The following is a 43,457-nucleotide window of genomic DNA, read 5'->3' on the forward strand; positions in this document are numbered from 1 at the left end:
TCAGCTTCTGAGATTCTTAACTTTTTACAAATCTTTTTACCTAAAAGTTCTTCACCATCATCTAAACCTAAGTTTATATTATTTATTCTTATGGCCATCTTATAATCACCGTTTTCCTTTCAATTTATACAAAATAAGTTACATAATTATATCATAAATCGTTCATGCCTTGCATATACCCTCTATTCAAATAACAATAAGCTGTCAAATTTCTTTAATTGCTGTTTAGAAAAGTGTTGCTTTAATATTTTTATTAGAACTTATATCTCTGCAATAATTCAATCACAAAATAAACAGGGAGCTATAACATTAAATTGACTTTCTAATATTCACTATCTGAATTTTTAAAATTAGATACTATATATTAGCATTGTCATTAATGCAATATCTCCCTTCTGATTATTGTTCAGTTTTCTTTTTAATAACAACTTCCACATTGTCAGAAACGCTTATAACTGCTGTAGTCGGTGTTTTAAATGATACGTCTGCTTTATAAGAATATGTTCCTTCTTGTGTAATTGTAGATAAATCCAAAACTGCTTGTAATGAATTTTCGTTTATCTTATCAAGCTCTGTCTGAGTTCCAGAAACAGTAACATTAATCTTTTCTGTTGAGGATTCCATGTTAAATTCCTCTTTTAAATTATTGTATTGAACTGGTACACTTAGAGTTTTAGTTACATTTTCTTCATTTTTCAATACTATATTTACCTTTACAGAATTCTGTCCATTAACAGTAGTAATTCCTTCTGGTAAAACCAATTTTACATTTAATTCAGTTGATTGACTTAAACTTGATATATCTATCATTTCTGTATCAATAGACTGTATGTTTTTTAAAACATCATTATTTCCTGTTATGTTAACATATTCAGAATCCAATTTTTGTCCTTCTAGTATAAGTCCAGGCTTAAGATTTCCTGATGTTTTTAAATTTATAGGAACATTCTTACTATTTGAAATCTGAACTGACAGTTTAGCTGTAGTAATGTCTGATTTTATTCCTGTAATTTCATTCCCTAATGAATCTATAAATTTTATATTATAATTATTTTCAAAATCCTTTGATATTTCATTTTCTTCTCCGTCAATTACAGCTGAATCAACTTTTTCAACTTTACTTTTTGCACCTTTAATTGTAACTGTATTAGGGATTATCTTTTTACTCGATTCATATACATTGCTCTTATAATTGAGTTTTACTCTTGATTGTATATTGACTTCCTTACTGATTATTTCTTCTAAATTTACTTTTATCCCTAAAAATCCATTGTTTTTAATATTTATATTTTCCGGATAGCTTATAACTTGAACTGGTATTGTATTCTCTCCTGACTTCAATGCATATGTTGACATATCCGCTACCACTTTAAAATCTTCTGGTTTTACTCTTATAACTTCTGTTGATGGTCCTTCAAGTTTTAAATCAACTGTATAATTCTGATCTCCTGAAATCGCAAGATTAGAAGATTCAAGATTTTCTAAATTAACAAGTTCCACAGGAATACTTTTAACTTCATATGTTCTTACAGGATTCTCAACAGTAGATATATATATCCATAAACAGGTTGAAAGTAACAAACATATTATTTTAGGTATTAAGGTTTTATTTTTATTTTTGACTTTATCCATAAATTCACCTTCTCCCTAACTGTCTTAACTCTTTTTTTACTCTTAGATCTGTTTTCGATTATTTTTATTAAAACAGTTTTTAATCTGTCTCTTTCATAATCCCTTGTTATTTTCCCATTCATAGCCAATGATATTGTTCCTGTCTCCTCAGATACAATTATTATTAATGCATCTGAGACTTCTGATAATCCAATACCTGCTCTATGCCTTGTTCCAAGTTTTTTATTTATAGTATTGTTAGTTGTTAATGGCAAAAAGCATCCTGATGCTGCTATTCTGTCATTTCTTATTATAGTAGCACCATCATGAAGTGGTGTATTAACTACAAATATATTTTCAAGAAGATTTGAGGTTATATTTGCATCTAATAATGTTCCTGTCGATATTATTTCATTTAATCCTGTACTTTGCTCTATTACGATAAGTGCACCTGTTTTACTTTTTGATAAATTATCTACTGCATATGTAATCTCACTCATTATTTTCTCTAAGACTTCTTCATTTTGAATACCGTGCATATCATCAAACGCAGATCTTCCCAAATGTTCAAGGGCCCTTCTAATCTCAGGCTGAAAAATTATCACTACTGATAAAACTCCTATTGTCAATGTTTTATTAAGTATAAAATAAAGCATATCTAATTTCAAAAGATAACTTATTGGTATTAGAACTCCTATTAGCAATATTCCCTTTAATAACTGTTCTGCTCTTGTTTCTCTTATAAGCATATATCCTTTATAAAATATATATGATACTACTAATATATCTAAAATAGACCACAAAGACATATGTGAAAAGCCTTTACCAACTATATTTAATAATTCCTGCATTTTTTCACCCCTCTTCTCATCTTCATTAAAATTATACAACAAATATTATTCTATTACATATAAGCCAATACACTATTTTATTACTTTTTAATTATTTTTATCCTAATTTTTTATTACGGATACAAAACTCGTTTGAAATAGCAATAAATCAATTCATGTATATAATTACTTTCTCTGGTAATAATATTATTTGTCGCACTATACTAAAGGAGGTTTTTTATGAAAAAGACATGTAGTATTTTTGTAATTGCTTTAATACTATATATTTCTGCTATTAATATTAGACCAGTTTATGCTGACACTTTAAGTGAGACTCTTAATAAAAATTTAAATGTCAATCTTGTAGAAAATTTTTTAATTGAAAATATACAATGCACATTAGAAAACATTCAAGAAACAGATAACGTTTTAGAAGTTTTTAAACATGATAATCAACAATTATATATAACAGGAGAAGATATAGAATTAATGGCAAAACTGGTCTCGGCAGAAAGTATTGGTGAACCATATGATGGAAAAGTTGCAGTTGCATCAGTAGTATTGAATCGTACTCTTGATCCTAGCTTTCCTAATACAATAAAAGATGTAATATTTCAAAAAAATGCATTTTCATGTGTTAGAAATGGTCAAATAAATGCTAATGCAAATCAAGATTGTTATAATGCTGTTTATGATGCAATTAAAGGTCATGATCCTACTAATCAAGCTTTATTTTTCTATAATCCAAGTACTGCAACATGTAATTGGATGAAACAAACTCCTAAATTTAATAAAACTACAATAGGTCATCATACTTTCTTTAAAATTAAAAACTAATTATTAAGTTTTTTTCATTATCTGAATCTGTTATCAATAAATAATAAACTAAGCTTTTTAGTTTTTAATTATTGATACATGATTCAGATTTCTTTAATTATCTTCACACTAGTTATACATAACTTTATTCAGTATTTTTCTACTCAAATGTTCCTTTTATAACTGCCTTTCCTTTTTCAACAACTATAATTCCTTTTGAAAAAACATATTCTATATCCATATTTTTTTCATCTACAATTATAATATCAGCATCCTTTTCTGTTTCAATTCTTCCTTTATTATTTAATTTTAACAAGTCCGCTACATTAGATGTAACTACTGCAACTGCTGTTTCTATTGGAACTTTATATTCAATAACAGCATTTTTTACTTCCCTATATAATGATGAAACCGAACATATTCCTAACCCTGAAAGCTTTCCATTTTTATCAAACCTAGGCATACTTCCATTACCATCAGAAGAAAAAGTTATATGACTGCTGTTTAATCCTGCATCTAAAAATCTCTTTAACCCCTCTGAAGCTCTAAGTTCACCATTTTCCATATGTTCTAAATCACAACTTGTTGTTAAATCAATATAGCCACCCTTTTTAACATATTCGAGACCATTTTCAAATAATTTACTGTTCCTATTTATATGCGTTGGAAGTAACTGTTCTGGAGGTATTTCTGTTTCTTCTATCAAGCGAAATAGATACTTAAGTTTTTTCATTCCTTCTCCTAAATGAACATTAACAATTCCAGATTTACCAGATAACAATCCACCAACTCTACTTTGAGCTACCAAATTTACAAAATCATCAAAGCTTGGCTGTGAACTTCTATGATCTGATAATGCTATCTCTCCTACACCTATTATCTCATCAATAAGCATAAGATCACCTTTAATAGAATCAGTTGTTGTTTTTACGGGCACCTCATAAGATCCTGTATATGCATACGCACTTATTCCTTCTTCTTTTAAAGCCTTTACTTTTGCAATCAAAGATCTCATATTTCTGCATATTCCGTCAGTTCCAATACATCCTACAACAGATGTTATTCCATTTTCTATCAAACTTGATAATTGTATTTCAGGTGTTCTAGTATGATATCCACCCTCACCACCACCTCCATTTATATGAACATGAGAATCTATAAAACCTGGAAACATTAATTTTCCTTTCCCATCAACTACTTTTATATTTATTGGCATATCTTGAACATTAATATTTTCATAAATTCCTTCTATTTTACTTCCTGCAATTAATACATCTTTAATTCCTATATAATCTGGAGCATATACCCTGCATCCTTTTATCAAATATATCATTTAATTTACTTTCCTCCATATATTAAAATTTAAAGTTATACTTAGCTTATCCTCATTTTTAATTAATATAACAAAAGGAACTGTCGCATTGAAAAATTAGCTACTATATACAGCATATTAATCAAGTTGCTTGATACTATATATGGTATGATTTAATTTTTATGCGACAGTTTCTTATATATGTTTCAATAATAAAACTACATAATAATTAAAGAAATCTTAAAAAGCTTTCATCCTTCATTGTCAATTGTTCATTGTACATTGTTAATTTGAATATATATATTAATTTAATAGTTGATTTATACGATCATTTATATACATTGAATTTGGATATTTATCAACCAATTCCTTTGCATATTGTTTTCCCATATCCTTGTTTGTAGGAGTTGTCAAAAGTGCTAATTCATATAAAACTCCTTCTATATATGATCCTTTTGGATATAAATTATAGTATTCCTTATATAATGTTAATGCCTGTGCATTATCATCAAGCTGTGAAGCTGTACTTCCTCTATAAAAAAGAATATGTTCCTTTAAATAGCTTTCATCACAATATTTATATGCTTTTTCTAGATATTTTTGTGCAGAATTATAATTTTGATTGTTGAAATACCATACTCCAAATTCATAAAATTTAGAAACCCCATCTGTCTCCAATGTTTTAACAGCTTTATTGTATAAATCTAAATCGTCCTGTGAAAGACTATTCTTATCTACTCCTGTTATTTCATCATATAACTTGTCTACATCTTTATCTTGTAATGACTTTGTTACTTCATCTTTATTAAATTCAATAACTTTTTTCTCATTATCTTCACTATTTTCTTTTGAATCACTATTCTCTGAACTATTTGTTTCTTCTGATTCATTTGAATCTTTTTCTAAATTCTCAGTATCATTTTCACTATTATTTTTTTCTTCATTTAAAACAGTATAGTCATTCTTTTCAGATGTATTATTCAATATTACCTTTTTATATATAAAATATCCAGCTAAACACAACGAACTAATGATAAACAAAACAGTAATTACTGACAATAATCTTTTAGATAGATTATGCGTATCTGAATATATTCCCAATTTAATTAATTCATTTTTTACTTTATTAGCTGTTACAGCTTCATTATCTGTCATTAAAGCCCTATCTACATATTCCTTTGCTCTATAATTATCTCCTTTACGTTGATAACACATAGCTATCCCAGTATTAACTTTAATTGAATTGAAATCACTCTTTGCACATTCATTAAAAAGCATAAGTGCTTTATCTATATTCATATTTCTCAAATTATATTCGGCATCTTTATAAATCTTTAATCTTTCTTCATCACTTTCACAATCTTCAATATATTTTCTTGCCATATTATCTTTATTAATATCATAATTTAACTTCCATACAGTTCTAGCTTCTTTTAATAACCCCTTTTGATATAAAATAAGCCCCTTTAAATTTAATATTTCGGAAGCACCTAAATCCTCACCAAGTATCTTTTCACAAATTTCTAATGCTTTATTAATACTTCCACTGCTATAGAAATCCATAGCTTTATTGTATAACCTTGTCCATATGTTATCCATAAATAATCCCCTTATTATTTCAAATAAATCACATAATATTATTATATCCTATTTTCATCCATTATAAAATGGCTACCCTAATTTAAGGATAGCCATTTTTAACACAATATAAATTATGTTTCTAATTGTCATGTAAAATATTATTCTTGTTCTAACATTATCTTCTTAGCATTTAAGATTGATGTAGCACTCATTGAGAATTCATCTAAACCATATTCAACTAATGTTGGAATAGCAGCTTCATCTCCTGCCATTTCTCCACACATTCCAACCCATTTGCCATGCTTATGAGCTCCATCTATAGTCATCTTTATTAATCTTAATACAGATGGATGCATTGGGTTATAAAGATATGATACTTTTTCACTCATTCTATCAGCAGCTAAAGTATATTGGATTAAGTCGTTTGTTCCAATTGAGAAGAAATCAACATGCTTAGCTAATTCATCAGCATAAACTGCTGCTGCTGGGATTTCAACCATGATACCCCATTGAATAGTTTCTGAATATTCTTTTCCTTCTGCCTTTAATTCTGCCTTACATTCATCAACAACTTCCTTTGCTTGTAAGAATTCTTCAAGTCCTGAAATCATTGGGAACATTACGCAAAGTTTTCCGTATACAGAAGCTCTTAATAATGCTCTTAATTGAACTTTGAATATTTCTTTTCTGTCTAAGCAAAGTCTGATTGCTCTATATCCTAAGAATGGATTCATTTCTTTTGGTAATGGTAAATATGGAAGAGTTTTATCTCCTCCGATATCTAAAGTTCTTATTACAACTTGCTTACCTTCCATTTTTTCAAGAACATATTTGTAACTTTCAAATTGTTCTTCTTCAGTTGGAGCACTTTCTCTATCCATATATAAGAATTCAGTTCTGAATAATCCTACACCGTCTCCACCATTTGCTATAACACCGTTAACATCTTCTGGTTTACCGATGTTTCCGCATACTTCTATTCTTCTACCTGATTTAGTAGTTGTTTTAACATTTATTAATTTCTTTAATTCTTCTTGTTCTGCTTGGAATTTTTCTTTTTTAGCCTTATATTCAGCTAATACTTCTTCTGAAGGATTTATTATAACATCTCCAGTTATACCATCAACTATTACAGTATCTCCAGTTTTAACACATTCAGTTATGTCTCCTAATCCAAGAACAGCTGGAATTTCTAATGTTCTAGCCATGATAGCTGCATGAGAAGTTCTTCCTCCTATATCAGTTATAAAACCTACAACCTTGCTTCTATCTAACCCTGCTGTATCAGATGGAGTTAAATCATGAGCAACTACAACTGTGTTATTTTCAGTAATTGCGAAATCATCTCCGCCTTTTCCTGCAAAGTTTGATAAAATTCTTTTAGATACATCCTTGATATCTGCAGCTCTTTCTTTCATATATTCATCATCCATAGCATCGAATATAGCAACAAATGTATTTGTAACGCTTTCAATAGCCTTAAGACCATTTACGCTATTCATTTCTATTTCATTCATCATTGCTCCAGTAAATTCTGGATCATCTAATAATGTTATGTGAGCTTCAAATACTGCAGCTTTTTCTGCTCCCATTTCTTCTGCAGCTTTTGCCTTAATTACTTCTAATTGAGCCTTAGAATCATCTAATGCTTTCTGCATTTTTTCTTTTTCTGCAGCTACATCTGTAATTTTAGCATCTGTTATAACGATTTCTTCATGTTCTTGTAAGAATACTTTACCTATTGCATATCCTTTAGAAGCAGCAATACCTTTTTTCATAATATGGAATTCCTCCTCGATAGTTAATTTTATTTAAAATTTTATTTACCTCATCATATTTTTGTGAGTGTCTGAGTTTAAACCATTACCATTATACCATAATTTTATAAGAATTTAACTTAATTTATATAATTTCTTCGTAAAAACTCACAATTTTTTTAGATATATATCCCAAATAACAATTTACAATTGACAATTCACAATAAATTATGAAACCTTTACAACATCTCTTTGATTATTATAAATCATCTATCAAAGCTGCTGCCTTTGCATAAGCTGTTGATTTTGCTTCAAAAAAGTCAGTCTTAACAGAATTTGCATTAGATTGTCTATCTACCCATGAAGCTGGATTTTCATCATAACCTTCAAATAAAGGTTCTAAATTAATTTCTTTCAATCTCTTGTTTCCTAAATATTTAATATAATCTTCTATCAGTTTTTTATTTATTCCTTGAATTTTATCTCCTATAACATAATGTCCCCAGAGTATTTCCTGCTCAACTCCAGTTTGCATCATTTTTCTTAATTCATCTTTAATTTCATCTGTAAATAATTCAGGATTTTCATTTTGAAGTTCCTTAATTATATTTCTAAACAGCCATAAATGAGTATTTTCATCTCTGTTTATATATCTTATTTCCTGAGCTGATCCTGGCATCTTTCCATTTCTCTCTAAATTGTAGAAAAACATGAATCCAGAATAAAAATAAATTCCTTCTAAAATATAGTTAGCCATAAGAGTTTTCAAAAGATTATGTTCTGTAGGGTTATTAATAAATTCATTATATAGGTCTCCTATAAATTTATTTCTGTTCAGTAATATTTCATCATCTTTCCATTGATAAAGTATTTCATTCCTTTTCTCTGGAGAACATATACTATCTAGCATATAACTATAACTTTGAGAATGTACAGCTTCTTGAAAACTTTGAATTGTTAAACACAAATTAACTTCACTAGCAGTAATATAATTATTTATATTACTTAAATTCGCAGTCTGTATTGAATCTAAAAAAATTAAGAATGATAATATTTTATCATAAGCTGTTCTTTCTTCGTCTAATAAATTTTGATAATCCTTTAAATCCTGAGATAAATTTATTTCTTCTGGAATCCAGAAATTATTCATCCCTTGTCTATACCAGTCAGAAACCCATGTGTATTTCATATTATTAAAATCATTTAAATTAGTAGTATTTCCATTTATAAGCCTTTTTTTGCTTATTTCTCTATCTCCAAATTCATTAAAAAGAGGTTTTTTATTTATGCTCATATTCTTAACTCCTATTGATTAAATTCAATGCCTGCAAGTAAACAACAGGCATTTGTTTAATAGTTTATAAATAATTAGTTTTATGCTGAACAGCTTTCACACTCAGTAACTTCTAAAGATTTTGATCTTACATAATATATAGACTTAACTCCACATTTACAAGCTTCAATGTATAAATTCATTATCTGCCTCATTGTATAGTTTGTAGTTATATATAAATTGAATGACTGCCCCTGATCAATATGTCTTTGACGTATTCCATTCATCTGAACAGACCATTTTTGATCTATGTTATATGCAGAATTGTAATACCAGTAATTATCATCACTTAGATTTGGAGCAGTTTTAGGAATTATACTTCCTTTTTTCTCTTCAAGATAAAATCTTGCCATAACTGGATCTACACCTTCTGAGGTTCCTGCAATTGTTGCTGTTGATCCATTTGGTGCTACTGCAAAAAGATAGCCATTTCTCATTCCATTTTCTTTTACTTCTTCCCTTAATTTGCACCATTTTTCATCTTTATAATCTCTTAATTCAAAATATCTGCCATTTTCCCAATCTGATCCCTTAAATAACCCATATGCACCTTTTTCCTTTGCTATTTTCATACTTGCTTTTACAGCATAATAATTTATTCTTTCATATACTTCATCTGCAAATTCTTTGTGTCTTTCCTCTGTCCAATGGATTCTATTATTAGCAAGCATATGATGATATCCACTTGTTCCCAAACCTATAGCTCTGTATTTTTTATTAGTTATTTCTGCAAAAGGTACAGAATAATAGTTCAAATCAATTACATTATCCATTGCCCTTATCTGAGTTTCAACAACATACTCCATCTCTTTTTCACTGCATACATCTACATTCCCTAATACTATTGAAGAAAGATTACATACTACAAAATCCCCAGGATTTATCTTCTGATTTACTGTATATTCACCATTTTCATCAATAATTTCTGCCTTGTTTATTTTCATAGGACTCATATTTTGCATTATTTCAGTACATAAATTAGATGAATAAATCATTCCATTATGTTTATTAGGATTCATTCTATTTACTGTATCTCTATAAAATGCAAAAGGCGTTCCTGTTTCAGCTGCACTTTTAATTATCAGTCTTACAATATCTTTAACAGACATTATTCTCTTATCAATCCTATCATCATTAACACATTCATAGTATTTTTCTTCCCACTCACTCCCATAAAAATCCTCAAGTGAATATCCTTTTACAGTTTTAATTTCATGAGGACACATCATGTACCAATCAGCATCTATATTATTTTCTGCAAGCTTCCAAAATAAATCTGGATAACATAGACCAGGAAAAACATCATGTGCTTTTTTTCTATCATCTCCATTATTGGTTCTTATTTGTAAAAATTCAGGCATATCCTTATGCCATGCATCAAGCCATATTGCAACAGAACCATTTCTTACTCCAAGCTGATCAACTGCAACAGCTGTATCATTAAACAACTTAACCCATGGAATTATCCCTCCTGAAGCTCCTTTAAAACCTCTTATAGCTGAACCTAAAGCTCTTACTTTTCCAATATATATTCCCATTCCTCCACCAAATTTTGATACTTGCGCAAAATTATCTAATGATTTATAAATTCCTTCAAGACTATCGTCCACTGTATCTATAAAACATGAACTTAATTGATAAAATGGTTTTCTCGCATTAGACATAGTAGGAGTTGCCATTGTTGCTTTTAAAGAACTTAGCACATCATAAAATCTCTTTGCCCAATATACTCTTTTAGATTTTTCTTCTGGAATTGCAAGATGCATGGCTATTCCCATAAACATCTGCTGTGGAAGTTCAATCGGATTTCTATTATAATCTTGAACCAAATACCTTTTTGCAATAAGATTTATTCCACTATAATTAAAAAGGAAATCCCTCTCTGGTTTTATTTCTTTTTCTAATTCATCTATTTCTTCTCTTGAATAGTTTTCCAATATGTATTTCCCATAAAGCCCTTTTTCAGTTAAATGAGATATAAATTCATAATAATTTTCATATAAATCTTCACTATTTTTTAGTTTTCTATTCTTTGTGATTTCATCATAAAGTTCATATGTATATGCTTTTGCAGCTACAAACTGCCAGTCAGGTTCCATATCTGTAGTTAATTCCAAGGAAACTTGAATTAAAGACTTTCTCATCTCTTTTTCAGTCATTCCTTCTCTTTTTATCAGACTCATTGCATTTAACAATTTATCCACTGAATAAATTCCCCCTTCATTTTTTATACCTGAAATAGCATCTATACATAATTCTTTCAAAGCTGACATATCATTTTACCTCCACTATATGTTGTATATAGATCTAATCGTATCATTCTTTTTATACAATATATCGTATATTATAGTTGCTGATATATTAATTGTAAAACTTCAAATTTATAAATTATATATAAAATAAAGTAGTTAATCTTTTATTTTCTATTGATTAACTACTTTATTGATAATTTTTATTTATTAATATTTGTTATTCTTAAAGTGGAAGATTTATATAAATTTTAAACATATCTCCTTCTCTTTTTATTTGTATTATCCCTCCATGAAGTTCAATTATGCTTTTTGTTATAGCAAGCCCTAAACCAGATCCTTCTATCTTAGAATTTCTAGATTTATCTCCTCTTGCAAATCTTTCAAACATCTCATTTTCATTAAAATTCATTTCATAATTGGCAATATTTTTCATTGAGATTGTCACAAAACCATTACTCTTTTTTACATCTATATATACCCGTGTATTATCCAATGAATATTTAATTGAATTTATTATCAGATTTTCTATCGCTCTAGACATCATCTTTCCATCAAGTTCCATATATATTGCGTCTTCATCAGAAGTTACTTTAAATTGTAAATTTTTCTCTTCATAAAGAGTACTATATTCTCCAACTCCCTGATGAATAAGTGCAAGTATGTCTATAAGTTCTTTATTAATTTTTAATTTTCCACTATTTATCTTAGACATTTCAAATAAATCTTCTATAAGGGATTTTAATTTAAGAGATTTTCTCTCAAGTATTTCTATATAATCAGCACGTTCTTCTTCTGTTATATCTTTACTCTTTATTATATTTACATAATTTATTATAGATGTTAACGGAGTCTTTAAGTCATGTGAAACATTTGATATTAATTCTGTTTTCAATTTTTCATTATTAACTCCCTCTTCTAGTATTTCCTTATACCCAGCTTTTATTAAATTAATATTATGTGCAAGTTCTCGTATTGCAGGTGAACCATCAAGTATAATATCATCTTGAAGATTTCCTTCATTTACTTTTCTCAATGCTTCATTTACAACGCTTATATCTAAAGTTTTCTTGACACCATAAATAATTGTAAGGAATAAAATCACAATAATGAATATACTTCCTTTAAACGGATATGTTTGAAAAAATCTTACAAACATATTATTTTCATATCCTCCAGTAGCCAAGAAGTATAAATATGTTATTAAAACTATTAAACCAAGGGCTATAGAAACAATTAAAGTACTTCGTGTTTCCTTATATTTAAATCCATTTTTTAGTACAAAAACAACATTATTTATAATATCCGATTTTATTTTTGGCGATTTAGGATTTTTTTTAATTACCAAAATTATTTTAGTTATAAATATTAAGTTTATAACTGCAAGAAAAATTAATTCTTTAGTATTTTCTTTTATCTCCTGTACGGCTAACTGATGTTGTATTCTATTTGCCTGAGCATAATCTCCTAATGTTGAAAACAGCATTAGTGTTATTACCATAATTACAACTATATCAACAAAATAAATGCTTCCTATATATGCTTTAATCTTCCTTTTCAATCTTGTAACCAATACCCCACACCACCTTAATATATTCAGGCTCTTTAGTATTTATCTCAATTTTTTCCCTTATTCTTCGAATATGAACTGTTACTGTATTTTCACTCTTATAAAATATTTCTTCCCACACTTTTTCATATATTTCCTTTATAGAAAATACTTTTCCTAAATTTGATGCTAGCAGATGAAGAATTTTATATTCTGTTGCAGTAACTTTAATTTCTTCTCCTCTTACAGTTATTTTTTTAGCAACTGTGTCAATCACCAAATCCTTAACTTTAATAATATCCTTTCCTTCTTCTACATTTAAAGGTTTTTCATATCTTCTAAGCTGAGATTTTACTCTTGCTACCAATTCTAAATGATTAAATGGTTTTGTTATATAATCATCAGCACCTACATTTAATCCTAGAATTTTATCAGAATCTTCTCCCTTTGCTGAAAGCATTATTATAGGGAGATTCTGAGTTTCTCTTATTTTCAAACATGTTCTTATTCCATCAAGCTTAGGCATCATAACATCTAAAATTATTAAATGTATTTTTTCCTGTTCCAATATATCTAATGCCTGAAGTCCATCTTCAGCCTTAAATACATTTAAATTTTCACCTCTTAAATATATCTCTATTGCATCTCTTATTTCTTTTTCATCATCAACTACTAATACATTAAACATTATTTTCCCTCCTGCTCCCTCAAATAATATATTAAAATACAATTATTACAAAAATAAGTCATGAGACAATTTATTCAATAATCTCTTGAAATTCTTTAGAATTCCTTACTGGATCAAAATCCTCTTCTGTTTTAGCCTCTTCTTTTACAGCCTCATCCATTTCAATAGCTGTCTTCAAATATTTTACTGTATTCATAGAATCTCCTCTTCTTCCATATATAGAAGCAATTCCATAATAAGTCCAAACATAATCCTCTATTTCAAGTGCTTTGTTGTACCATTCAAGAGCTTCATCAAATTGGCCATATAATTCATACGTAAGTGCTTTATTAAATCTTCCATATCCATAATCTTTATTCATGGATAATGATATATCTATATCAGACATACCTCCTTGAAAATCCCCATTATATGCCTTTGCTATTCCTCTTATATTATATCCCATATAACTATCATGAAACTCATTTATTAATATATCTGCTTTATTGATTGCTTCTGAATAATCTCCTGAAAAAAATGTTTTATATGCTTCATTGTATAATTCTCTTTCTCTTTCTGAAATTGTTTCATTATCTTTTTTTGATATTTCATTAACTTTCAGTAACTCCTCCTCATTATTATGAGAATCAGATATTTCTGTTATATATTCCATCTTGTGTTCATTTTTCTGTTCATTATCCTTATTCTTAGGATTATTAACAAACTCATAAATTAGTATCCCAACTGAAATCAACACCAGTATTAACAAAATAATTTTCTTATGTTTTTCACTTCCAGGTAGTGATATCCTTCCCATATTATTTCTCCTTTTTCTTCTTTGTAATATAAATTAATTTGTATTGTATATTTTCATTCATAATTTATAATGTAATAGCAAAATTTTTACACATTTTCTTTATTATTATATTGTCTTATATATTTAAAACATATCTAACATATATTCACTATAATTTTAATTAAAATATTTCTAATAAATGCATCATTATCATGTAAATATAAATTTTTAAATAGGATATTTTCTTTAATATAAATATTATCTTATAAATAAGTACATAAATAATAATATAAAACTAAAATTTTTTAAATAAATAGTTCTATAAAATATATTATCATAAAAAAATGTTAATACGATATATCATGATTACTAATAAATCTAATTCACAGAAAAATTTTTTCATATTTTTAATTACTTTTCATTAAAAATATGTTAATATGATCAATACTTTTTTGCATATTTTTTTATACTTTATCCAACTTATTAATAGTCTTTCTCTAATATGTTTTTTGATTTTTTCTAGATATTGAATTTCACCTTATAAAATGTATTAATATATATTGCAATAGTTAACAAGCAATTTATAATTCAATAATGAATATTAACTATAATAAATAAAATATAATTCAAAGGAGCATTTTCATGGACACATATAATAAATACAAGACTAATATCATTGATATATTATTAATGTTTTTAGGCTGTATTATCGCATCTTTAGGCGTTAATGTCTTTTTATCTCATGCACAGCTTTTAAGTGGTGGTGCTACTGGTGTTGGATTACTTATAGAATACATCACCAATATTCCTGCTGGTATTACAGTATTTTTAATGAATATCCCTCTTCTTATAGTAAGTTTTAAAAAATTAAGCAGGTCATTTACAATCTACACTACAATAGGTATGCTTTCTTTATCAATTTCCCTTATGATAACAAAACCTATCGCATCTCTTATCAATATTGATGGACTTGATATACTTCTTTATTGTATATATGGTGGTGTAATGTGTGGAATTGGATATGGACTTGTATTTTCAAGAAATGGTTCAACTGGTGGAACTGATATAATAACAATGCTTATAAGAAAAAGGTATTCTAATTTTAACATAGGGAGTTTAGGATTTTCTTTAAATTTTATAATAATTATAATTGGTGCATTTATATTCGGTCTTCCTCAAGCATTATATACTCTTATTTCCCTTTTTATCCAAAGTCTTGTTTTAGATAAAATGCTTAAGGGATTCAGCAGCAAAAAACTCCTTCTTATTCTTACTAATAAAGAAGAAGCTGTTATTGATTATGTTATAAAGGATTTACACAGAGGTGTTACATCTTTATTTGCCGAAGGTGAATATACTCACGACAAAAAGAAAATGCTGTACTGCATTGTTACTGCTCGCCAAATGGTTGAATTAAAAAATGCTGTTCACCATATAGACCCAACTTCCTTTATAACAATTGTAGATATATCTGAAGTAAGAGGAAGAGGCTTTATGAATATTTAAAATTTTATCCACAATTTTATAGATAAAAACAAAAGTTATTCACAATTGAATTCATATTTGTGAATAACTCTTTTATATTATTATAAATATTATTTAACTGATTTTAGATAATCTTTCTGTCCTAATTCATAAAGATTATTCCCTTTTGAATCTATTATAACAACTAATGGCATATCTTTTACTTCCATTCTTCTTATTGCTTCTGCTCCTAAATCTTCATATGCTATAATTTCTGATTTTACTATGCTTTTTGCAATAAGTGCTGCCGCTCCACCAATAGCTCCAAAATAAACAGCTTTATTTCTTACTATTGCATCAATTACTTCTTGATTTCTAGCTCCCTTTCCAATCATCCCTTTAAGCCCTAAATCTAATAAGGTTGGTGCATATGCATCCATTCTATAACTTGTAGTAGGACCTGCTGATCCTATAACATTTCCTGGTTTTGCAGGTGATGGTCCAACATAATATATAGTTTCATCTTTTATATTTAATGGTAGCTCCTTACCTTGATTTAATAAATCTATAAGTCTTTTATGTGCTGCATCTCTTGCAGAATATATAACTCCACTTATCAATACACTATCTCCTGCTTTTAAGTCCTTTAATTTATCTGCAGTAAGAGGTGTCTGTAATTTTATTTCCATATTTTCTCCCCCAAATACTATGTAAATTCAAATTTCTATATTATTGCTTCTTTGTGTCTTGTAGCATGACAATTTATGTTAACTGCTACTGGAAGTCCTGCTATATGTGTAGGATATGTTTCTATATTAAGTCCTAATGCTGTAGTCTTTCCACCAAATCCTTGTGGACCAATGCCAAGTTTATTTATTTTTTCTAATAATTCTATTTCTAAGTCTCTATAAAATTCATCTTCATTACTTGTATTTACAGGTCTTATCAATGCCTTTTTAGCCAGATAAGCTGCTTTATCAAAAGTCCCCCCGATTCCAACACCTATAACCATTGGTGGGCATGGATTTGGACCGGCTGCTTTTACTGTTTCAATTATGAAATTTTTAACTCCTTCAAGTCCATCAGATGGTTTTAGCATTCCTATTCTACTCATATTCTCAGAACCGAATCCTTTTGGAGCTAAAGTTATCTTTATTTTATCTCCATCTACAATATCATAATATATTATTGCTGGAGTGTTGTCTTTTGTATTAACTCTTCTAATAGGATCTTCAACAACAGATTTTCTCAAAAATCCTTCCTCATATCCTCTTCTGACACCTTCATTTATAGCTTCTTCTAAGTTGCCCCCTATTAAATGAACATCTTGTCCTATCTCTAAAAATACACAAGCCATTCCTGTATCTTGACACATTGGCATTTCTTCATTGCATGCAATCTCAGAGTTTAAAATGATTTTATCAAGAACCTGACCTGCTAATTCATAAGTTTCTTCTTCTCTTGATTTTTTTAATGCTTCCTTTATATCTGCCCCTAAAAAATAATTAGCTTCAATTGAAAGTTTTTTAACTGCTTCTGTAATTAAAGCTACATTTACTTCACGCATTATAACAACTCCTCTACTTATTACTCTATTTAAGTTTAAAATTTTTTCTTTATATTTACAACTGTTAAATGAGTATTTTTTCAAGAAGCCCTTCTTAACTAAGTACCTATAATTTTATTTTCAATTAGATTTCATATTTATTAAATTTAAATACTATACTTAAATATGAGCAATACAGATTAAAGAGGAACTTTATGAATAATAAAAAATTTGATAAGCTTATATCATTTCTAATATATATGTTAACACTTTGTCTTATATATTTAATATTATATAATGCATATTTATTATTCAAAATCAATTATTCTTCAAACCCTCCACCTAAAAATAGTATAAATGTAGGCCCCATTCCTGTTGACTGTCTTAAAATTATATATTAAATAGGCTCATTAACATTTTTATATAAAAAGTTATCTATAAATAAAAATTTTCTAAAGAATGAAACTGTCCGTAAAAATTAAATCTCGCGATATACAATATCAAATACCTTAATTATCAGAGATATTATTATAGTAGCTGATTTTTTATGTGACAGTTTCATTTATATGAACTTATTTATCTTCAAAATATCTATCTAATCCACATTTAATTCCTTCTGCTATATTATCTTGATGTTCATCTGTTTTTAATTTTTCTTCTTCTTCTTTATTTGATAGAAAACCACACTCTACTATAACGCATGCTCCATCATATCCATCTCTTAATATTTTATATTGCTCTTTTGCTGCTTTTGCTACCCTCTTATTATTATCATTGATTTTTTCTTTTATAGTTTCCTGAATGCCTTCTGCTAATTCTCTACTTTTATCATTAGATGCATACCATACTTGAGCTCCAAAACAACTTGCTTTAGGGAACATATTCTGATGTATTGAAATAAATGCTTCACATTTAGTTTCTTTTTTCATATTGCACCTTTTAGTTAAATCTTCCACCTTCTTCTTATCAAGCTGTATATCTTCATCTCTTGTCATATATACTATATATCCAGAATCCTTTAACTTATTCTTCAACTTATTAGCTATTGAGAGATTTATGTCTTTTTCAATTGTTCCATTTTTAGATTTTGCACCGCCATCAATTCCTCCATGACCTGCATCTATAAGAATAATATGCTGAATTTTTTCATCTTCTGCAAAAACTTTTATTGGCAAACTAAAAATAATAAAAAAAATACAGATTAAGGATATAATCTTTTTCAATTCCATTTCAATTTCTCCTTTTTATATAATTACTCTCTAAATAGTGTCTTCACTAAAACACTATTTATTCACAAATAACATTTTAAAATTTTATATATTACAAGATAAATTTACATTTATAATTTATCTAACACATATAAAAACACCAAAGAAATCCTGAAAAGATCTCATCCTTTATTATCAATTATAATATATAAGGAAAAGAGGATTCCTAAAATTTAGAAATCCTCTTTTCTATTAATCTTAATCAGTATAATTTTCTAATACACTTTCAGTTATATTCGTTGAATGATCACCAATTCTCTCAAACGCACTTATTAAATCCAAGAAAATTGCTCCTGCAAAAGCATTACATTTACCATCATATAATCTTTGAATATGCTTTTCTCTATAACCTTTTTGATATGCATCAATTTTATCTTCTACTTCTAAAATACTTTTAGCCTTTGTTATATCTCTATTTACATATGAATCTATAGCTATTTCTAAAGACTTTAATGTTAAATTATATATTTCATATAACTCATTAAGTGCATCCTGGCTATACTTTAATTTTTTATTTATTTTTTCAATAGACAAATCTGCTATATTTTCAGCATGATCACCTATTCTTTCAATATCTATTACTACATGGAATGTTGAAGCAACTATTCCTTTTTCTCTATCTGATAAATCACATTTTGATAATTTAACTAAATATTCAGTAATGCTAGATTCAAGTATATTTATTATTTCTTCATTTTCGTATACTTTTTTAATTAGTGCTTCATCACCTTCAACAAATGCTTTCATAGATAATTCTAAATTTTCTTTAGCTTTATTAGCCATTCTTATAGTTTCCTTAATAACTTGACCAGCTGCTATGACTGGAGTTTCTAAAACCCTATCATCAATATATTTAGGCCCGATTTTTTCAGGCTTTTCTTCACAAGGTATTACCTTATTTATAAATTTTATTATATAACTGCTAAATGGTAATAATAATGCTGTATTAGCTACATTAAATACCGTATGCGCATTTGCAATCTGTCTGCTCACATTATCAGGACTAATATATTGAACTATTCTCGCTATAATACCTATGAATGGCAAGAAAACAATAGTTCCAACTATATTAAATATTAAATGTAATAATGCTGCTTTATGAGCTGTCTTGTTAGTTCCAATACTAGCAAGTATTGCTGTTATACATGTACCTATATTACATCCAAAAACTATTGGTAATGCTAAATCAATGTTTATCAAACCAGTTGAAGCTAATGCAATCAATATACCAGTTGTTGCTGATGAACTTTGTAATAATGCTGTAATAGCAGTACCAGATATAATACCTACAAACCAATTATCTCCAATTGCAAGTAATACATCTGCAAACATTGGAGATGCAGCTAATGGTTCCATTGCAGCACTCATAGAACCCATGCCAGTAAATAATATACCAAATCCTAAAATTATGTTACCTATTTCTTTTCTCTTTTTAGCTTTAGCAAACATGACAAATGCTGCCCCAACAAAAACAAATATTGGTGAAATCTGATCAAGTTTAAATGCTACAAGTTGAGCTGTAATAGTTGTACCTATATTAGCTCCCATTATAACTCCTGCTGCTTGTGCCAGAGTCATAAGTCCAGCATTAACAAAACCAACTACCATAACAGTAGTAGCACTACTACTTTGAATAACAGCTGTTACAATCGCTCCTATTCCTACACCCATTAAACGATTACTTGTTACTTTTTCAAGAATATTTTTAAGTCCTTCCCCAGCAGCGTTCTCTAATCCATCTCCCATTAATTTCATACCATAAATAAATAGACCTAATCCACCCATTAATTGAATAATAACCTTTATCGTATCCACAACTTATTCTCCTTCGGTAATTTATTTATTTGCTTTTTACAAATTAAGTTTATCGTAAATTTAACCTATTGTTAATATTTTGTTTCAAATTTTAACATACATTTAATATAAGCTGTATTTTAATTGAATTTTTTCCGTATTATTCAATATTATATTTCTTTTATTTTAACGTATTTGATAAAATTTGATTTTTCTTCTTCTAATTTTCATCATTTCCTACACATAAAGAACTTCAGATGTTAAATACTTAAAGCTATAAACTTTTTATATATTTTTAATTTTATTTACTACTTTTAATTATCAAATATTATAATTTACATTCTTTATATAATATAATGTGTTAAATTGAACTAAAATATTCAGCTAATTAAACTTATCCATATTAATATATTTTCATAATATAAAGACAAAAGGCACACATTCATTTCTGAATATATACCTTTTAACCTTTTATAGAATAATCCGATTGTTATTAAAAATATGAGTTAATAAAACTCCACATACATTATTCAATATAATAAACATAATTATCTTTTCTTGGTGATGCTTTTGGAATATCTCCATCTGCATATCCTAAAATACAATGTCCAATCCCCTCATATTCTCCTTCAATTCTAAGGGATTTTAGAATCTCTTTCCCTTCTGGGCGTTCAAATTCTTCCTTAGCTCTATGTATCCAACAGCTTCCAATTCCAAGATCATGAGCTGCCAACATTAAATTGGCCATAACAAGGCTTCCATCATAAATATGATTAGGTATAGCTTTATTAACTAGTACTATTAATACAACTGGAGCTCCATAAAATGGATCACCTTCTGTTCCCATAATTTCAGCATTCAGTTTTGAAAGTTTATCCCTAAGTTCTTTATTGGTTACTGCAATAATTATAGGAGACTGTCTATTTCTAGCTGTAGGCGCATAAGTACCTGCTGTAACAATCTTATCAATAATTTCTTTAGGAACCATATCTGGTTTATATTTTCTTATACTTCTTCTTGTTTTTATTTTCTCTAATAAATCACTCATTCTATGTACACCTCCTATGTATAGTATACACCTTACATATTTTTCTTTTCAAATTAATTATTCCTAATATATTACAATTAACAATGGACACTGAAAGTCGAAATCTTTTCAAAATTTCTTTAATTATTATGTAGCTTTATTTATTGAAACATATATTAAATATTCATAATATGAGTTAAATTCATATTCAATTTTTTTCTGAAATAAATTATGCTTTAATTTATAAAAATATTCATAAATTGAAAAGCAATAGAATTAATATAAGAATTTGTTACTTATAGATAAAAAAAGACTTGTTTTCATAAAATTTTATATAAAAGAAAATCCCACGAATACTGCATTCGTAGGATTTTTTTGACTCCAAAAACTATCTCTTTGAGAATTGAGGAGCTCTTCTTGCTTTTTTAAGACCGTATTTCTTTCTTTCCTTCATTCTTGGATCTCTAGTTAAGAATCCAGCCTTCTTTAAATCTGATTTTAAAGCTTCATCAGATTTAACTAATGCTCTAGCTATACCATGTCTGATAGCTCCAGCTTGACCTGTGAATCCACCACCGTGAACATTAACTAAAACATCAAACTTATCTTTAGTTCCAGTTAAAACTAATGGTTGATTTACAATAACTCTTAAAGTTTCTAAACCAAAAAAGTTTTCTATTTCTCTTTTATTTACAACAACCTTACCATTTCCTGGTACAAGTCTTACTCTTGCAACTGATTTTTTTCTTCTTCCAGTTCCCATGTATTGAACTTTTGCCATTTTTATTCCTCCTCCCGAGTATATATTAGTATCTTAACTCAAGTACTTCTGGTTTTTGAGCTGCATGATTATGTTCAGCACCTCTGTATACATTTAATTTCTTTAACATTTGTCTTCCTAATACGCCTGTTGGAAGCATTCTTCTTACTGCTTCTTCAAAAGCGAATTCAGGTTTCTTATCTAATACTACTCTATATGGAGTTTCTTTTAATCCGCCTGGGTAAAGACTATGCTTTCTCATTAATTTTTGATCTAACTTCTTACCAGTTAAAACTACCTTTTCTGCGTTTATTACTATAACGAAGTCTCCGCAGTCAACATTAGGTGTAAAAGTTGGCTTATTTTTTCCTCTTAAAATTGAAGCAACTTGGCTAGCAACTCTACCTAGTGGCTTACCAGCAGCATCAACAACATACCATTTTCTTTCGATTTCACTTGCTTTAGCAATGTATGATTTCATCTGTTTCCCTCCCTGAACTTACATTAATATTTACTTATCTAAAGTAAAATTGTTTATGTCAAGACCCGGGGCTAGTGGATCTTATATACATAAATGATTTAACAAACATATATTATTATAATACACGCTTACGGGCGTGTCAACAATTTTTTGGCATTTAATAAAAAACTTTTTCTAGGACTAATCCATTAGGTGGAACCACCATTCCTGCACGTTTTCTATTGCCTTCAAGTATTATATCTCTTATATCTTCAGGTTTCAACTTCTTATTTCCAACTTTAATTAATGTTCCTACTATTATTCGTACCATATTATATAAAAATCCATCAGCACTTACATATACTTTTATTTTCTCTCCTTTTTGTTCTATATGAAGATCTGTTATAGTACGTACTGTAGTTTTTATAGAACTTCCAGGAGACATAAATGCCTTAAAATCATGTGTTCCTATAAAATATTTACAAGCTTTCTTCATATCATCAACATTTAGATCATGTCTCCAGTGATAAACATATTGATGACCAAAAGAAACTCTCTCATATCTATGAATTATTGTATATGAATAAGTTTTTCCCTTTGATGAATATCTTGCATGAAATTCTTCTGGAACCTCTTCAGATTTTATTATAGAAACATCCTTTGGTAAACGTATGTTTAATGCTTCCCTGAATTTTTCTCCTGGGATAGTACTATTAGTGAAAAAATTAGCCACCATAGCCTTAGCATGAACCCCTGAATCAGTTCTAGAGCTTCCATTAACAATAATTTTTTCTCCTGTTGCTTTAAATATTGCTTCCTCAATTACAGCCTGAACAGTTCTTCCGTTAGGCTGTTTCTGCCATCCACAAAATTCACTTCCATCAAATTCAATTATTAATTTTATGTTTCTCATTTTATTCCTCTTATTAATCTATTTTCTATCAGATCATAATGTAATACTATAATCGCTTATTTAACATTAACAATTTATTTTTACAATCATATTGATATATTTTAATAACAAATTCACTTTTTTAAATAAAGATTCTATTTCATTTATACAGAATAACATTAGAATTATACATTATTAATTACAGTATATATCTAAAACTTCTTCTGTAAATACATTTAGTATATTACAAAATGGTTAAAATAAAAACAATGATGTTGAAATTATTGGAATTAACACAAAAAATTTCAACATCATATCAAAGCATTTTATTATATATTCTAATTGCTAATTGACTACTACTATTTAGCTATAACAATTTATCATTTTGATAATTAAATAAATATCCTATAAAACAAATCTAACTACAAAAGACCATATCATTATCAGTCCAAATATAATAAATGCAATTGTATCTTTAGATGTAAACTTGAGAACTTTCATTCTAGTTCTTCCTGCTCCACCTCTATAACCTCTTGCTTCCATTGCCATAGCTAGCTCATCTGCTCTTCTAAAAGAACTTATAAACAATGGTATTAGTAATGGTACAAGACTTTTTGCTTTTTGTATTATTCCACCTGATTCAAAATCTGCACCTCTAGCTTTTTGCGCTTTCATTATCTTATCAGTTTCATCAATTAATGTAGGAATAAATCTTAAAGCAATAGTCATCATCATTGCAAGTTCATGTGCAATTTCTTTACCAATAGGTCTCAATAACTTTTCAATACCATCTGTAAGTTCTATTGGAGATGTTGTCAAAGTTAATAATGATGTACCTATTATTAATAAAACTAACCTTATAGCCATAAAAGCTGCTGTTTGAAGTCCTTCTACATAAATAGATAAAAAGCCAAATTTATATAGCAAGGTTTCAGGAGTTCCCTTAATCATAAATACATTTAAAACAGCTGTAAATACAACTAGTAACAATATAGGTTTTAAACCATTAACAATAAATCTAAAAGGAATTTTAGCAATTAAAATTACTGCTAATAAAAATCCAATTACTATAGTATACCCAATAAATTTATTTATTATAAACAAACACACTATAAATAATAACGAAATTAATATTTTTGTTCTAGGATCTAATTTATGAATAAAAGACTCACCTGGCAGATATTGTCCTATTGTAATATCCTTTAACACGTTTATTTATCCTCCTTTGCATTATCTGAAGCAAAAAGAGAAAGAATTGCTTTTTTAGCTTCTTCTATAGTAAATATGCTATCAGAAATATCAAATCCTTTTGCTCTCAATTCTCTTACTAAATAAGTAACCTGAGGTACAGCAAGACCTATACTTTCAAGTTTATCTACTTCTTTAAATACTTCTGCTGGAGTTCCTTGAAGAGCTACCTTGCCATGATTCATTACAATAATTCTCTCTGCAATATTAGCTACATCCTCCATACTATGACTTACAATTATAACTGTCATATTATAATCCTTGTGTAATTTCTTTATTTGACCTAGAATATCATCTCTTCCCTTTGGATCTAATCCAGCTGTAGGTTCATCTAATATCAATGTTGTTGGCTCCATAGCTATAACACCAGCTATTGCTACTCTTCTTTTTTGACCTCCACTTAAATCAAATGGTGATCTATCTTTATAAGTTTCATAATCAAGTCCTACCATTTCCATTGATTTTTTTACTCTTTCAGTAATTTCGTCTTCTGATAATCCTAAATTTCTTGGCCCAAATTCAATATCTTTAGCGATAGTTTCTTCAAAAATCTGATATTCTGGATATTGAAATACTAATCCTACTTTTTTTCTTATATCTGTTAATTTTATATTTTTATCAGTTATATCAACACCATCAACAATAATTTTCCCACTAGATGCCTCAATTAATCCATTAAAGTGCTGTATAAGTGTTGATTTACCTGAGCCAGTATGTCCTATTAACGCAACAAAATCACCATCATTAATCTCTATAGATACATTATCTAAAGCCACTTTTTCAAAAGGACTCTTAGGCATATAAATATGTGTTAAATTTTCTGTTTTAATTGACATAACTCATTCACCATCTCATCTACATTAAGTATTTTTTCATTTATATCTAAACCAGCCTTTTTTAATTCATAAGCAAGTTCAGTCACTTGTGGAACATCTAATCCAATTTTTTTCATATGATCGACTTGTGGAAATATTTCTCTAGGTGTGCCTTCCATCATAATATGGCCTCCATCAATAACCACAATTCTATCAGCTTGTGCTGCTTCATCCATATAGTGAGTTATAAGAACTACTGTTATTCCATGTTTTTCATTAAGTTCTTTTATTGTTTTCATGACTTCTTTTCTTCCTGATGGATCAAGCATTGCTGTAGGTTCATCAAAAATAATGCATTGTGGCTGTATAGCAAGTATACCAGCTATTGCAACCCTCTGCTTCTGGCCACCTGATAAAAGATGTGGTGCATGTCTTTTATATTCACTCATACCTACCTTTTCTAAACTTTCATCAACTCTTTTACGAATCTCCTTTGGATCAATCCCCAAATTTTCAGGTCCAAATGCTACATCTTCTTCTACTATTGTTGCTACAAGCTGATTATCTGGATTTTGAAAGACCATACCTGCTTTAGCTCTTATATCCCAAACGTTATTTGGATCTTTTGTATCAAGGCCATCTACTAAAACTGTTCCTTCTGTAGGAATTACTAAAGCATTCATATGTTTAGCCATTGTAGATTTTCCTGAACCGTTGTGCCCTAAAATAACTAAAAATTCACCTTTATTGACTTGAAGATTAATACCCTTTACTGCATATCTTTCTTCTGTCTTACCGTCCTCTGTATTTTTAATATATTTAAAAGATACATTTGTGCATTGTATCATTGCATCTTTCATCATATGACCTCCATGAAGTATTAATTTATTATACAAGTGTTCATTAGCAATTTGCATAAATATTTAATTAATAGTTTTATTATATACTAAATTTATATATTTTCAATAAAAACACTGGGTTTTATAAAATTTCAAAACATTTCTATAATAAATTATTATACTTATAAATTAGTTCAATATTAAATCGTTTAGATTTAAATGTATATACTTTAATATCTAAAGAATCCAGTATTTATATCCATTCTCCATACTTTTAAATATAAAAACAGGGATTAAGTTTCCTTAATCCCTAAAAATATATTATACTAATTCAAGTATAACTATTTCAGCTCCGTCCCCTCTTCTAGGACCTTTTTTAATTATTCTAGTATATCCGCCGTTTCTTTCAGCATACTTTGGAGCTACATTGTCGAATAAGTTTTTAACAACTAATTCTTCTTGAACATAAGCTAACACTTGTCTTCTAGCATGAAGATCTCCTCTCTTACCAAGAGTAATCATTTTTTCAGCTATAGATCTAGTTTCTTTAGCTCTTGTTTCAGTTGTTTCGATCTTACCATGTTTTAATAAGCTAGTAACAAGATTTCTTAGCATAGCTTTTCTTTGATCTGTAGGAAGACCTAATTTACGATAACCTGCCATGGATTTACCTCCTTACTCTTCACTTAACTTTAGGCATAAACCTAATTCTTTAAGCTTTCTTTCAACTTCTTCTAAAGATTTCTTTCCTAGATTTCTTACTTTCATCATATCGTCCATAGACTTAGTAGCAAGTTCTTGAACTGTGTTTATTCCAGCTCTCTTTAAACAGTTATATGATCTAACTGATAAATCAAGTTCTTCAACAGTCATTTCTAGGACTTTTTCTTTCTTATCTTCTTCTTTTTCAACCATTACTTCAATGTCATTAGTATTATCTGTTAATGACATGAATAATTTAAAGTGTTCGATAAGTATTTTGGCTGATAAACTAATAGCTTCATCTATTTTGATTGTTCCATTAGTCCAAATTTCTAAAGTTAATTTATCATAATCAGTAATTTGACCAACTCTTGTGTTGTCAACAGTAAAATTAACTCTTTTTACTGGTGTATAGATAGAATCAACTGCAATTGCAGAAATTGGTAGATCATCACTCTTATTTTTATTTTGAGTAACATAACCTCTTCCATTGTTTACTGTTAATTCCATATAAAGTCTGCCATCAGCATCTAAAGTTGCAATATGTAAATCCTTATTAACAACTTCAACATCTCCGTCAGTCTTTATATCAGCTCCAGTAACTTCTCCTGGTCCTTTAGCATCGATATAAATAACCTTTGGACCTTCACCATTCATTCTTAAAGCTAAAGATTTAATATTAAGAATTAATTCAGTAACATCTTCTTTAACTCCTTGAACAGTAGAAAACTCATGTAAAACTCCATCTATCTTAACAGAAGTTGGCGCCACTCCTGGAAGAGATGATAATAATATTCTTCTTAAGGCATTTCCTAATGTAATACCATATCCTCTTTCAAGTGGCTCAACAACATATTTACCATATGTACCATCTTCATTAGATTCTATACATTCGATTATTGGCTTTTCGATTTCTAACATTGACAAACCCTCCCTATATTATAAATGGCAACCTTATTATGAGGGCAACTGATTCTATATTTGCATATATTGTGATAAATTTCTCTAATAAAAACAAATATATTAATATTATTTACTGTATAACTCAACAATAAGTGTTTCGTTAACAGGCACATCTATTTCTTCTCTTGATGGCACTGCTACAACTTTTCCTTCAAAGTTATCAACATTTGCTTCTAACCAAGCTGGTAAAGTTTTTGGGTTTTCAGCGAAAGTTTTGAACTTTTCAGTTCCTCTGCTCTTTTCGCATACAGTAATTACATCATTAACTGACACGCTGTATGAACAAATGTCAACTTTTTTACCATTTACTAAGAAATGACCATGAGTAACTAATTGTCTAGCTTCATTTCTTGATGCACCATAACCTAATCTGTAAACTACGTTATCAAGTCTCATTTCTAGTAATCTAAGTAAGTTTTCACCTGAAATACCTTTCATGTGTTCAGCTTTTTCATAATATGCTCTAAATTGGCTTTCTAATACGCCATAAATTCTTTTTGCCTTTTGCTTTTCTCTTAATTGAACTCCATATCCAGAGATCTTCTTTTTGTTAGCTCCATGTTGTCCTGGTGCGTAGCTTCTTCTAACAAATGCACATTTGTCAGTAAAACATCTGTCACCTTTAAGGAAAAGTTTCATACCTTCTCTTCTACATAATCTACATGTAGCGCCAGTATATCTTGCCATTAAATTACACCTCCTATTACGGTTAGACTAGACTCTTCTTCTCTTTGGTGGTCTACAACCATTATGTGGGATTGGAGTAACATCTTTAATTAATGTTACTTCTAAGCCTGCTGCTTGTAAGGATCTGATAGCTGCTTCTCTTCCTGAACCAGGTCCTTTAACATAAACTTCTATACTTTTTAAGCCGTGTTCCATAGCTGCCTTTGCTGCAGTTTCAGCTGCCATTTGTGCTGCAAATGGAGTGCTCTTCTTTGATCCTCTAAATCCTAGTGCACCTGCACTTGACCATGATAAAGCATTACCTACTGCATCTGTTAAAGTAACTATTGAATTGTTAAAAGTTGACTTAATGTGCGCAGCACCATGCTCAACGTTTTTTCTTTCTTTTCTTCTTCTAGTCTTTTTGACTTTTTGAGCTGCCATTATCTTACCTCCTTACTATTTCTTCTTATTTGCTATTGTCTTTTTAGGACCTTTTCTTGTTCTAGCATTAGTCTTAGTTTTTTGTCCTCTTACTGGAAGACCTTTTCTATGTCTAATTCCTCTGTATGATCCTATTTCTATTAATCTCTTAATGTTTAAAGCAACATCTCTTCTTAAGTCACCTTCAACAGTTAAGTTTTTGTTTATATAAGTTCTAATTTCATTAACTTCTTCTTCTGATAAATCCTTAACTCTTGTATCTGGATTAATTCCTGTTACAGCTAAGATTTTTTGTGAAGTTGATAAACCTATTCCATAGATATAAGTTAAACCTATTTCAACTCTTTTTTCTCTTGGTAGGTCAACGCCTGCTATTCTTGCCATTGAAATTTACACCTCCTGATGATTGAAATGTTTTTATTTATTTTATATATATTAAAATTTTAGGCCAATAGAGTCTTCCATTGTCAGCCGCCCTAAAATATTTTCGATTAATTAAACGACTATATAATCATATTTGACTTTTGCTGAATTGTCAATATCATTTATTACAAAATAATACTGTTTATGTGATTGTTAGCCTTGTTTTTGTTTGTGCTTAGGATTTTCACAGATTACCATAACTTTTCCTTTTCTTCTGATAACCTTGCACTTTTCACAAATAGGCTTAACTGATGGTCTTACTTTCATAGCTAACCCTCCTCATATTACTTTTGTGGTAGATATATTAATGAGTAATTCTACCTTATTTAGCTCTCCATGTAATTCTACCTCTTGTTAAATCATATGGTGAAAGCTCTACTGTAACTTTATCACCAGGCAGAATTCTTATGAAGTTCATTCTTAATTTACCTGATATATGTGCTAGTATCTTATGTCCGCTTTCAAGTTCAACTTGGAACATTGCATTTGGTAAAGATTCTAGAACTGTACCTTGCATTTCTATAACATCATCTTTTGACATAAGGTAATCAACCCTCCTTAACAATGCCTCTAACTTTTAGGAATCTTTTTATCTTCAAATCTGTACTCTTATCGCATGATCTTATCGATGATAATAATTCTTCATCTATATTTTCTAAAATAATTAAGTGTTTAATCTTTTTCTTCTTAGGCATATTTATTGATTTTGTATCCCCATTAGCAAGCAATACATAATCATTATCTATCTGCCTAACAACAACATATAAATGATTCATATCTCTTCCTGCTTTTGAAAGTACTACTTTTCCAATCAAGTCATTGTTTTGCAAATTTTTCACCTCTATGATTACCTTAGTATAAATTAACACTACCACAATGGTATTATGCAAATTTATAACTAAGCAACACTCTTTTTTCTACTTAATCAGTGTCAATATTTCAGGTCCATCTGATAAAATTGCAACTGTATTTTCATAATGCGCTGATAAACAACTATCTGCTGTCACAACTGTCCATCTGTCTTTTAAAGTTCTTACTTTATGAGTTCCTGCATTAACCATAGGTTCTATAGCCAATACCATTCCCTCAAGTAACTTTGGACCTCTACCGGATTTACCAAAATTAGGCACATTAGGATCTTCATGAACATTACGTCCAATTCCGTGTCCTACAAAGTCTCTTACAACTGAGAAACCTGCTGCTTCTACGTAGCTTTGTATTTCATGAGATATATCACTTAATCTATTCCCTATCTTAGCATGTTTTATACCTTCAAAGAAACTTTCTTTAGTAATATTTATTAACCTCTGAGCTTCATTTGAAACTTCTCCTACTGGAAATGTTCTAGCCGCATCTCCATGAAATCCATCTATATATGCTCCACAGTCGATACTAACAATATCTCCTTCTTTTAGAACATAGTTTCCTGGAAAACCATGAATTACTTGCTCATTAACTGAAATACATAGTGACGAAGGAAAACCATATAAGCCTTTAAATGAAGGTTTTGCTCCATGCTTAGTTATAAATTCTTCTGCCATTATATCTAACTCGGCAGTTGTAACACCGGGTTTTACCTCTTTTTCGAGCAATAGCAATGTTTCTCCTACTATTTTGCCTGCTTTTCTCATTAGGGCTATTTCATCATTATTTTTATAAATAATCATTAGTTATTCCCCAATATTTCGCATATTCCTCTGAAAACTTCGTTTATAGCTTTAGTACCATCTACTTCTGAAAGCAATTTCTTGTTACCATAAAAATCGATTAATGGTTGTGTTTCTTTTTCGTATACATCAAGTCTTTCTTTTACAGTTTCTACTGTATCGTCTTTTCTTTGTATAACTTCACTTCCACATAAATCACATTTTCCTTCATTTGTTGGAGGATTGAATTTTACATGATAACTTGCTCCACATGATGGACATACTCTTCTTCCAGTCATTCTTTCTAAAATGAATTCATTAGGTACTTTTATTAATAATGCAGTATCTAATTGTTCTCCTCTTTCAACAAGAAAACTGTCTAGAGCTTCAGCTTGAGCCACAGTTCTAGGAAAACCATCTAATAAATATCCTGCTTTACAATCTTCCTGTTGAAGTCTATCTTTAACCATGTTAATTGTAACTTCATCTGGTACTAATTGTCCGTTATCCATATAACTTTTTGCTTCTACCCCTAAAGGAGTGTTTTCAGAAATGTTTTTTCTAAAAATATCTCCTGTAGAAATATGGGGTATAGAATACTTATTACTAATTGATTTAGCCTGTGTTCCCTTTCCAGCTCCAGGAGGACCTAGTAATACTATCTTCACTGGCTTCATCTCCATTTATTTAAATCTATTTTCTATCTATTTAAGAAATCCCTTATAGTGTCTTACCACCATTTGTGATTCTACTTTTCTAGTAAAATCTAATGCAACATTTATAACGATCAATAATGCGGTCCCTGAAAAAGCTGTATTTTGAAATGCTGTGTAATTGTCTATCATTACTGGTGTTACAGCAAGTATTGCTGCTAAAATACCTCCAATAAATGACAATCTATTAAGAACACTTTCAAAATATCTTTCAGTTTCTTCTCCTGGTCTTACTCCTGGTACAAATCCAGCAGATTTGTGTAAATTCTCTGCCATTTCATCTGGCTTGAAAGTTATTAAAGTGTAGAACCAATTGAAAAATACTGTTAATATTGCATACACTACTACATATGACCAGCTTTTTTGATTGAATACACAAGTCGGATTAGTTAAAATCCATTTAGCCCATTCTTTATCGCCACCGAATAATGTTGCTATTGTCTTTGGAAATTCCATTACTGACATTGAGAATATAATAGCAAGTACTGCTGATCCAATAACGCTTAATGGAATATTTGAATTTTGAGCTTTTACCATAGCAGCATTTCCACCAGCGAATTTTCCTGCATATTGTACAGGTATTCTTCTTTCTGATAATGAGAAAAATAATACTGCTGCAAGTAAAAATACAATAAATACTCCAAATAGCACTATTTCTACTATGCTTGCACTTCCTGCTTCTTTAAGAGTCATCATTGAAGCAATTGTTGTTGGAACTCTTGAAATTATATTAACAAAAATCAATACTGAAGTACCATTTCCGATTCCCTTAACTGTAAGTTGGTCACCCAACCACATACAAAAAGTTGTACCTACTACCAATGAGAAAATTGCAACAACTTTACTCATAGTATTTAATCCAACTGCTCCTCCACTATTAGAAATCATAGCAAATGATCCATAAGCAAGAACAAATGCTATTGCAAGAGATACATAACGAGTCAAGTTTTGTATCTTTTTTCTTCCTGTTTCGCCTTCTTTAGAAAGCTGTTCTAGCTGGGGAATAGCAACTGTTAATAATTGAATTATTATCGATGCATTAATGTATGGCATAACTCCTAGTGCCAATATACTAGATCTACTGAATGCACCTCCGGAAATCATATCATAGAATCCTAATAGACCACCTGATTCACTAAGACTCTTTAAATAATCAGAGTTAATTCCAGGAACAGGAATATAACTTCCCATCCTGAAAACTGCAACTAGTAATATTGTCCATAAGATTTTTTTCCTAAGTTCAGGAACTTTAAATGCATTACGTAGGGTTTGAAGCACGTTACATCACCTCAACTTTTCCCCCAGCTGCTTCAATTTTTTCTATAGCAGACTTAGAGAACTTGCATCCTTTAACTGTTAAGCTTTTTTCTAATGTTCCGTTTCCAAGAATTTTTACTCCATCTAATACTTTACTTACAACTCTTCTTTCAAGTAAAACTTCTGGAGTTATTTCTGTACCATTTTCAAAGATATTTAATCTATCAACATTGATACAAACAAATTCTTTACTGAAAGGATTAGTAAATCCTCTCTTAGGTAATCTTCTGAATAAAGGCATTTGTCCTCCTTCAAAACCAGGTCTTACTCCACCACCTGATCTTGCGTTTTGACCTTTTTCACCTTTACCAGCATTTCTTCCTAATCCTGAACCTGTACCTCTACCGATTCTCTTAGGTGCTTTTTTGCTACCTGCTGCTGGTTTTAATTCGTGAAGTTTCATTCTAGTGCACCTCCTTATTTATTATACTTCTTCTACCTTTAATAAGTAATCTATCTTTTTAATCATACCATTGATAGCATCATTAGTTTCAACTTCAACAGTATTTCTTATTTTTTTAAGTCCAAGAGCATTTGCAGTAGCAATATGGTCTTTCTTTCTACCTATTAAGCTCTTAACTAATGTAACTTTTACTTTAGCCATTCTGCAAAACCTCCTAACCTAATATTTCTTCTACAGATTTGCCTCTTAATCTAGCAATATCTTCTGCAGTTCTTAAGTTTGCTAATCCATTGATTGTAGCTCTTACCATGTTATTTGGATTATTAGAACCTAATGATTTAGCTCTTACATCCTTTAATCCTGCTAATTCTAATACAGCTCTTGCTGGACCACCAGCGATAACTCCTGTACCTTCTTTAGCTGGCATAATTAGAACATCAGCAGTTCCAAATTCACCGTGTATTTCATGAGGAACAGTTGTTCCAACCATTGAAACACTTACTAAGTTCTTCTTAGCATCTTCTATTCCTTTTTTGATTGCTTCTGGAATTTCGATAGATTTACCCATTCCAACGCCTACGTGTCCGTTTTCGTCTCCGACAACAACTAATGCGCTGAATCTAAAGTTTCTACCACCTTTAACAACCTTAGTAACTCTGTTTATGAAAACAACCTTTTCTTTAAGGTCTAGTGTACTAGGATCGATTCTCATTTATTTCCCTCCTCGTTAATTAGAATTTTAAGCCTGCTTCTCTAGCAGCTTCTGCTAATTCTTGAACTCTTCCGTGATATACGTATCCACCTCTGTCGAATACTACTTCTTGAATTCCTTTTTCTATAGCTCTTTTTGCAACTGCTTCTCCAACAAGTTTAGCGCCTTCTTTGTTTCCACCTTTAGCAGCGAAATCTTTATCTAAGCTTGAAGCAGCTACTAATGTAACACCGTTTATATCATCAATAACTTGTGCATATATATTCTTTTCACTCTTGAATACTGAAAGTCTTGGTCTTTCAGCAGTTCCAGAAATTTTCTTACGAACTCTAAGGTGACGTTTTGCTCTGCTTGCTTTTTTGTCTGCCTTTTTGAACATATAGAGTCACTCCTTCCTATTATTTCTTACCAGTTTTACCTTCTTTACGTCTGATAACTTCATTTTCGTACTTGATTCCTTTGCCCTTATATGGTTCAGGTAATCTCCATTTTCTTATATCAGCTGCAGCGAATCCAACTTTTTCTTTGTCGATTCCTTTAACAACTACTTTAGTTGCAGCTGGAGTTTCGAAAGTGATTCCATCAATAGGTTCTATTTCAACTGGATGTGAATATCCAAGGTTCATTACAAGCTTCTTACCTTGTAATTGAGCTCTATAACCAACACCAACTAAATCTAAAGTCTTTTGGTAACCTTCTTTAACTCCAATTACCATATTATTAATTAATGCTCTTGTTAAACCATGAAGAGCTCTATGTTCTTTTTGATCACTATGTCTAGTAACAATTACTTCATTGTTTTCAACAGCTATGCTTATATCTTTGTGCATAGTTTTAACTAATTCACCCTTTGGTCCCTTAACTGTAACAACGTTGTCTGGTGTTACAGTAACAGTTACATCAGCAGGAATAGCTATTGGTAATCTACCTACTCTTGACATAATTGCACCTCCTGTATTATTTAAATTGCTTTAAATACAATTATCTTTACTTTTTGAATTTATATAAATACTACCAAACGTAGCAGATAACTTCTCCACCTAAACCGTTCTTTCTAGCTTCTCTGTCAACCATTATTCCTTTTGAAGTAGAAACAACAGCAATACCTAATCCATTAAGAACCTTTGGTACTTCATCTTTCTTACAGTAAACTCTTAAACCTGGCTTAGAAATTCTCTTAATACCAGTTATAACTCTTTCTTTGTTAGCTCCATATTTAAGAGATAATCTTAACATTGGAACAACACCGTCGTTATATTCATTTATTTCTTTGATATAACCCTCTTGTAATAATATATTTGCAATTTCCTTCTTTACGTTTGAAGAAGGTACTTCTACCACTTCATGTCTTACAGCATTAGCATTTCTTACACGAGTTAATAAATCTGCTATAGGATCTGTCATAACCATTTAATGTGCCTCCTTTCGTTACAATCGTTATATTACCAAGATGCTTTTCTACAACCTGGAATTTCGCCCTTATAAGCAAGTTCTCTGAAACAAATACGGCATACTCCGTATTTTTTTAATACAGCATGTGGTCTTCCACATATTCTACATCTTGTATAAGCTCTTGTTTTATATTTAGGAGTTTTGCTCCACTTTTCAATAATAGCTTTACGTGCCATTGTGTTCCCTCCTTAATTATTGAGCAAATGGCATTCCAAGGAATCTTAATAATTCCCTAGCTTCTTCATCAGTGTTAGCTGATGTTACGAAGATTACATCCATTCCTCTTACTTTATCTATTTTATCATATTCGATTTCTGGGAATATTAATTGTTCTTTAATTCCTAATGAATAGTTTCCTCTACCATCGAATGCTTTGCTTGAAACTCCTCTGAAGTCTCTAACTCTTGGTAAAGCAATATTCATTAACTTATCAGCAAATTCGAACATTTGAGCTTTTCTTAGAGTAACTTTACATCCTATTGGCATGTTTTCTCTAATTTTGAAGTTAGCTACTGAATTCTTAGCTCTAGTTAAAATAGGTTTTTGACCTGCAATTAAAGTTAAGTCAGCAACAGCTGATTCTAAAACCTTTTGGTTTTCTTTAGCTTCTCCAACTCCCATGTTGATTACGATTTTTTCCAGTTTTGGAACTTCCATTATATTCTTGTATCCGAACTTTTCAATCATAGCTGGAACTACTTCTTTTACGTATTTTTCTTGAAGTCTTGTCATATTAGTTACCTCCTTTCAAAAATTAGAATGTTTCTCCGCATTTTTTGCAAACTCTAACTTTAGTACCATCTTCTAAGATTTTGTTACTAATTCTAGTTGCATTTTTGCACTTGTTACAATATAACATAACTTTTGAACTATTGATAGCTGCTTCTTTTTCAATTATAGCGCTTTCAAGTTGACTTCTGTTAGCTTTTTGATGTTTCTTTACTATATTAACTCCTTGAACAAGAACTTTTCCTGTCTTTGGATATGCTTTTAAAACTTCACCAGTCTTGCCTTTATCTTTACCAGAAACGACAATAACTGTATCATTCTTTCTTACATGTATTTTCAAGTTAGACACCTCCTCTTATAGAACTTCTGGTGCTAATGATAATATTTTATTAAATTCTTTATCTCTTAGCTCCCTAGCAACAGGTCCGAAAATACGAGTTCCTCTTGGTTGCTTATCTTCTTTGATTATAACTGCTGCGTTTTCGTCAAATTTGATGTATGAACCATCCGCTCTTCTTACACCTCTAACTGATCTAACTACAACAGCCTTTACAACTTCACCTTTTTTAACAACTCCACCTGGTGTTGCACTTTTAACGCTAGCTACTATAACATCACCGATGTTACCAAACTTTCTCTTAGATCCGCCTAAGACTCTGATACACATAATTTCTTTTGCACCTGAATTATCTGCAACCTTTAATAATGTTTGTTGTTGTATCATTGAATTACCCTCCTTTCAGCCTTAACGCTTATTTAGCTTTTTCAATTATTTCAACAAGTCTCCATCTCTTATCTTTAGATAAAGGTCTAGTTTCCATTATTGATACTCTATCATTAATTTTAGCTTCATTATTTTCATCATGAACTTTGAACTTAGTAGTTCTGTTAACAGTTTTTCCGTATAGTGGATGTCTTACCTTAGTTTCAACTGCAACTACGATAGTCTTTTCCATTTTATCAGAAACAACTCTACCGATTCTCTTTTTTCTTAAAGCTCTTTCCATTAGGAAATACCTCCTTCCAACTCTTATTGTTCCAATGCTCTTAATTCTTCTTCTCTTAAGATGGTTTTTATTTGGGCTATAGACTTCTTAACTTCTCTTATTCTCATTGGATTTTCTAATTGTCCTGTAGCTAATTGAAATCTTAAGTTAAATAATTCAGCTTTAAGATCTCCTAACTTAACTGCTAATTCTTGAGGATTGCTTGATTTTAATTCTTTTAATTCTCTAGCCTTCATTATCTTTCACCACCCATTTCCTCAAAATCTCTCTTTGTAACAAACTTTGTTTTTACAGGAAGTTTATGTGAAGCAAGTCTCATTGCTTCTCTTGCAGTTTCTTCTGCAACTCCAGATAATTCGAATAATACTCTACCTGGTTTAACTACTGCTACCCAGTATTCTGGTGAACCTTTTCCGGAACCCATTCTTGTTCCAGCTGGTTGTACTGTAACTGGTTTATCTGGGAAAATCTTTATCCAAAGTTTTCCTCCTCTTTTAATGTATCTATTGATAGCAATTCTGGCAGATTCTATTTGGTTACTAGTAATCCATCCGCAAGTTGTTGCTTGAATACCGTAATCTCCATAAGCTAAGAAATTACCTCTAGTAGCTTTACCTTTCATTCTACCACGATGTACCTTACGATGTTTAACCCTCTTAGGCATTAACATAATTTATTCCTCCTTTCTTATGCTTCAGCCTCTTCCTTTTCTACTACTTTCTTAGTTGGAAGAACTTCTCCATTGTATACCCAAACCTTAACTCCGATTTTACCGTATGTTGTATCTGCTTCTGCAAATCCATAATCGATATCAGCTCTTAATGTTTGTAGTGGAATTGTTCCTTCATGGTATTGTTCAGTTCTAGCGATTTCAGCTCCGCCTAATCTTCCTGAACATGCAGTTTTAACACCTTTAATACCATGTTTCATAGCTCTTTGCATTGTTTGCTTCATAGCTCTTCTAAATGATATTCTCTTTTCTAATTGTGCTGCAATGTTTTCAGCCATTAATTGTGCATCAGCTTCTGCACTCTTAACTTCAACTATGTTTATTAAAACATTTTTGTTGCTTACGAATGAAGTTAACTTATTCTTTAAAGCTTCGATTCCAGCTCCACCTTTTCCTATAATTACTCCAGGTTTAGCTGTATATATGTTTAATTTAACTCTCTTAGCAGCTCTTTCGATTTCTATTTTAGAAATACCAGCTGAGAATAGTTCTTTTTTAACAAATTTTCTAATCTTGTTATCTTCTACAAGATTGTCTGCAAAATTCTTTTTATTAGCATACCATTTTGCATCCCATTCTTTGATGACACCTACTCTTAGGCCATGAGGATTTACTTTTTGACCCACTTGCGTTTCCCTCCTTCTATAAACTAAGCTCTTTCTTTAACAATTACTGTTATATTGCTTGTTTTCTTTAATATTTTAAATGCTCTACCTTGTGCATGTGGTTGGAATCTCTTTAAAGTTGACCCTTGACCTACGAAACACTCAGAAACATATAAATTATCAGCATTTAGTTCTAAATTATTTTCTGCATTTGCAACAGCTGATTTTAATACTTTGTTAATTACTACTGCTGCTTCTCTTGGAGTGTATTGTAAAATAGCAAAAGCTTCATTAACATTTTTTCCTCTTATTAAATCAAGAACTACTCCTACCTTTGTTGGAGACATTCTAACATATTTTGCTATAGCTCTAGCTTCCATTTAATGATCCTCCTTTCCAGGCTATCTCTTTGATGTTTTATCGTCGTGACCTTTGTAAGTTCTAGTTAATACGAATTCACCTAACTTATGGCCAACCATATCTTCTGATACATATACAGGTACATGTTTTCTTCCATCATGAACTGCAATTGTGTGTCCTATGAATTGTGGGAAGATTGTTGAACTTCTTGACCAAGTCTTTACAACCTTTTTATCTCCGCTTGCGTTCATTTCTTCTATCTTTTTGAAAAGTCCTTCATGAACAAAAGGTGCTTTCTTTGTTGATCTACTCACTAAATATGCCTCCCTTCATAAATACGAAGTCCTAGCAGTGAAGAGAATTCATTCTCCTCACACTATTTTCTTCTATCTTTGATAATGAATCTATCAGAATACTTCTTAGTCTTTCTAGTCTTATATCCAAGTGCTGGTTTACCCCATGGAGTAACTGGACTTGGTCTACCAACTGGTGATTTACCTTCACCACCACCATGAGGGTGATCATTAGGGTTCATAACAGAACCTCTTACTGTTGGTCTCCATCCCATATGTCTCTTTCTACCTGCTTTACCGATATTAACAATATCGTTAGTAGCATTTGAAAGTGTTCCGATTGTAGCTCTACATTCGATTCTTACGTATCTCATTTCACCTGATGGTAATCTTAGAGTAGCGTAATCTCCTTCTTTAGCCATTAATTGTGCTGAGTTACCTGCAGCTCTTACTAATTGACCGCCTTTTCCTCTTTGTAATTCAATATTGTGAATTACTGTACCTACTGGTATATTCTTTAATGGAAGAGCATTACCTGGCTTGATATCAGCGTTTGCACCTGATTCAACTACATCTCCAACTTTTAATCCAGCTGGTGCAAGGATATATCTCTTTTCTCCATCTGCATATACAACTAAAGCAATATATGCTGTTCTGTTTGGATCATATTCTATTGTAGCAACTTTTGCTGGAATATCATCCTTGTTTCTTTTGAAATCTATTATTCTATATTTTCTCTTAGCACCGCCACCACGATGTCTAACAGTAATTTTACCTTGAGCATTTCTACCTGCTTTACTCTTTAAAGCAACAAGAAGTGACTTTTCTGGTGATTGTGAAGTTATTTCTTCAAATGTAGGCATAGTCATTTGTCTTCTTGATGGTGTTATAGGGTTAAACTTTTTAACTGCCATTGTAAAATTCCCTCCTTCTTTAAGCTTCTCTGGTGATCATTCACCAATAATTACTTTATTTTAATACTATTGCATTCCTTCGAAGAATTCGATTGCGTTGCTATCTTCTTTTAAAGTTACGATAGCTTTCTTGTAGTCAGCTCTCTTTCCTACATGTACGCCCATTCTCTTAGTTTTTCCTATACCGTTTATAGTATTAACTGATTCAACAGTTACGTTGAATACTTCTTCCACAGCTCTCTTTATTTGAGATTTGTTTGCATCAACATGAACTATGAAAGTGTACTTTTTGTCGGCCATAGATGCCATAGTCTTTTCAGTTATAACTGGCTTTCTGATTATATCATGGCTTGTTAATTTCATTATGCGTACACCTCCTCAATTTTTGATACAGCATCTTTAGTCATGATTACTTTATCATATTTTAATAAATCATAAACATTGATGTTGTTTGCTGGAATAACGCTTACTCCTTGGATGTTTCTAGCTGATTTGTATACAGCTTCATTTGATTCTGCAGTGATGATTAAAGCCTTAGGTGCTTCTAAAGCATTTAACATTGCTACTACATTTTTAGTTTTTGGAGCTTCGAAATTTAATGATTCAAGAACGATCATAGCATTATCTTGAACTTTGCTAGTTAAAGCAGATTTCATAGCTACCTTTCTCATACTCTTTGGAGTAGAAACTCTGTAATCTCTTGGCTTTGGTGCGAATACTATACCACCTTTGATCCATTGAGGTGCTCTGATAGAACCTTGTCTTGCTCTTCCAGTTCCTTTTTGTCTCCAAGGCTTGATTCCGCCTCCTCTAACTTCAGATCTAGTCTTAGTTGATTGAGTTCCTTGTCTCTTGTTAGCTAATAATGCAACTACTACTTGGTGTAATGCATATTGGTTAACTTCAGTTGCGAATACGCTTTCGTTAAGTTCCATATCTGAAACTTTTTTTCCTTCTATATTATATACTCCTACTGTAGGCATTCTAATTTCCTCCTTTCTTCGTTAAATTAAGCTCTAACTGTATTTTTAATTACTACTGTACCTTTGTTAGGTCCTGGGATACCACCCTTGATTAGTATTAAATTCTTTTCAGCTATTACTTTAACTACTTGTAAATTAAGTACTGTTGTATTAACAGATCCCATATGTCCTGGCATTCTCTTGTTCTTGAATGTTCTTGATGGATCTGATGAAGCTCCCATAGAACCTGGTGCTCTGTGGAACTTAGAACCGTGAGTCATTGGTCCTCTTTGTTGGTTCCATCTCTTAATAGCTCCTTGGAATCCCTTTCCTTTTGATACTGCAGATACATCTACCTTATCTCCTGCTTCAAATACATCAGCTTTTATTTCTTGACCAACTTCATAAGAAGCTGCATCTTCTAATCTGAATTCTTTAAGAGTTCTTCTTACAGAAACTCCTGCTTTAGCAAATTGACCTTTTTTAGGCTTATTAGCTAATTTTTCTCTTATTTCTTCGAAACCAACTTGTATTGCTTCATAACCATCATTTTCTAATGTCTTCTTTTGAACAACAACACATGGGCCAGCTTCTACTACAGTTACAGGAACTACTTTACCATTTTCATCGAAAATTTGAGTCATTCCTATTTTCTTACCTATTATAGCTTTTTTCATGTATTTACACCTCCCAAACTAATTAGCGGATTGTACGCAATCATAAATAGTCGTTTTAAATAATTTCCAGTATTATAGTTTGATTTCTATATCAACACCAGCTGGAAGATTTAATCTCATTAAAGCATCAACAGTTTTTGGTGATGGATTAACGATGTCGATTAATCTCTTATGAGTTCTGATTTCAAATTGTTCTCTTGAATCTTTGTATTTGTGAACCGCTCTTAATATTGTAACAACATCTTTTTCAGTTGGTAGTGGTACTGGCCCTACAACCTTAGCTCCTGAAGTTTTTGCAGTTTCAACGATTTTTTCAGCAGATTGATCTAATATTGTGTGATCAAAAGCTTTTAATCTTATTCTTATTTTTTGCTTTGACATTTCATTTCCCTCCTTTTATGTACGTTTTACTTCGTAACGCACAACAGCGGTTATCTGTAAACTGTTCCAGGTGTTTCATAAGTACCCGATTAAATTTACAAGCCCTGTCGTCGGATTCTAGATCCAAACTTACTCATCAAGAATTCCCCGGAAGTCCGGCAACCTCTTGAATCTTCGCTGTATGCTATGCAACTTCTTTATTATACTATTATTTTTTATTTTTTTCAAGTTTTTTTTGATTTTTTATGTTTGAAAAATCAACTATCTACTTGAATTCACTTTTATTATTGTAATGTTATATTATGAAAATTTCAATATATTCTTTTAAAAATTTCGTCCTTTTTTTCATCATAATAAGCAAAATTTATTCTATAATAATTTTTGTTTTAGACATTTATCTGCGATTTCATATTTTTTTCACACACTTCTTATATTTTATCATCTATATTTTCTTATTTCAATCATAAAATTAAGTTATGCTTCTTTTTATGAATTCTATAAATATAACAATTTCATTTTAATAATAATATTGTTTTTACACTAATTTTTAATAAAAATTCTTAATTTTTAAAATTTTCAATAAATTTATCTAATTTATTACACTATACATATTTATACACAGACGTAAAAAAAGCAGGGATATTTCCCTGCTTTTACATTAAAAATGTTTACTACTATTCAACTATCTTAGTAACAACTCCTGAACCTACAGTTCTTCCACCTTCTCTGATAGCGAATCTTAAT

Annotated in this window: 56 protein-coding genes and 1 pseudogene (1 of these 57 only partly in view); 2 read left to right on the forward strand and 55 right to left on the reverse strand. The window is 30.1% G+C overall.

Annotation, left to right across the window (positions count from 1 at the left end):
• The 3 genes from Q0F58_RS00235 to cdaA all read right to left on the reverse strand — a co-directional run.
• On the reverse strand, positions 1 to 98 hold the beginning of the coding sequence (locus tag Q0F58_RS00235; RefSeq protein WP_294370901.1) for an NAD(P)/FAD-dependent oxidoreductase. It extends 1,507 nt beyond the left edge of the window; only the first 98 of its 1,605 coding nucleotides appear in the window; its start codon is at positions 96 to 98; the stop codon falls past the left edge of the window.
• Positions 99 to 399: 301 nt separating this feature from the next.
• Complete coding sequence (locus tag Q0F58_RS00240) at positions 400 to 1,632, reverse strand: YbbR-like domain-containing protein (protein ID WP_294370903.1); 1,233 nt, start codon at positions 1,630 to 1,632, stop codon at positions 400 to 402.
• Entirely contained in the window at positions 1,599 to 2,462 is an 864-nt protein-coding gene (gene cdaA / locus Q0F58_RS00245; RefSeq protein WP_294370905.1) for a diadenylate cyclase CdaA, read from the reverse strand. Before cdaA ends, Q0F58_RS00240 begins: the two co-directional genes overlap by 34 nt.
• 219 nt (positions 2,463 to 2,681) lie before the next feature.
• Between cdaA and Q0F58_RS00250 the strand changes: the two genes are divergently transcribed.
• Complete coding sequence (locus tag Q0F58_RS00250) at positions 2,682 to 3,278, forward strand: cell wall hydrolase (RefSeq protein WP_294370907.1); 597 nt, start codon at positions 2,682 to 2,684, stop codon at positions 3,276 to 3,278.
• Between the two features lie 139 nt (positions 3,279 to 3,417).
• On the opposite strand, the gene iadA is transcribed toward Q0F58_RS00250, so the two are convergent.
• From iadA to Q0F58_RS00290, 8 genes are all read right to left on the reverse strand, one after another.
• On the reverse strand, positions 3,418 to 4,590 hold the full coding sequence (gene iadA / locus Q0F58_RS00255; protein WP_294370909.1) for a beta-aspartyl-peptidase: 1,173 nt from the start codon (positions 4,588 to 4,590) through the stop codon (positions 3,418 to 3,420).
• Positions 4,591 to 4,872: 282 nt separating this feature from the next.
• Positions 4,873 to 6,168, reverse strand: a complete 1,296-nt coding sequence (locus Q0F58_RS00260) for a tetratricopeptide repeat protein (protein WP_294370911.1) — start codon at positions 6,166 to 6,168, stop codon at positions 4,873 to 4,875.
• A gap of 140 nt (positions 6,169 to 6,308) precedes the next feature.
• Positions 6,309 to 7,928 (reverse strand): phosphoenolpyruvate--protein phosphotransferase, encoded by a 1,620-nt coding sequence (gene ptsP / locus Q0F58_RS00265; protein WP_294370912.1) that lies wholly within the window; start codon positions 7,926 to 7,928, stop codon positions 6,309 to 6,311.
• A 238-nt stretch (positions 7,929 to 8,166) separates the two neighbouring features.
• Positions 8,167 to 9,201, reverse strand: coding sequence for a ribonucleotide-diphosphate reductase subunit beta (locus Q0F58_RS00270; protein ID WP_294370914.1), 1,035 nt, complete (start codon positions 9,199 to 9,201; stop codon positions 8,167 to 8,169).
• An 80-nt stretch (positions 9,202 to 9,281) separates the two neighbouring features.
• Positions 9,282 to 11,513 carry a ribonucleoside-diphosphate reductase subunit alpha gene (locus tag Q0F58_RS00275; protein ID WP_294370916.1) on the reverse strand — a complete coding sequence of 744 codons (2,232 nt, stop codon included), beginning with the start codon at positions 11,511 to 11,513 and terminating at the stop codon, positions 9,282 to 9,284.
• A 202-nt stretch (positions 11,514 to 11,715) separates the two neighbouring features.
• The gene (locus Q0F58_RS00280; protein WP_294370918.1) at positions 11,716 to 13,062 is read right to left on the reverse strand and encodes a sensor histidine kinase KdpD; all 1,347 of its coding nucleotides are present in this window, start codon (positions 13,060 to 13,062) and stop codon (positions 11,716 to 11,718) included.
• Positions 13,034 to 13,726 carry a response regulator transcription factor gene (locus Q0F58_RS00285; RefSeq protein ID WP_294370920.1) on the reverse strand — a complete coding sequence of 231 codons (693 nt, stop codon included), beginning with the start codon at positions 13,724 to 13,726 and terminating at the stop codon, positions 13,034 to 13,036. The genes Q0F58_RS00280 and Q0F58_RS00285 overlap by 29 nt, the downstream gene beginning before the upstream one ends.
• Before the next feature lie 70 nt (positions 13,727 to 13,796).
• Positions 13,797 to 14,522 carry a tetratricopeptide repeat protein gene (locus Q0F58_RS00290; RefSeq protein WP_294370922.1) on the reverse strand — a complete coding sequence of 242 codons (726 nt, stop codon included), beginning with the start codon at positions 14,520 to 14,522 and terminating at the stop codon, positions 13,797 to 13,799.
• A gap of 621 nt (positions 14,523 to 15,143) precedes the next feature.
• Between Q0F58_RS00290 and Q0F58_RS00295 the strand changes: the two genes are divergently transcribed.
• Positions 15,144 to 16,007, forward strand: coding sequence for a YitT family protein (locus tag Q0F58_RS00295; RefSeq protein WP_294370923.1), 864 nt, complete (start codon positions 15,144 to 15,146; stop codon positions 16,005 to 16,007).
• Positions 16,008 to 16,096: 89 nt separating this feature from the next.
• Here the strand turns inward: Q0F58_RS00295 and Q0F58_RS00300 are convergent, their stop codons facing one another.
• From Q0F58_RS00300 to Q0F58_RS00515, 44 genes and pseudogenes are all read right to left on the reverse strand, one after another.
• Positions 16,097 to 16,654 carry a Fe-S-containing hydro-lyase gene (locus Q0F58_RS00300; protein WP_294370925.1) on the reverse strand — a complete coding sequence of 186 codons (558 nt, stop codon included), beginning with the start codon at positions 16,652 to 16,654 and terminating at the stop codon, positions 16,097 to 16,099.
• A 35-nt stretch (positions 16,655 to 16,689) separates the two neighbouring features.
• Positions 16,690 to 17,532: a fumarate hydratase gene (locus Q0F58_RS00305; protein ID WP_294370928.1), complete on the reverse strand. Its 843-nt coding sequence runs from the start codon at positions 17,530 to 17,532 to the stop codon at positions 16,690 to 16,692.
• 551 nt (positions 17,533 to 18,083) lie between these two features.
• On the reverse strand, positions 18,084 to 18,740 hold the full coding sequence (locus tag Q0F58_RS00310; RefSeq protein WP_294370931.1) for an N-acetylmuramoyl-L-alanine amidase: 657 nt from the start codon (positions 18,738 to 18,740) through the stop codon (positions 18,084 to 18,086).
• Between the two features lie 237 nt (positions 18,741 to 18,977).
• Entirely contained in the window at positions 18,978 to 20,594 is a 1,617-nt protein-coding gene (locus Q0F58_RS00315) for a Na/Pi cotransporter family protein (protein ID WP_294370933.1), read from the reverse strand.
• A 505-nt stretch (positions 20,595 to 21,099) separates the two neighbouring features.
• Positions 21,100 to 21,621: a nitroreductase gene (locus tag Q0F58_RS00320; RefSeq protein WP_294370935.1), complete on the reverse strand. Its 522-nt coding sequence runs from the start codon at positions 21,619 to 21,621 to the stop codon at positions 21,100 to 21,102.
• Between the two features lie 367 nt (positions 21,622 to 21,988).
• Entirely contained in the window at positions 21,989 to 22,381 is a 393-nt protein-coding gene (gene rpsI / locus Q0F58_RS00325; RefSeq protein WP_294370937.1) for a 30S ribosomal protein S9, read from the reverse strand.
• Between the two features lie 25 nt (positions 22,382 to 22,406).
• Positions 22,407 to 22,841 carry a 50S ribosomal protein L13 gene (gene rplM, locus Q0F58_RS00330; RefSeq protein ID WP_002582640.1) on the reverse strand — a complete coding sequence of 145 codons (435 nt, stop codon included), beginning with the start codon at positions 22,839 to 22,841 and terminating at the stop codon, positions 22,407 to 22,409.
• A 157-nt stretch (positions 22,842 to 22,998) separates the two neighbouring features.
• Complete coding sequence (truA, locus tag Q0F58_RS00335; RefSeq protein ID WP_294370940.1) at positions 22,999 to 23,733, reverse strand: tRNA pseudouridine(38-40) synthase TruA; 735 nt, start codon at positions 23,731 to 23,733, stop codon at positions 22,999 to 23,001.
• A 384-nt stretch (positions 23,734 to 24,117) separates the two neighbouring features.
• Positions 24,118 to 24,921 carry an energy-coupling factor transporter transmembrane protein EcfT gene (locus Q0F58_RS00340; RefSeq protein ID WP_294370943.1) on the reverse strand — a complete coding sequence of 268 codons (804 nt, stop codon included), beginning with the start codon at positions 24,919 to 24,921 and terminating at the stop codon, positions 24,118 to 24,120.
• Positions 24,922 to 24,923: 2 nt separating this feature from the next.
• Positions 24,924 to 25,796, reverse strand: coding sequence for an energy-coupling factor transporter ATPase (locus Q0F58_RS00345; protein ID WP_294370945.1), 873 nt, complete (start codon positions 25,794 to 25,796; stop codon positions 24,924 to 24,926).
• Entirely contained in the window at positions 25,772 to 26,635 is an 864-nt protein-coding gene (locus Q0F58_RS00350) for an energy-coupling factor transporter ATPase (RefSeq protein ID WP_294370948.1), read from the reverse strand. Before Q0F58_RS00350 ends, Q0F58_RS00345 begins: the two co-directional genes overlap by 25 nt.
• Positions 26,636 to 26,935: 300 nt before the next feature.
• On the reverse strand, positions 26,936 to 27,277 hold the full coding sequence (gene rplQ / locus Q0F58_RS00355; RefSeq protein ID WP_293981005.1) for a 50S ribosomal protein L17: 342 nt from the start codon (positions 27,275 to 27,277) through the stop codon (positions 26,936 to 26,938).
• Positions 27,278 to 27,289: 12 nt separating this feature from the next.
• Entirely contained in the window at positions 27,290 to 28,237 is a 948-nt protein-coding gene (locus Q0F58_RS00360; protein WP_294370952.1) for a DNA-directed RNA polymerase subunit alpha, read from the reverse strand.
• A 108-nt stretch (positions 28,238 to 28,345) separates the two neighbouring features.
• Complete coding sequence (gene rpsD / locus Q0F58_RS00365) at positions 28,346 to 28,966, reverse strand: 30S ribosomal protein S4 (protein ID WP_294370955.1); 621 nt, start codon at positions 28,964 to 28,966, stop codon at positions 28,346 to 28,348.
• 27 nt (positions 28,967 to 28,993) lie between these two features.
• Positions 28,994 to 29,389, reverse strand: a complete 396-nt coding sequence (gene rpsK, locus Q0F58_RS00370; protein WP_294370960.1) for a 30S ribosomal protein S11 — start codon at positions 29,387 to 29,389, stop codon at positions 28,994 to 28,996.
• A 15-nt stretch (positions 29,390 to 29,404) separates the two neighbouring features.
• Positions 29,405 to 29,773: a 30S ribosomal protein S13 gene (rpsM, locus tag Q0F58_RS00375; RefSeq protein ID WP_294370961.1), complete on the reverse strand. Its 369-nt coding sequence runs from the start codon at positions 29,771 to 29,773 to the stop codon at positions 29,405 to 29,407.
• Between the two features lie 192 nt (positions 29,774 to 29,965).
• Positions 29,966 to 30,079 (reverse strand): 50S ribosomal protein L36, encoded by a 114-nt coding sequence (rpmJ, locus tag Q0F58_RS00380; RefSeq protein ID WP_003156543.1) that lies wholly within the window; start codon positions 30,077 to 30,079, stop codon positions 29,966 to 29,968.
• Between the two features lie 55 nt (positions 30,080 to 30,134).
• Complete coding sequence (gene infA, locus Q0F58_RS00385) at positions 30,135 to 30,353, reverse strand: translation initiation factor IF-1 (RefSeq protein WP_002582630.1); 219 nt, start codon at positions 30,351 to 30,353, stop codon at positions 30,135 to 30,137.
• 7 nt (positions 30,354 to 30,360) lie between these two features.
• Positions 30,361 to 30,642 (reverse strand): hypothetical protein, encoded by a 282-nt coding sequence (locus Q0F58_RS00390; protein ID WP_294370967.1) that lies wholly within the window; start codon positions 30,640 to 30,642, stop codon positions 30,361 to 30,363.
• Between the two features lie 87 nt (positions 30,643 to 30,729).
• Entirely contained in the window at positions 30,730 to 31,479 is a 750-nt protein-coding gene (gene map / locus Q0F58_RS00395) for a type I methionyl aminopeptidase (RefSeq protein ID WP_294370973.1), read from the reverse strand.
• Positions 31,479 to 32,126: an adenylate kinase gene (locus tag Q0F58_RS00400; protein WP_294370976.1), complete on the reverse strand. Its 648-nt coding sequence runs from the start codon at positions 32,124 to 32,126 to the stop codon at positions 31,479 to 31,481. Before Q0F58_RS00400 ends, map begins: the two co-directional genes overlap by 1 nt.
• Before the next feature lie 36 nt (positions 32,127 to 32,162).
• Complete coding sequence (secY, locus tag Q0F58_RS00405; RefSeq protein ID WP_294370977.1) at positions 32,163 to 33,449, reverse strand: preprotein translocase subunit SecY; 1,287 nt, start codon at positions 33,447 to 33,449, stop codon at positions 32,163 to 32,165.
• 1 nt (position 33,450) lies between these two features.
• Positions 33,451 to 33,891, reverse strand: a complete 441-nt coding sequence (gene rplO, locus Q0F58_RS00410) for a 50S ribosomal protein L15 (RefSeq protein WP_294370978.1) — start codon at positions 33,889 to 33,891, stop codon at positions 33,451 to 33,453.
• A 21-nt stretch (positions 33,892 to 33,912) separates the two neighbouring features.
• Positions 33,913 to 34,092 (reverse strand): 50S ribosomal protein L30, encoded by a 180-nt coding sequence (gene rpmD, locus Q0F58_RS00415; RefSeq protein WP_294370981.1) that lies wholly within the window; start codon positions 34,090 to 34,092, stop codon positions 33,913 to 33,915.
• 13 nt (positions 34,093 to 34,105) lie between these two features.
• Entirely contained in the window at positions 34,106 to 34,603 is a 498-nt protein-coding gene (gene rpsE / locus Q0F58_RS00420; protein ID WP_294370985.1) for a 30S ribosomal protein S5, read from the reverse strand.
• 19 nt (positions 34,604 to 34,622) lie between these two features.
• Positions 34,623 to 34,982, reverse strand: a complete 360-nt coding sequence (rplR, locus tag Q0F58_RS00425) for a 50S ribosomal protein L18 (protein ID WP_294370988.1) — start codon at positions 34,980 to 34,982, stop codon at positions 34,623 to 34,625.
• 19 nt (positions 34,983 to 35,001) lie between these two features.
• A complete protein-coding gene (gene rplF, locus Q0F58_RS00430) occupies positions 35,002 to 35,544 on the reverse strand; it encodes a 50S ribosomal protein L6 (RefSeq protein WP_294370991.1) in 543 nt (180 codons plus the stop codon).
• Positions 35,545 to 35,614: 70 nt separating this feature from the next.
• Positions 35,615 to 36,013 carry a 30S ribosomal protein S8 gene (gene rpsH, locus Q0F58_RS00435; protein ID WP_294370994.1) on the reverse strand — a complete coding sequence of 133 codons (399 nt, stop codon included), beginning with the start codon at positions 36,011 to 36,013 and terminating at the stop codon, positions 35,615 to 35,617.
• 32 nt (positions 36,014 to 36,045) lie between these two features.
• Positions 36,046 to 36,231 carry a type Z 30S ribosomal protein S14 gene (locus tag Q0F58_RS00440; protein WP_009167825.1) on the reverse strand — a complete coding sequence of 62 codons (186 nt, stop codon included), beginning with the start codon at positions 36,229 to 36,231 and terminating at the stop codon, positions 36,046 to 36,048.
• Positions 36,232 to 36,247: 16 nt separating this feature from the next.
• Complete coding sequence (rplE, locus tag Q0F58_RS00445) at positions 36,248 to 36,787, reverse strand: 50S ribosomal protein L5 (RefSeq protein WP_294370996.1); 540 nt, start codon at positions 36,785 to 36,787, stop codon at positions 36,248 to 36,250.
• 22 nt (positions 36,788 to 36,809) lie between these two features.
• Positions 36,810 to 37,124 carry a 50S ribosomal protein L24 gene (gene rplX, locus Q0F58_RS00450; RefSeq protein WP_294371001.1) on the reverse strand — a complete coding sequence of 105 codons (315 nt, stop codon included), beginning with the start codon at positions 37,122 to 37,124 and terminating at the stop codon, positions 36,810 to 36,812.
• 15 nt (positions 37,125 to 37,139) lie between these two features.
• Positions 37,140 to 37,508: a 50S ribosomal protein L14 gene (gene rplN / locus Q0F58_RS00455; RefSeq protein ID WP_294371004.1), complete on the reverse strand. Its 369-nt coding sequence runs from the start codon at positions 37,506 to 37,508 to the stop codon at positions 37,140 to 37,142.
• A 28-nt stretch (positions 37,509 to 37,536) separates the two neighbouring features.
• A complete protein-coding gene (rpsQ, locus tag Q0F58_RS00460) occupies positions 37,537 to 37,791 on the reverse strand; it encodes a 30S ribosomal protein S17 (RefSeq protein WP_294371008.1) in 255 nt (84 codons plus the stop codon).
• A gap of 23 nt (positions 37,792 to 37,814) precedes the next feature.
• Positions 37,815 to 38,027 (reverse strand): 50S ribosomal protein L29, encoded by a 213-nt coding sequence (gene rpmC, locus Q0F58_RS00465; RefSeq protein WP_294371012.1) that lies wholly within the window; start codon positions 38,025 to 38,027, stop codon positions 37,815 to 37,817.
• A complete protein-coding gene (gene rplP / locus Q0F58_RS00470; protein ID WP_294371014.1) occupies positions 38,027 to 38,461 on the reverse strand; it encodes a 50S ribosomal protein L16 in 435 nt (144 codons plus the stop codon). The genes rpmC and rplP overlap by 1 nt, the downstream gene beginning before the upstream one ends.
• 17 nt (positions 38,462 to 38,478) lie before the next feature.
• The gene (gene rpsC, locus Q0F58_RS00475) at positions 38,479 to 39,147 is read right to left on the reverse strand and encodes a 30S ribosomal protein S3 (protein ID WP_294371016.1); all 669 of its coding nucleotides are present in this window, start codon (positions 39,145 to 39,147) and stop codon (positions 38,479 to 38,481) included.
• 23 nt (positions 39,148 to 39,170) lie between these two features.
• Positions 39,171 to 39,506, reverse strand: coding sequence for a 50S ribosomal protein L22 (rplV, locus tag Q0F58_RS00480; protein WP_294371019.1), 336 nt, complete (start codon positions 39,504 to 39,506; stop codon positions 39,171 to 39,173).
• 21 nt (positions 39,507 to 39,527) lie between these two features.
• Positions 39,528 to 39,800 (reverse strand): 30S ribosomal protein S19, encoded by a 273-nt coding sequence (gene rpsS / locus Q0F58_RS00485; protein WP_002582610.1) that lies wholly within the window; start codon positions 39,798 to 39,800, stop codon positions 39,528 to 39,530.
• A gap of 62 nt (positions 39,801 to 39,862) precedes the next feature.
• Positions 39,863 to 40,693 carry a 50S ribosomal protein L2 gene (rplB, locus tag Q0F58_RS00490; protein WP_294371021.1) on the reverse strand — a complete coding sequence of 277 codons (831 nt, stop codon included), beginning with the start codon at positions 40,691 to 40,693 and terminating at the stop codon, positions 39,863 to 39,865.
• 66 nt (positions 40,694 to 40,759) lie between these two features.
• Positions 40,760 to 41,056 (reverse strand): 50S ribosomal protein L23, encoded by a 297-nt coding sequence (rplW, locus tag Q0F58_RS00495; protein WP_294371024.1) that lies wholly within the window; start codon positions 41,054 to 41,056, stop codon positions 40,760 to 40,762.
• Entirely contained in the window at positions 41,056 to 41,676 is a 621-nt protein-coding gene (gene rplD / locus Q0F58_RS00500; protein ID WP_294371026.1) for a 50S ribosomal protein L4, read from the reverse strand. The genes rplW and rplD overlap by 1 nt, the downstream gene beginning before the upstream one ends.
• 26 nt (positions 41,677 to 41,702) lie before the next feature.
• Complete coding sequence (rplC, locus tag Q0F58_RS00505; RefSeq protein ID WP_294371028.1) at positions 41,703 to 42,332, reverse strand: 50S ribosomal protein L3; 630 nt, start codon at positions 42,330 to 42,332, stop codon at positions 41,703 to 41,705.
• Positions 42,333 to 42,404: 72 nt separating this feature from the next.
• Complete coding sequence (gene rpsJ / locus Q0F58_RS00510; RefSeq protein WP_002582605.1) at positions 42,405 to 42,713, reverse strand: 30S ribosomal protein S10; 309 nt, start codon at positions 42,711 to 42,713, stop codon at positions 42,405 to 42,407.
• Between the two features lie 674 nt (positions 42,714 to 43,387).
• Positions 43,388 to 43,457 (reverse strand): annotated as a pseudogene (locus tag Q0F58_RS00515) (elongation factor Tu); the annotation flags it as partial.

The organism is uncultured Clostridium sp., from assembly GCF_934754915.1.
GTDB lineage: Bacteria > Bacillota > Clostridia > Clostridiales > Clostridiaceae > Clostridium.

Excerpts from the sequence above, each read along its gene's own strand:
- rplE (WP_294370996.1), bottom strand. The coding sequence starts at position 36,787 with ATGACAAGACTTCAAGAAAAATACGTAAAAGAAGTAGTTCCAGCTATG.
- rplQ (WP_293981005.1), bottom strand. The coding sequence starts at position 27,277 with ATGGCAGGTTATCGTAAATTAGGTCTTCCTACAGATCAAAGAAAAGCT.
- Q0F58_RS00440 (WP_009167825.1), bottom strand. The coding sequence starts at position 36,231 with ATGGCACGTAAAGCTATTATTGAAAAGTGGAGCAAAACTCCTAAATAT.
- rplP (WP_294371014.1), bottom strand. The coding sequence starts at position 38,461 with ATGTTAATGCCTAAGAGGGTTAAACATCGTAAGGTACATCGTGGTAGA.
- rpsE (WP_294370985.1), bottom strand. The coding sequence starts at position 34,603 with ATGAGAATCGATCCTAGTACACTAGACCTTAAAGAAAAGGTTGTTTTC.
- Q0F58_RS00360 (WP_294370952.1), bottom strand. The coding sequence starts at position 28,237 with ATGTTAGAAATCGAAAAGCCAATAATCGAATGTATAGAATCTAATGAA.
- truA (WP_294370940.1), bottom strand. The coding sequence starts at position 23,733 with ATGAGAAACATAAAATTAATAATTGAATTTGATGGAAGTGAATTTTGT.
- Q0F58_RS00350 (WP_294370948.1), bottom strand. The coding sequence starts at position 26,635 with ATGAAAGATGCAATGATACAATGCACAAATGTATCTTTTAAATATATT.
- Q0F58_RS00290 (WP_294370922.1), bottom strand. The coding sequence starts at position 14,522 with ATGGGAAGGATATCACTACCTGGAAGTGAAAAACATAAGAAAATTATT.
- rplV (WP_294371019.1), bottom strand. The coding sequence starts at position 39,506 with ATGGAAGCTAGAGCTATAGCAAAATATGTTAGAATGTCTCCAACAAAG.
- rpsK (WP_294370960.1), bottom strand. The coding sequence starts at position 29,389 with ATGGCAGCTCAAAAAGTCAAAAAGACTAGAAGAAGAAAAGAAAGAAAA.
- rpmC (WP_294371012.1), bottom strand. The coding sequence starts at position 38,027 with ATGAAGGCTAGAGAATTAAAAGAATTAAAATCAAGCAATCCTCAAGAA.
- rplC (WP_294371028.1), bottom strand. The coding sequence starts at position 42,332 with ATGAAAAAAGCTATAATAGGTAAGAAAATAGGAATGACTCAAATTTTC.
- rpsJ (WP_002582605.1), bottom strand. The coding sequence starts at position 42,713 with ATGTCAAAGCAAAAAATAAGAATAAGATTAAAAGCTTTTGATCACACA.
- iadA (WP_294370909.1), bottom strand. The coding sequence starts at position 4,590 with ATGATATATTTGATAAAAGGATGCAGGGTATATGCTCCAGATTATATA.
- Q0F58_RS00300 (WP_294370925.1), bottom strand. The coding sequence starts at position 16,654 with ATGGAAATAAAATTACAGACACCTCTTACTGCAGATAAATTAAAGGAC.
- rpsQ (WP_294371008.1), bottom strand. The coding sequence starts at position 37,791 with ATGGAAAGAGCTTTAAGAAAAAAGAGAATCGGTAGAGTTGTTTCTGAT.
- ptsP (WP_294370912.1), bottom strand. The coding sequence starts at position 7,928 with ATGAAAAAAGGTATTGCTGCTTCTAAAGGATATGCAATAGGTAAAGTA.
- Q0F58_RS00260 (WP_294370911.1), bottom strand. The coding sequence starts at position 6,168 with ATGGATAACATATGGACAAGGTTATACAATAAAGCTATGGATTTCTAT.
- cdaA (WP_294370905.1), bottom strand. The coding sequence starts at position 2,462 with ATGCAGGAATTATTAAATATAGTTGGTAAAGGCTTTTCACATATGTCT.
- rplR (WP_294370988.1), bottom strand. The coding sequence starts at position 34,982 with ATGTTCAAAAAGGCAGACAAAAAAGCAAGCAGAGCAAAACGTCACCTT.
- rplO (WP_294370978.1), bottom strand. The coding sequence starts at position 33,891 with ATGAAACTTCACGAATTAAAACCAGCAGCAGGTAGCAAAAAAGCACCT.
- rpsI (WP_294370937.1), bottom strand. The coding sequence starts at position 22,381 with ATGGCAAAAGTTCAATACATGGGAACTGGAAGAAGAAAAAAATCAGTT.
- rpsM (WP_294370961.1), bottom strand. The coding sequence starts at position 29,773 with ATGGCAAGAATAGCAGGCGTTGACCTACCAAGAGAAAAAAGAGTTGAA.
- Q0F58_RS00270 (WP_294370914.1), bottom strand. The coding sequence starts at position 9,201 with ATGAGCATAAATAAAAAACCTCTTTTTAATGAATTTGGAGATAGAGAA.
- Q0F58_RS00285 (WP_294370920.1), bottom strand. The coding sequence starts at position 13,726 with ATGTTTAATGTATTAGTAGTTGATGATGAAAAAGAAATAAGAGATGCA.
- rpmJ (WP_003156543.1), bottom strand. The coding sequence starts at position 30,079 with ATGAAAGTAAGACCATCAGTTAAGCCTATTTGTGAAAAGTGCAAGGTT.
- rplM (WP_002582640.1), bottom strand. The coding sequence starts at position 22,841 with ATGAAATCATACATTGCTAAAGCAAGTGAAATCGAAAGAAAATGGTAT.
- rplD (WP_294371026.1), bottom strand. The coding sequence starts at position 41,676 with ATGCCTACAGTAGGAGTATATAATATAGAAGGAAAAAAAGTTTCAGAT.
- map (WP_294370973.1), bottom strand. The coding sequence starts at position 31,479 with ATGATTATTTATAAAAATAATGATGAAATAGCCCTAATGAGAAAAGCA.
- rplN (WP_294371004.1), bottom strand. The coding sequence starts at position 37,508 with ATGATACAACAACAAACATTATTAAAGGTTGCAGATAATTCAGGTGCA.
- Q0F58_RS00305 (WP_294370928.1), bottom strand. The coding sequence starts at position 17,532 with ATGCGTGAAGTAAATGTAGCTTTAATTACAGAAGCAGTTAAAAAACTT.
- Q0F58_RS00320 (WP_294370935.1), bottom strand. The coding sequence starts at position 21,621 with ATGAGTGATTTATTAGAGAAAATAAAAACAAGAAGAAGTATAAGAAAA.
- infA (WP_002582630.1), bottom strand. The coding sequence starts at position 30,353 with ATGTCAAAAGATGATGTTATAGAAATGCAAGGTACAGTTCTAGAATCT.
- Q0F58_RS00345 (WP_294370945.1), bottom strand. The coding sequence starts at position 25,796 with ATGTCAATTAAAACAGAAAATTTAACACATATTTATATGCCTAAGAGT.
- rplB (WP_294371021.1), bottom strand. The coding sequence starts at position 40,693 with ATGGCAGTTAAAAAGTTTAACCCTATAACACCATCAAGAAGACAAATG.
- rpsD (WP_294370955.1), bottom strand. The coding sequence starts at position 28,966 with ATGGCAAGATATACTGGCGCTACATGTAGATTATGTAGAAGAGAAGGT.
- rplF (WP_294370991.1), bottom strand. The coding sequence starts at position 35,544 with ATGTCAAGAGTAGGTAGATTACCAATAGCTATTCCTGCTGATGTAACT.
- Q0F58_RS00310 (WP_294370931.1), bottom strand. The coding sequence starts at position 18,740 with ATGGAATTGAAAAAGATTATATCCTTAATCTGTATTTTTTTTATTATT.
- rpsH (WP_294370994.1), bottom strand. The coding sequence starts at position 36,013 with ATGGTTATGACAGATCCTATAGCAGATTTATTAACTCGTGTAAGAAAT.
- rpmD (WP_294370981.1), bottom strand. The coding sequence starts at position 34,092 with ATGGCTAAAGTAAAAGTTACATTAGTTAAGAGCTTAATAGGTAGAAAG.
- Q0F58_RS00240 (WP_294370903.1), bottom strand. The coding sequence starts at position 1,632 with ATGGATAAAGTCAAAAATAAAAATAAAACCTTAATACCTAAAATAATA.
- rplW (WP_294371024.1), bottom strand. The coding sequence starts at position 41,056 with ATGAAATTAACAAGCCATGATATAATCAGAAAGCCAGTTATAACTGAA.
- Q0F58_RS00275 (WP_294370916.1), bottom strand. The coding sequence starts at position 11,513 with ATGTCAGCTTTGAAAGAATTATGTATAGATGCTATTTCAGGTATAAAA.
- Q0F58_RS00250 (WP_294370907.1), top strand. The coding sequence starts at position 2,682 with ATGAAAAAGACATGTAGTATTTTTGTAATTGCTTTAATACTATATATT.
- Q0F58_RS00295 (WP_294370923.1), top strand. The coding sequence starts at position 15,144 with ATGGACACATATAATAAATACAAGACTAATATCATTGATATATTATTA.